We start from the raw sequence: 56,482 nt of genomic DNA, 5'->3' as shown, positions 1-56,482 counted from the left end.
GCCAGGATCATGCGGGGATTGCTCTCGAACAGGGCCGTCTGCACGGTGCGGTTGAGCAGCAGGCGCTGGCCCGCGTCCCAGTTCACGCAATCGCTGCTGACGACGCGGCGCTGGTCCAGATACATGCCTTCGCTGCAGACGGCGCCCGTGTGCAGGCCCGACAGATTGAGCAGTTTGCACAGCATGCGCACGATCAGGCTGGCACCGCGCGTGCCCGTCACGCCGATCAGCGGAATGCGGCCCGTTTCCTCTGGCGCGAACAGGTGGTCGACGATGGCCGCACCGACAGGGCGGGGCTGGCCCACGCCCGGCTTGATATGCGCCAGCAAGCCTGGGCTGGCATTGACTTCGATGATGGCGCCGCGCTGCTCTTCCAGCGGACGCGTGATGTCGGTGGTGACCAGGTCGATGCCGGCGATGTCGAGGCCGACCACGCGCGCGGCCAGCAGGGCCGCATGCACGACGGACGGATGCACGTCGTCCGTGACGTCGATGGCCACGTTGCCGTTCGGCTGGATCAGCACTTTCTGGCCCGCCTGCGGCACGGACAGGGCGGTCATGCCCTGGCGCTGCAGTTCCAGCACGATTTCGCCCGATTCATGCGGCTTGACGGTGCCCAGCGGGAAATCCTCGCCTTCGCCGCGGCGCGGATCGGTATTGATCTGCGTGTTCACCAGTTCCAGCACGCTGGAAGTGCCGTCGCCGTCGACCCACAGGGATTCACCCTTGGCGGCCGCGATCAGTTTGTTGCCGACGACGAGCAGGCGGTGCTCATCGCCCGTGATGAAGCTTTCCACCAGCACGGCCGAGCTGTCGCCCTTGCGCGCGGCCAGTTCGTAGGCCGCCTTCACGTCGCTTTCGGTCATCAGGTTCAGCGATACGCCGCGGCCGTGGTTGCCGTCATACGGCTTGACGACGACGGGCACGCCGATGTCCTGCGCCTCTTCCCAGGCCGCTTCCGCGCTGCGCACCAGGCTGCCTTCAGGCACGCGCACGCCGCACGATTTGAGCAGGAATTTGGTCAGATCCTTGTCGCTGGCGATGCCTTCGGCAATCGCGCTGGTGCGGTCCGTTTCGGCCGTCCAGATGCGGCGCTGCGCGGCGCCGTGGCCCAGTTGCACCAGGTTGCCGTCGTTCAGGCGCAGCGACGGGATGCGGCGCTCGGTGGCGGCGTCGACGATGCTGGCCGTGCTCGGGCCCAGGCAGCGCGAGTCGACCATGTCGCGCAGGGGCGCCAGGGCCGCTTCCAGATCGTAGGCTTCATCGTTGATGGCGGCCATCAGCAGTTCGCGCGCGGCGGCCAGGGCGGCGCGGCCCACGTGCTCTTCGCGCGTGCGGAAGGCCATCTTGTAGACGCCGCGCTGGCTCGTCGAGCGCGTCTGGCCGAAGCCCGTGCGCATGCCGGCCAGGTTTTGCAGTTCCAGCACCACGTGCTCGAGGATGTGCGCCGACCAGGTGCCTTCGCGCAGGCGCTCGAAAAAGCCGCCCCGTTCGCCCACGCCGCAGCGGTGTTCGATCATGCCTGGCAGCCACGCCACCAGGCGCTCGTACAGGCCGGGCAGGGTATTCGATGGATAGTCTTCCAGTTCGCCGATGTCGACCCAGGCTTCAATCACCGGGCGGTAAGTCCAGATGTTGGGGCCGCGCAAGTGGGTGACGCGGGCAAATTCGATGTTCTTCTTCTTGATCATGTAAGTGGTTTCTTGATAACAAGCCAGGCGTCTGGGCGCCAGATACTTTATGTTGGCTTTACAGAGTCTTTTCAGGCTCGTGCTTGGTTCTTTATCCCGGGTATGCGCAGTGTGCCACTTTTAGCGGCCTCTTGTCGCGTTTGCTTCTCGTATTCTGCTGGTGTTGTCATTCTAATTGTTACTAATTGTTGCCATACTTGTTATAAAGTTACCGACTCCGGGCCAAGCTGGAGCATTTGCGCAACAGCGGGCTGTTGTATACTTGCCTCGGTACCATGGCTGCGCATTTTTTTGCTCCGTTTTGCCATCATTCCTTACCGGCAGGCATCCATTCGATACAATACAGGAAATTGCCACTGGTGCATCTACCTCGCCATCGCGCAGTACACAAACATTGATCGGGCGTCTGCCCCATCCCCCAAATCCCGCCCTGAAGGGCTTGGCCTCGAGCCGGAGTATGCTTTACGATGACAACTGAACTGAGTGTTCCTGCAACAACTATTCCCCTCACATCGCTGCCGGCGCCTGTCGCAGAAGCCTGGCTGGCGGAAGTGGAGAGCAACCTTTCTCCAGGGGAGAACGTTTTAAGTAGCGTTGAGGTTGACCTCGATGCGCGATTACGTTTCACAAAAGGCATAATTGTTGTCACCGAGAAGCGTTTACTGGCCCGTTCACCGGGCGATACCACTTGGAAAAGTTGGTCTTTCCGCCACGGACTGCGCCTGACGCACCATGACCACGCCGGTGTCGGCCACCTGGAATTGTTCGACGACCACGGCCGCCTGGCTTCGTGGCGCTTCACCCTGGGACAGAACCTGCATGCGATCCGCGTGCTGGAACAGTTCGTCGAGCGCCTCGACAGCCACCTGACGGGCCAGCCCGTGCTGGAAGCGGAGCAGGAAGTGTGTCCGAGCTGCAAGGCGCCCTTGGAGCCGGAACAGGAAGAATGCCCGATCTGCGCCAAGGTGCTGCATACGCCGCCATCGACCTGGACCCTGTTCCGCCTGTGGCGCTTCGCCCACCCCTACCGTGGCCAGCTGGCGCTGGGCTTCATGCTGATGCTGCTCTCCACGGCAGCGCACATGATTCCGCCCTACCTGACGGCGCCGCTGATGGACAATGTGCTGATCCCGTATCAGAACGGCAAGCACATCGATCCTTGGCTGGTGGTGTACTACATGAGCGGCTTGCTCGGTTCGGCCCTGCTGGCCTGGCTGCTGGGCTGGGGCAAGACCTATGTGCTGGCCCTGGTGTCCGAACGCATGGGCGCCGACTTGCGCTCGGCCACGTATGAACACCTGATGAAGCTGTCGCTGGAATTCTTTGGCGGCAAGCGCACGGGCGACCTGATGGCGCGCATCGGCAGCGGCAGCGACCGCATCTGCGTCTTCCTCTCGCTGCACCTGCTCGATTTCGCTTCCGACGTGCTGATGATCATCATGACGGGCGTGATCCTGTGGTCGATGAACCCGTGGCTGGCCATCATGACCCTGGCGCCGCTGCCGTTCATCGCCTGGATGATCCACCTGGTGCGCGACCGCCTGCGCACGGGTTTTGAAAAGATCGACCGCGTGTGGAGCGAAGTGACCAACGTGCTGGCCGATACCATCCCCGGCATTCGCGTAGTCAAAGCGTTTGCGCAGGAAAAGCGCGAAGCGGCCCGCTTCCGCGACGCCAACGCGCACAACCTGGCCGTCAACGACAAGTTGAACAAGGTCTGGTCGCTGTTCTCGCCGACCGTTTCCTTCCTGACGGAGATGGGCTTGCTGGTCATCTGGTGCTTCGGCATCTGGCAATTGTCGCGCGGCGAAATCACCGTCGGCGTGCTGACCGCCTTCATCGCCTACAGCACGCGTTTCTATGGCCGCCTCGATTCGATGAGCCGCATCGTTTCCGTGACGCAGAAATCGGCTTCCGCCGCCAAGCGCATCTTCGATATCCTCGACCACGTGTCGAGCGTGCCGGAACCGGCGCAGCCTGTGAAGCTGGAGAAGGTCGAAGGCAGGATCGATTTGCGCGAAGTCGGTTTCCGTTATGGCAACCGGGCCGTCAACCGCGGCATCACCCTGAACATCAAGGCGGGCGAGATGATCGGTCTGGTGGGCCACAGCGGTTCGGGCAAGAGCACCCTGGTCAACCTGATCTGCCGTTTCTATGACGTGTCGGAAGGGGCGATCCTGCTCGACGGCGTCGACATCCGCTCGTTCGCCGTGTCCGACTACCGCCGCAATATCGGCCTGGTGCTGCAGGAGCCGTTCCTGTTCTTCGGCACCATTGCGGAAAATATCGCCTACGGCAAGCCGCACGCGACGCGCCAGGAAATCATCGCCGCCGCGCGCGCCGCGCATGCGCACGAATTCATCCTGCGCCTGCCGCAAGGCTACGATTCGATGGTGGGCGAGCGCGGCCAGGGGCTGTCCGGCGGCGAACGCCAGCGCATCTCGATCGCCCGCGCCCTGCTGATCGATCCGCGCATCCTGATCATGGATGAAGCGACATCGTCGGTGGACTCGGAAACGGAAAAAGAGATCCAGAAGGCGCTCGACAACCTGGTGCAGGGCCGCACGACGATCGCCATCGCGCACAGGCTGTCGACCCTGCACCGGGCCGACCGCCTGGTGGTGCTGGACCGGGGCCAGGTCGTCGAAGTGGGCAGCCACGATGAACTGATGGCGAAGGAGGGCGCCTATTTCCGCCTCTACGAAGCACAGGCGCGCAACAACGAACTCGCTCTGGATGACAAGGAATAAGCATGGCCAGTACAACTTTTACATTAAGCCGCGACCCCTTCGGCAAGCTGGTGATGACGGACGCGGACGGCCAGGTCTTTGAAGGCGTGGCGCCCGTGCGCGCCTTCCCCATCCAGTCGCCGGACGAGGGTATTTCTCTGGTGCTGGGCAACGGCAAGGAGGTGGCGTGGATCGACCGCCTCGACGCCTTGCCGGAACCGGCGCGCAGCCTGCTGCAGGAAGAGCTGGAAGGGCGCGAATTCATGCCCGAGATCGCGCGCGTGAAAAGCGTCTCCAGCTTCGCCACGCCCTGCACCTGGTACGTCGACACGGACCGGGGCGAGACGCAGTTCGTGCTGAAAGGCGAGGAAGACATCCGCCGCATCGGCGCCGCGTCGCTGCTGATCGCCGACAACCACGGCATCCATTTCTTGATCCGCGATATGTTCAATATCGACAAGACGACGCGCAAGATTTTGGATCGATTCCTGTAAGCGTCGGACTTAGCTGAAAACCGCTGCCAGCAGCGGTTTTTTTTCGTCTGCCGGGCATGAAAAAAGCCGCACAGGCGTGCGGCTTTCGAGGGTAACGCCGGCAACCCTTTTCAGGCCGCCGGCGATTGCGCTGCATTACATGAACTTATAGCCTGCGCCGATGTAGAAGTAGCGGCCGCGCACGTTGTACAGCTGGGCAAAGCCCAGGGTGCCGTACTGGTTGCCCGCGCCCATCGCGCTAAACGGTGGCATCTTGTCGAACAGGTTCTTGATGCCGGCCGTGAAGGTCAGGTTTTGCATCGCCACGTACTGGCCCGTCAGATCCACTTCCGTATGCGAAGGAATCGTGCGGGTACCCGGCTTGATTTCGTCGCGGCGCAAGTCCGAGTCGATCATGTCGCCCGTCGTGCGGATGACCAGGGAGCCAGACATATTGTCCTTTTCCAGGCTGGCCGTGAACGTGTTGCGGTACTTCGGATTCATGAACGTCTTCAGCGTGCTTTGCACCGGATCGGTTTCCGTATCCTGCGTTTCCATGCGGGTGTAGACGGTGGATGCATTACGCAGCGTGAACTTGCCGAACATCGTTTGCGGCGAGGTGTAGCGCAGGTCCGTATCGAAACCGCGCACTTCGGTGGTGGCCAGGTTCTGGTTGTTCAGCAGGATGCGCGCATCGCCATTTTTGATTTCCACATTGCCGCGCTCGATCGCCTTGGTTTCCGTCAGGGTGCCGATCTCGTTCTTCTTGTCGATCTTGAAGTAATCGATGCTGACCGTCAGCGAGTTCACTGGCGAGAACACCATGCCCAGGTTGTAGGTCTTGCCCGTTTCAGGTTTCAAGTCCTTGTTGGAGCCGGAGACCTGGTAGTAGGAGAAGTTGGTGCAATTGCCGGAAATCGAAGGGAAGGCATTGCAGATTTCCTTGTCGTTCGTCGTATAGGCACCCGCATCGACGCCGCCATACATCTGTTTCAGCGATGGCGCCAGGTAGCTGCCCGCATACGAACCGCGGAACATCAGGTTGTTCAGCGGCTGATAGCGCAAGGCCAGTTTCGGGCTGGTCTTGCTGCCGACATTCGAGATGTCGTCATAGCGCAGGGCGACCTGCGCTTCGACGTTTTTCAGGAAGGGAATCGACAGTTCGCCGAAGATGCCCTTGGAATTGCGGTCCGCCTTCACGGAGGCTTGCTGGATGCTGCCGAAGACCAGGCCATCGATCTGGTTCTGGTCGGGTTGGTCGCTCAGCGTTTCCTTGTTGTACGACACGCCGACGGCGTAGGCCATCGCACCGCCTGCCAGGTCCATGATCGGCGCCGATGCCTTGGCGTTGAAGAAGGTCAGTTCCGACTTGCCGGCGCGCGTAGGCGTGAGGCGAATCTTGTCGACGGCGGCCTGCGGGTTGTCGGTGCGGGTCGGGTTGATCGAACCATTGGCGATTGCTTCGTTGAACAGGTCGTAGTGTGCGTAGTTCGAATCGCGGTTGGTGGCCTTGCTCACGCCCTTGCCGATGGCGACGTCCCAGTCGATGCCGCGCGTCGTGCCTTCCAGCCCCGTCGAGAACTGGGTCATCGTGCCCTTGCGGTTGGTCTGGCGCGGACCCATTTGCATGAAGCGGCCGGCGACGGTCTGGTTGCCGACCTTGAAGTTGCCTGGCGCAGGCTGGGACGAAAAGTCGTCCTTGCTTTCGGAATAGGTAAATTCCGCGAATGCGCGGATGCTGTCGCTGATCTTCAGGCTGCCGATCAACATGCCACTGGCGCGGTCGGCGCCGTTGGTGGAGGTCAGCAAGGTCTTGTTGACGTCGAAACGGCAGGAGCCGTCGCTCAAATCGTCCGGTGGGCATGGCACCAGAGTGCCGCCGCCGGCGATATTGCCGCTAGGATGGAAGCCGCTGCGGCCATCCGGACCGCCAAAGCGGCGGAAGTCGGCCGAACGGGTCAGCTCGCGGTCCTTGCGGTAGATCGGATCGCGCTTGAATACGTCGACCGTGGCCAGCACGTTGAAGCCCTGGGTGTCGTAGTCGCCAAAACCGTACACGAGGTTGGCGGTCTTTTCCTTGGCGTCCGAGCGCGAGCTTTGACCATAGCTGGTCTTCGCTTCCAGGCCCTGGTAATTCTTTTTGGTGATGAAGTTCATCACGCCGGCAACCGCATCGGCGCCATAAATGGCAGAACCGCCGTCCTTCAGGATTTCAATGCGTTCCAGCGCGCTCAGCGGGATGGCGTTGACGTCGACCGCGGCGCCCGCGCCCGAACCGTCAGCCAGCGCATTGGTCGGCAGGCGGCGGCCGTTCAAGAGGATCAGCACGTTGCGTTCGCTCAAGCCGCGCATCTTGATGTTGGTGGTGCCGGAGCCGGAAGGCGAGCTGGCGCTCAGTTCACCCTGGTCATTGATGTCGATGGAGGCCAGATTCTTGATCAATTCGGCAACGCTGGTGGCGCCCGTGCGTTCGATATCTTTCTTGCTGTAAATTTCCACCGGCGCGGCCGTTTCGGCATCCACGCGCTTGATGGCGGAACCGGTGACGACCACGCGCTGCAATTTCTCGTCAGCCTTGGCATCCTGCGCTTGGGCGGCCTGGTGCATGAAGCCGGCGCCCATCATCAAGGTGCCCGCAAACATCATGCGCAAGGATTTGCTTAATTTCTTTTCGATCATTGTCTATCCTCCAACTAGGAAACTTTAGTTTCCTTAGGGTTTTATTTAGCTATTTGAAATTATTTTCAAAATGACCATGTTTTCAAATTTAATATTTTAAATTTGCAATTCATCAGACCATTTTTTGAACTTGACTGTCAAGAACTGCCGAGTATTTGTGCGTGTGCACAGCGAAAGTCAGAATGATCGTGGATGAATTTTATTTATGGTTGGCAGTAAAGCATTAAATTTCAATTGTTAAATAAATTAAATTTGCCATCTGGGAAAATGATCGTTGAAAGTTTGGTATTCGCCGCTTGCCTGTCTAGACAGCTGTTGTTTTTTTGTGACGATATTTGCGCCGGTTAAGCAGGGGCGCGGCAGGGCAGGGAGGGGGGCGGCGGGCCAAAAAAAACCGCCCCGGGGGGGGCGGCTGGCTTAGGGGGGTGCGGCGCAGTTTACTGAAACGCCACTTCCGCAAAGCTGCGCAATTTGCGGCTGTGCAGCCGGTCCACGCCCTGGCGGCGCAGCAGTTCCACGGCGCGGATGCCGATGCGCAGATGCTGGTCGACCCGTTCGCGGTAGAAGTGGTTGGCCATGCCGGGCAGCTTGATTTCGCCGTGCAGCGGCTTGTCGCTCACGCACAGCAGGGTGCCGTACGGGACGCGGAAACGGAAGCCGTTGGCGGCGATCGTCGCGCTCTCCATGTCCAGCGCGATGGCGCGGCTCTGGCTGAAGCGGCGCTCCGGCGTACGCTGCGGCAGCAGTTCCCAGTTGCGGTTGTCCGTGCTGGCCACGGTCCCCGTGCGCATGATGTGTTTCAGGTCGTGTCCCGTGAGCTGGGTGATTTCCGCCACGGCCGTTTGCAGCGCCTGCTGGATTTCCGCCAGCGGCGGGATCGGCACCCACAGCGGCAAATCCTCGTCGAGCACGTGGTCTTCGCGCACATACGCATGCGCCAGCACGTAGTCGCCCAGGCTTTGCGTGGTGCGCAAGCCGGCGCAATGACCGAGCATCAGCCAGGCATGCGGGCGCAGCACGGCGATATGGTCGGTGATGGTCTTGGCATTGGCCGGTCCCACGCCGATATTGACCATGGTGATGCCGCTGCCGTCCGCGCGCAGCAGGTGGTAGGCGGGCATCTGCGGCAAACGCGGCGGCGCGGCGCCCAGCGCATCTTCGCTTTCCACCGTCTGGCCGACCCGGCGCGTGACCACGTTGCCCGGTTCGACAAAGGCGATGTAGCCGTCGTCGTCCGATGGCGCGGCGGCGTCGGGCGCGCGGTCCATCATGGCGTGGCCCAGGCGGATGAATTCGTCGATGTAGAACTGGTAATTGGTGAACAGGACGAAGTTCTGGAAGTGCTGCGGCGACGTGCCGCTGTAATGGCGCAGGCGCTGCAGCGAGTAGTCGACGCGCGGTCCCGTGAACAGGGCCAGCGGCTGCGCTTCGCCGTGCGCCGGTTCGTGCGTGCCGTTGGCGATGCCGTCGTCCATGGCCGACAGGTCGGGCAGGTCGAACAGGTCGCGCATGGCCAGGCGGCGGCCCGCATCCATATTGCCTTCGATATGGTCATGCTCGGCGAACGAGAAATGCACGGGGATGGGCTGGGCGCTCACGCCCACTTCCAGGTGGACCTTCTGGCCGCTGTTATGGTTTTTCAGCAGCAGCGTGAACTGGTCCAGGTAGTAATCGCCGAACAGGTCGGGGCGCGTCAGCGTGGTTTCAAACACGCCGGGGCCGGCGACGAAGCCGTAGGCCAGCGGCGAATCGGCGCGCGCCACGGTGTCGGTCTGGATGCGCACGAAGGGGTAGCAGGCGCGCACCCGCTCGTGCATGTCTTCGCCGGCGACAAAGCGCTGCAGCGCGTCGCGCAGGTGTTCGATGCTGCTGCGGTAAATGGCTTGCACCTGTTCCAACGCCAGGCGCGGATCGTCGAAGCGGGAGGAGGCGATGAAGGGGGGCGTAAGCAAGCGGATTCTCCTTGTGGCGGTTCGTGCATACCATTGTAAGGCAGCAAGGCAACTCATGTTGGCGCATGTCGGGGGCGCTTGACGGATTCAAATAGAATCTGTATTCTATTTGAATGGTCAGACTCGCCAAATTCAACGAAAACAACTTTATCGACAGCGCGATCGCCGTCGCCGCCCAGTGCGGCGTGGGCGCCGTGTCGATGGCCGCCATCGCCGTCAAGGCCGGCGCACCTATCGGTTCCGTGTATCACCGCTTCGATTCGCGCAACGCGATTCTGGCGCGCGCCTGGCTGCGCGTGAAGAGCGACTTCCGCGAGGAGGTCGCCAGCCGCTGGCTCGGCGGCGACACCTGGGCCGGCGTGCACGGCCTGCTGGACTGGTGCCGGCGCAAGCCCGTGTATGCGCGCTTCCTGCTGCAATGCGAGGACAGCCCCGATTTCTGCAGTGGCCTCAGCGAGCAATTGCTGGCCGCCGTGGAAGAGGAACAGGCGGCGCTCGACGCCTGCTTTGCCCGCTGCGCCGAAGCCATGCCCGCCACCAAGGAGCTTGATCTCGATCACATGCTGCTCAAATTCGTGCTGATCGACGCGCCCGTGGCCGTCGTCAAGCCTTACCTGACCCAGGAGCGGCCGATACCGGCCAGCGTCGACGCCATGCTGCGCGCCTCGCACGACGCCGTGCGCGGCTGGGCGACCCAAACCATCACACACTGACAAAGAAAAGAATCCCCATGCGCTATTCCACCCAGCTTGAACACGGCAAGAAAATCCCCCTGCACGACGAAGAAGGTTTCATCGGCATGCGCGCGGCCGGCCGCATCGCCGCCGACACGCTCGACTACATCGCACCCTTCGTCAAACCTGGCGTGTCGACGGCCAAGCTCGACGCCCTGTGCGAGGAATTCATGCGCGCCGCCGGCGCCATCCCCGGCACCATCGACTACCACGGCTACAAGCACGCCAGCTGCATCTCCGTCAATCATGTGGTCACGCACGGCATCCCGTCCGAAACGAAGATCCTCAAAGTGGGCGACATCCTGAACATCGACGTGACGCCGAAGTTCCAGGGCTGGTTCGGCGACACCAGCCGCACCTTCAAGGTGGGCGCCGTGTCCATCCTGGCCAACCGCCTCGTCAACACGGCGTATGACGCCATGATGGCCGGCATCCACACCGTGCGCCCGGGCGCGACCCTGGGCGACGTGGGCGCCGCCATCGAGGCGGTGGCCAAGGCGCAGGGCTTTTCCTCCGTGCGCGACTTCTGCGGCCATGGCGTGGGCCAGGTCTTCCACGACACGCCGCAAGTGCTGCACTATGGCCGCGCAGGCACGGGCATCGTGCTCGAACCGGGCATGATCTTTACGATCGAGCCGATGCTCAACGTGGGCAGCTACCAGGTCAAGGTCTTGCCCGACAAATGGACGACGGTGACGAAGGACCGTTCGCTGTCGGCGCAGTTCGAGCACTCGCTGGCCGTGACGGAAACGGGCTTTGAAATCTTCACCCTGACCGGTTCGACCGAGCCGCTGGTGTAAGCATGGATGACGCGCGCCGGCAGCAGCTCACCGATATCGTCGCCGCGAAAGCCGGCGTGGATGCTGCCTGCGCGGCGCGCCACCTGGCGCTGCATGACGGCGACGTGGCGGCCGCCCTGCGCGGCATCGACGCCGAGCGCTACACGCTGACGCAGCGCCTGCTGAACAAATACCGGCACGATCCGGAAGACGCGCTGCAGCACGTGGCGCTGGCCGTGCAGCAGCAGGAGCAGATCGGCACGGACAGCGTACTGCGCGCCGCGCGCATCGCGGCCCTGGCGCCGCCCGTCGCCGGCGTGGTGCTGCTGGCCGAGTGGCTGGCCTATGTGGCCTGGGAAGGCTTCGACAGCGCCCTGTACGTCAATATCGATACGGTGGCGGCGTTCATTGCCGATGAATTGCTGCTGCCCGAGGCGGCCGCCAATCTGCTGCAGGCGCGCGACGAAACGGTGTTCGAGGCGCAGCGCCCTTCGCTGGCGGCAGCGGCCTTGTTGTTCATCGAACGCCACATCGCGCTCTTTCCCTGATAGCGGCCTGCGTCTTACAATGGCGGCAAGCACTGTTGCCCCATTTTGAAGACTTCCGCATGAGCGATTTTCCCGAAGATATCTACACCGAGCCGTCCGCCGACGTGCATACCCTGAACAACCTGGGCCCGTTGACCGGCATGGCCGGCATCTGGACGGGCACGCGCGGCCTGGACGTCAAGCCGAAAGCCGACGGTCCGCGCAAGCAGGCCTTCGTCGAGCGCATCGAACTGCAGCCGATCGACCCCGTCACCAACGGTCCGCAACTGTTCTACGGCTTGCGCTACTACATCCACATCACCAAGCCGGATCAAGTGAAAACCTATCATGAGCAGGTGGGCTACTGGCTGTGGGAGCCGGCCACGGGCGCCGTGATCCAGACCCTGGCCATCCCGCGCGGCCAGATCGCCATGGCGTCCGGCACGACGACGGCGGATGCCACCAGTTTCGAACTGGTGGCCAAGCGCGACTCGACGGCCTACGGCATCTGTTCGAACCCCTTCCTCGAACACGCGTTCACCACCGTCGAATACCGCATCAAGGTCGATATCCACGCCGACGGCACCTGGGGCTACGATGAAGACACGGTCATGCTGATCCGCGGCAAGGATGAACCGTTCCACCACACGGACCGCAACCTGCTGACGAAAATCGGCGAACCGACGCCGAACCCGATGGCCTTGCAGGCGCTGGCGGCTGCCGCTTAAGGCTGTCCCTGGGCCACGGCCTTGATCGCGCGCTCTTCTCCCATGGCGGCGGCGATCTTCCAGCGCTGCATGGCGCTGGCACGGTCGGGGCGTTTCAAGCCCGCGCCTTCCCAGTCCATCAGGCCCAGGTTGTAGATGTCGCCCGCGCTGCCCTTGTCGGCGGCCAGGGTGAACCATTTGCGCGCCTCCTTGTGGTTGACGGGAATCTGGTAGCCGCGCACGTGGTACAGGCCCAGCAAGTGCATGGCTTGCGCATTGCCCTTGTTCGCGGCCTGTTTCAGCAGGTCGAGTCCGCGCGCCATGTTGCGCGGCTCCTGCCAGCCTTCGGCCAGCATCACGCCCTTCGCCGTCAAGGCATAGCTGTCGTTCTTCACCAGGCCCTTGCCGATCAGCGGCTTGGCGGCCACCTGGCGCGCTGCGCGCTGCTGCGCCGTCGGCGCCGTGACGGGGCCGGGTTTTCCTTCGCCCATCAGCAGCATCCAGCCGTACAGCCCATACGCGCCTGCGTCGCCCTTGCCGACCAGGCTTTCCAGCATGGCCAGCGCCTGCGCCTTGTCGCCATTTTCGTACAGCTTGACGGCCTTGGCGGCACTTGCATCCTGCGGCACGGCGGCCGGCGCATGGGGCGCGACGGGGGCCGAGGCCATGGCCGTTTGCGGCGGCGCGGAAACCGGGCGCACGCGCGCGGGCAAGCCATAGCTGGCGGCCAGCACGGCGACGCTGGCGGGCGCGAGGATCAGCACTTGCGCCAGCTGGTTGCGGCGGCCCTTGCCGGCGATGCCCATGGCCCGTTCGGCCTGCCGCTCGCCGCCCAGCGCTTCGCTCAGCACGCTTTTCACCTTGCGGTTGAACAGCCAGTAGCCGGCGCCCGTGACGAGCAGGCCGGCGACGGCGGCCGTGCCGTGCCCGGCGAAGAACCAGGCGGCGATGGCGGCGGCCAGGGCGGCCAGCGCGCTTTTCCACCAGAATTGCTTGGCCAGCCGCGTGTAGACCTGGCGCAGGGCGCCCAGCACGCAGGTACGCACATTGTTGGCATAGTCGGCGGAGACGACATCGACGTGGGCGTGGTCCGCGTCGCCGCTGAGGACAGACTCGATCACGTCCGCATTCAGCTCCGAGGCGGCCACGTCGCGCAGCGGCGTGAGCAAACCTTGCACGTGGGCCGAGAACAGGCCGTCATCCAAGCTGCCGGCCAGCGCGTCGCTGAGCGCTTTGAGGTCGCCGCGCAGCAGTTTTTCCACGATGTCGTCCAGGGTCAGCCAGCGCAAGTCCGTGCCGTACGCCACCAGGTGGTGCTTTTCTGCGTTGCACGAGGCATCCAGGCGCACGATGCGCAGCTTGGCCGCATACAGGGCGTCGACTTCCTGCGGCTGGTCTTCATTGTAAATGCTCACTTTCGCCAGGGCAAGGCTGCTGCCAATGGCCGCCAGTGAGTGCACGCTCTCCTTGTCGCGGATGCGGCGCGCGTCGTCGGGCGCCTGCTTGGGCAGGCTGACGCTGTAGCCGGGCGTCACGTGCACGTCGACCCAGGCCGCCGTGCCCACCTTGCCGGACCCGTCGCACGGGTTGCAGCGCAGGTCGCCCGCGCCGCTGCAGGTGCGGCACGTGACCTTGCCGCTGGCGCGGCAGGTGCCGCAATTGATGTTGCCGGAACCGTGGCAGGTATTGCAGCTGACCTTGCCGTAGCTGCAATGGTAGCAAGAGCGGTATTCGGTGCGGTACTGGGGCCGCGTTTCGCTGTGGTAGCTCGTATGCGAGCTGCCGTTGCTGTAGGTGGTAGTGGGCACTTGCACCGTGATGTAGTCGGTGACTTGTTCGGCCACCGTGCCGCTGCCGCTGCAATACGAGCACGACACCTTGCCGCTGCCGTAGCAGCCGTAACCGTCGCAGCTGACGGTGCGTCCGCCGTGGCAATTCCAGCACGTTTCCGTCGTCGCGCCGTGGCAGGTGTGGCAGCCGATGCGGCCTTTGCCGGAACAGGGGCTGCAGGTATCGAGGTGCCAGTACTTGACGGCGTGCGGCAGGTACACGCCCGCTTCGATGGCGTTGTAGGCCTGGCCCGCCTGGCGCAGGGCAGCGTCGAGCTTGCCCGCCGCGCGGCGCAGCCGCTCCTTTTCCTGCGCGTGAGCGAGTGCTCCCACCTCGTGGGAGCCACAGCGGCAGTCATTGCCCGAGGGCGTGAAATAGCCATTGATGACGCGCTGCTCGAAGCGCGCCTCCAGCGCGTAATTGGCCTGCAGGGAAAAATCCTGCAGCACGTCTTCCTCGCCCAGCGGCGTGATGTCGTGTGGTTCGAAGCGCGTCTTGTCCTGCACCAGGGTGCGCAGCTTGCCCAATACGGTGGGTAGGTCTTCCTTGCCGGGCTTGATGGGCGCTGGCGCCGTCACGGCCGTCTCTGTCACCTGCGGCGTATCCTCGCTGCCTGGGGTGTCATGGGCCGTTTCAGTGCTGGAATTCATGCGCGCGTCCTTTTGCTCTCTGGAAAGATGTTTGAATTTTAGCATCCCCATATGACAAACCATGACAAAGCGGACCCGCTTTTTCAGCGCAGGCCGCGGCGGAACTGGTCCGGCGTGCCGCCGCTCTGGCGGCGGAACATGGCGATGAAGGCGGAGGCCGTGCTGTAGCCCAGTTCCAGCGCGATCGCCTGCACGGTTTCTCCCTGTTCCAGCAGGGGCAGGGCGGCCAGGAAGCGCTGGCGCTGGCGCCACTCGCCGAACGGCATGCCCAGCTCGCGCTGACAGCGGCGCGCCAGGGTGCGCTCGGTAACATGCAATTGCGCGGCCCACTCGGCCAGTGAGCGGTTACTTCCCGGCTCCGCCTGCAGGGCGGCCAGCAAGGCCGCGATCACGGGTTCGTCGCTGCCGGGCAGGTAGTTGCGGCTGCACGGCGCCAGCTGCAGCTGGTCGACCAGCACCTGCGCCAGGCGCTGGTCGGCCTCGGTGGCGGGCGTGGTGACGCCCCTTTCGGCGAAGTCGCCGAGGATGGCTTTGAGCAAGGGACTCAGGACCAGGGCGCACGGCTGCGCCGGCAGCTGCGCGCACAGGCTGGCATCGATGTAGGCAGAGTGAAACACGACATCCTGGCGGATATAGCCGTCGTGCAAGGTCTCGGGCGGTATCCACACGGCGTACTGGGGCGGCGACAGATAGCGCTGGCCCGCCACCATGATTTCCATCACGCCCGTGGAGCAATACGTGAGCTGACCCCACGGATGGCTCTGGTAATCGAACTGCTGGTGCGCGTGATAATCGTCGAGGCGAAAGTACACGGGATAGGGCAGGGCGTCGGAAACGGCGGGGAAATGCTGGTTGCTGGCCATGGTGTGTCCTGTTTTGTCCTGTTCTTCGCATCGTTTGTCCGGTTTTCATTATATCCATGGAATCGGACCATGCGAAAATGGCGCTCATTGAATCGTGGAGTCTTTGCATGAACCCCAAGCATTATCTGTTGCCCGTGATCGCCGTGCTGATCTGGGCCATCAATACCATCGTCAGCAAGCTTGCCGTGGGCGTGATCGATCCGGCTGCCATCTCGTTCTACCGCTGGCTGCTGGCCGGCGTGCTGCTGGCGTTCGTGTTTGCCCGCCCCGTGTGGAAGCAGCGCTCCGTGGTGAAACCGTATCTGGGGAAACTGTTTGTGCTGGGTATGTTGGGCATGGTCATGTACCAGTGCCTCGCCTACATCGCCGCACAGACGACAACGGCCACCAACATGGGCATTTTGGCGTCGATGATGCCGCTGCTGGCCGTGGGCCTGTCCGTGCTGGTGCTGAAGGAGGCGCCTACCGTGGGCGGTGTGTTCGGCGGCATCGTGTCCTTGCTGGGACTCGGCTATCTGCTCAGCCATGGCGACCCGGCCGCCCTGCTCGCCCATGGCGCGGCCGTCGGCGACGCCCTGATGCTGCTGGCCTGCCTGTCGTATGCGGGCTACGGCGTGCTGCTCAAGCGCTGGAAGATTCCCCTGAATAACTGGCATTCCTTGTTGATCCAGGTCTGGTGCGCCGTGCCCGTGCTGTTCGTGTATTACCTGAGCCAGTCCGCGCCGCCCGTCACCAGCGCCGGCTTGCCGCTGGTACTGTTCGCCGGCATCCCCGCCTCCATCATCGCGCCGTTTTTGTGGATGCATGGCCTGGCCAAGCTGGGGCCCAGCCGCGCCACCACCTTGATGAACCTGCTGCCCGTGTTTACCGTCATCATCGCCATGCTGTTCCTCGGTGAAACCTTGCACGGCTACGATGTGATCGGCGGCGGCGTGACCCTGCTGGGCGTGGTGATGGTGCAAACGCTGAAGCGCCCCCTGCGCCGCGCCAGCGCCTAGTTTTTTTGCTATGCTGATGTTTTTCACAAGGAGCCATCATGCCGGACATTGATACCCTGTTGAGCGAACTCGAAGCCTTCGGCAGCAGCAACGATGCGGCGCACACGGAACGCGCCAGCCGCATGCTCAATATCACGCGCGACACGGGCGAATTGCTGGCCGTGCTCGTGCACGCGCGCGGCGCGCGCCGGCTGCTGGAAATCGGCACCTCGAACGGTTACTCGACCCTGTGGCTGGCGCGCGCCGCGCAGGCGCTGGGCGGCAGCGTGGTGACGGTGGAAAAGGCGCAGGACAAGTTCGACATGGCGCACGACAACTTTGTGCGCGCCCAACTGCAAGGCGTGATCGGCCAGCTGTTGGCGGACGCGGGCGACGTGCTGCGCGATGCGGCGGACGGCGCCTACGATTTCATCTTCCTCGATTCCGCGCGCCAGCAGTATGAACAATGGTGGCCGCAGCTGGACCGCGCACTGGCGGCCGGCGGCGTGCTGGTGGTCGACAACGCCAGCTCGCACTACGCGGACATGGCGGGCTTTATCGACGCCATCCGCGCCGACAGCCGCTACACGACGTGCCTGGCGACTGTCGGCAAGGGCGAATTCATCGCCGTCAAGTCGGGCAATTGATTACGCTGCGACGATAGCCGCTTCCAGCACGCGCACCAGCGATTCGACGCCTTGCGCGTCGACCTCGTCGAAGCGGCCGGCCAATGGGCTGTCGAGGTCGAACACGCCGATGATCTGGCCGTGCGCAAATACGGGCACCACCAGTTCCGAACGGGAATTGACGTCGCAGGCGATATGGCCGGGAAAGGCGTGCACGTCCTGCACGACGATGGACTTGCCTTCGACCACCGTGGTGCCGCATACGCCGCGGCCTTTCTTGATGCGGATGCAGGCCGGCTTGCCCTGGAACGGCCCCAGTACCAGTTCCTCGCCCTTCAGAAAGTAGAAGCCGGCCCAGTTCAGGCCCGGCATGGTGTGGAAGACGAGCGAGCTGAAGTTGGCCGTGTTGGCGATGAAGTCGGTTTCGCCCGACAGCAGGCCTTGCAGCTGCGAACGCAGGTCCGCATACATGGCTTGCTTGGCGGCGGGGGTGTCGGTGCCGTAGGCGGCGTCGCTGAGGGTAAACGTCATGGTCGTGGTGGGGCGAAAAATGGGGAAGGCGTTATGGTAGCGCGTCCGGCGCATCCGCGCGCGGCCCTCACTTGTGCAGGTGTTCCTGCGCCAGCCGGCGCAGCAGGGGCAGGGCCGCATGGCCGTGTTCCTCCCGCCAGGCCAGGCCGATGCCGGCCGCCAGTTCCTCGCCCTCGACCAATGGCCGGTAGGCCACGCCAGCCAGGCGCAGCGCGCGGAACGAGTCGGCCAGCAGCGCCATGCCCTTGCCGGCCGCCACGTCGCCGAGCAGCACATGGTGGTCGGGCGCCTCGCGCAGGAAGGCGGGCGCGAAGCCATGGCGGCTAAACACCTGCCGGCAATGGTCGAAGAAGGCGGGCTGGCGCGCCCGCTCGAACCAGTAGACGGATTCCTGCGCGATATCAGACAGGCTGAGCTTGCGCTTCTTCGCCAGCCGGTGCCCGGCGGGCAGGGCCAGCATCATGGGCTGGCGCGCCAGCGGCTGCACGGCCAGTTCGAACGTGGCGCTGGGCAAGGCGAGCAGGGCGGCGTCGAGCTGGCCCTTGCGTACGGCCGCCACCAGGCGCGGCGAGGGCGCCGCCGTCAGTTCCAGGCGGACATTGCCCAGTTGCGCCTCCAGCAGCGGACGGAACAGGCCGGCCGCCACGGAGCTGGTCAGGCCCAGGCGCAGGCGTGCCGGGGCGGCATCGCGTTGCAGCGACGTTTGCGCCATCTCCAGCAAATCGAGGATGTGCAGCGCCTGCGGCAGCAGGGTGCGGCCCGCTTGCGTCAGGGCGACGCCCTGCGTGTCGCGCTCGAACAGGCGCGCGCCCAGTTTTTCTTCCAGTGTCTTGATGGCGCGCGACAATGGCGGCTGGGTCATGTGCAATTGCTCGGCCGCCTGGCGGAAGTTCAGGCAGCGGGCGACGGCGCAAAACAGGGTCAGGGCGTGGGTATCGAGGGCTCTCATACCAGAAAGGTATCACGAAATCGCGCATTCCCCTGCCAGCCGGCACGGCCTAGACTGGCTGCATCGAGTCAACACATGAGGAGAGCAGCATGCAACAACGACGCATCGGCCATAGCGGCTTGAACAGTTCGGCACTGGGTCTGGGCTGCATGGGCATGTCGGAATTCTATGGCGCCACGGACGAGGCGCAATCGCTGGCCACGCTGGAAGCGGCCCTGGCGGCGGGCGTGACCCTGTTCGACACGGCCGACGCCTACGGTTTCGGCCACAACGAGCAATTGCTGGGACGTTTCCTGGCGCGCCACCCAGGGCAAGCGCTGGTCGCCACCAAGTGCGGCCTGGCACGCGAGGCGGGCAGCTATGCGCGCCGCGTCGACAATGCCCCCGCCTACATCCGCCAGGCGTGCGAGGCGTCGCTGGCGCGCCTGGGCGTGGACACCATCGACCTGTTCTATCTGCACCGGCTGAACCTCGATACCCCGCTGGCAGACTCGATGGGAGCGCTGGCGCAATTGCGGCAAGAAGGAAAGATTCGTGCCGTGGGCCTGTGCGAAGTGAGCGCCGCCACCTTGCGGCGCGCGGCGGCGCTCTGCCCCGTGGCGGCCGTGCAGAGCGAATACTCGCTGTGGACGCGCGAGCCGGAGCAGGGCGTGCTGGCCGCCTGCCGCGACGTGGGCGCCAGTTTCTTTGCCTACAGTCCGCTGGGGCGCGGTTTCCTGACGGGCGCCATCGCCGATGCGGCCAGTCTCGACGCAGGCGACTTTCGCCACTTCAATCCCCGTTTCGCGGCCGAGAACCTGGCACGCAACCAGGCCATCGTCGCGCAGGTCAGGGAGATTGCGCGCGCAAAAGGCTGCACGCCGGCCCAGCTGGCGCTGGCCTGGCTGCTGGCGCAAGGCGACGACATCATTCCCATCCCCGGCACCAAGCGCATCGCGTATTTGCACGACAACCTCGGCGCGCTGGCCGTGCGTCTGGACGGGAGCGAACTGGCGGCGATGAACGCGGCCTTTCCCTTGGGCATGGCGGCGGGTGCGCGCTACACGGAGGAAGGCATGAAGGGCGTGGATGCGTGAAAAAAGTGGGTCTAGCGTACGCCAGCGTACCTAACTGACGCTTTTCCTGCGGGATAATCCACGACGATCTGCTAGCATCTGGCAGGTTGCACCGTGTTCAACGGTCAGGTATCCGATGAGGTGAATGTTGTTAGATGACGATATTTTCGATATAGAACTGAAGTTATTGCTTGAGGGAATACTGCTGCGCTATCAGCACGACTTCCGCGATTATTCCGTGGCGTCCCTGCGCCGGCGCATGCGCCAGGCCATGGAGCGTTTCGGCTGCGCCAGCCTGTCGCAATTGCAGGACCGCATCTTGCACGAGCCGGCCATGTTCGCACAGATGCTGCAATTCTTTACGGTGCAAGTGAGCGAGATGTTCCGCGATCCCGCGTATTTCCGCGCCTTGCGCGAAAAAGTCGTGCCCATCCTGCACACCTATCCCTCGATCAAGATCTGGGTGGCCGGCTGCAGCAGCGGCGAAGAGGTCTGGTCGCTGGCCATCTTGCTGGACGAGGAAGGCTTGCTCGAGCGCAGCATGATTTATGCGACCGACATCAATGTCGAGGCGCTGGCCGCCGCCGAAGCGGGCATCTATCCGGTCGAGCGCATCGCCCAGTTCAGCGAGAATTACCAGCTGGCGGGCGGCAGGCGCTCGCTGTCCGACTATTACACGGCCGCCTACAAGGGCGCCATCTTTGACCGGCGCCTGCGGCGCCAGTTCGTCTTTGCCGACCACAGCCTGGCGACGGACAGCGTGTTTTCGGAGGTCCATATGGTTTCCTGCCGTAACGTCATGATTTACTTCAATAAAGACTTGCAAGACCGCAGCCTGGGCCTGTTCCATGAAGCGCTGGTGAACCGGGGCTTCCTGGGCCTGGGCATGAAGGAAAGCCTGCATTTCAGCCGCCACGCAGCCAGCTTCAACGAGCTGAGCCCGGCCGAACGGATCTTCCAGCGTGCCTGACATGTTGCCGACCTGCGACGTGGCGCCGCCGCCAGCGGGCCTGCGCCTGATCGCCATCGGCGCTTCGGCCGGCGGCGTGGAAGCGCTGGGCATCGTGCTGCGCGCCTTGCCCGCCACCTGCCGCGCCACCGTGGTGGTGGTGCTGCACCTGGCGCCGGGCCGCTCGAGCCAGTTGCCGCAGCTGTATGCGGAACGCTGCCAGCTGCCCTTGCGCGAAGCGCAGGACAAGGAACCGCTGCAAGAGGGCACCGTGTATTTCGCGCCGCCCGATTACCACCTGCAAGTCGAGCCCGATGGCTGTTTTTCTTTGTCGCAGGAAGAGCCCGTGTATTTTTCGCGTCCTTCCATCGATGTCTTGCTGGAAACGGCTGCGTATGCCTACCGGCGCGCCATGCTGGCCATCATCCTGACGGGCGCGTCGGCCGATGGCGCGGCGGGCCTGGCGCGCGTGCGGCAGCTGGGCGGCAGCGCCTGGGTGCAAGACCCGCAGCGGGCCAGTTGTGGCATCATGCCGGCCGCCGCGCTCAAGCGTGCCGGCGCCGACCGCGTGCTCGATTTGCCGCAAATGGCCGCCAGCCTGGCCCTGCTGGATGACACGGGGGACAAGTGAATGGGGGCATGACAGTGCGTGTAATATATGCAAAGACTGAAACAATATTAATTTCCATATCAAAATATTATGGCACTTGCCGTGACGATGCCTGAAGACTGATCCGTGACCGCCCCTATTCATATCCTCGTCGTTGACGACATCGCGCAAAACCTGGTCGCCGCCGAAGCCGTGCTGGCACGGCCCGGCATTGTCATCCTGAAAGCCAGCTCGGGCGCGCAAGCGCTGGAATTGCTGTTGACGCATGAAGTGGCACTGGCCCTGATCGACGTGCAAATGCCGCAGATGGATGGTTTCGAGCTGGCCGAGCTGATACGCGGCAGCGAACGCACGCGCAGCATTCCCTTGATTTTTCTCACGGCTGCGTCGCGCGAACCGAGCTACAGTTTCCGCGGCTACGAGGCGGGCGCCGTCGATTTCCTGTACAAGCCCATCGACGTGAAAGCCTTGCAAAGCAAGGTGGCCGTGCTGGTCCAGCTGTACCAGCAAAAACGCGAATTGTCGGCCCAGCTCGACGAGCTCAAGCATGCGCTGCATTTGAACGAACTGTTCACGGCCGTGCTGGGCCACGACTTGCGCACGCCCTTGTCGGTGGTCATGAACGGCGCCATGCTGTTGCCGATGATGAGCGACCACCCGAAGGTGATCGTCACGGCGCAGCGCATCGAAAGCAGCGCCAAGCGCATGGCGCGCATGGTCGACCAGCTGCTGGACCTGGCGCGCATCCGTTCCGGCACGATGGAATTGCGCAGCAGCACGCACGATTACCTGGCGCTGGCGCGCGCCATCGTCGAGGAATTCGAGACGGCCGGCCAGGCGCCGCTGGTCGAGGTCAGCAGCGTGGGCGAGCTGCACGGACAATGCGATGCGGGCTTGCTGTCGCAAATCATCTCGAATCTGTTGAACAATGCCATCACGCATGGCGAGGCGGGCACGCCGGTGCAGCTGGCCCTCGACGGGCGCGCCGCCGACAGCATTGAGTTGCGCGTCGCTAATCGTGGCGTCATCCCCGCCGCCTTGCTGCCGACCCTGTTCGAACCGTTCCAGCAGGCGGGCGAGAAGCGCAGGACGGGGCAGGGCCTGGGGCTGGGCCTGTACACGGTGAACATGTTCGTCAAGGCCCACGGCGGCACGGTCGAGATCAGTTCGACGGCCGCGCAGGGCACGCTGGCGACGGTGCGCATCCCGCGCCAATGCCAGGTGTGCGTGCAAGCGGGACTGACCACATGAGCGCGCCGGCCTTGCCGCGCGGCGGCGGCAGCATGGGCGAACTGGTGCGCCAGTTCGACTGGTCCGCCACCAGCCTGGGCGCCCTTGATGGCTGGCCCGCCCATCTGCGCACCAGCGTCGACATCGTGCTCAATTCGCCGATGGCGATGGTGCTGATGTGGGGGCCGCAGCACGTCATGATTTACAACGACGACTACATCCAGATCGCCGGGGCGCGCCATCCGGCGGCGCTGGGCGGCACGGTGCCGGCCATCTGGCCCGAAATCTGGGACTGGAACGCGCACATCCTCGAAGCGGGATTGCGCGGCGAGACGCAGGTGCACCGCGAATGCTGTTTGCCGCTGTTGCGCGGCGGACAGCGCACGGACGTCTGTTTCGATCTGTTTTACACGCCCGTGCATGGCGCCGACGGCCAGGTGGACGGCGTGCTGTGCACGGCGCTGGAATTGACGGCGCGCATGGAAGAGGGGCGCCAGCTGAAGCTGGCCACGGCTGAGCTGGGCGAACTCAACACCACCTTGCAGCTGGAGAGCGAGGCCGTGCGCGCGGCCAACCGCCGCCTGGGCGAGGAGCGGGCGCTGCTGCGCGCGCTGTTCCAGCAGGCGCCGAGCTTCATGGCCCTGCTGCGCGGGCCGCGGCACGTGTTCGAGTTGGCGAACGAGCATTATCTGCGCCTGGTGGGGCACCGCGATCTGCTGGGCAAGACCGTCGAAGAGGCCTTGCCTGAAGTCAAGGCGCAAGGTTTCATCGACTTGCTCGACCAGGTCTACCGCACGGGCGTGCCCTTCGAAGGGCGCCAGGTGAAGGTGGACTTGCAGACGGCGGACGGGCAGACGGGCCAGCGCCAGATCGATTTCGTCTATCAGCCCATCAAGGATGACGAGGGCGCGGTGACGGGCATCCTCGTCGAAGGCATCGATGTGACCGAGCGCATGGAAGGCGAGGAGCGCTTGCGCCTGGCCCAGCAGGCGGGCGGCATCGGCACCTTCGAATGGTTCCCCGAGACGGGCGCGATGGTGGTGTCGCCCACCTTCCGCCGCCTGTGGGGCATTGCCGACGAAGAAGAAGTGACGGAGCGCCTGCTGGTGAGCCTGGTCGATGCGCGCGACCAGCAAAAGGTCGGCCCCAGCAAGCTTGACGTCGCGCCCAATCCCCTCGAATACGTCGAGTACCGCATCCGCCGCCCCGCCGATGGCGCGCTGCGCTGGATCGCGCGCCAGGGCGAGGTGGTGGCCGGCCGCGTGCCGGGCCAGCGCCGCTACGTGGGCGTGTCGTTCGACGTGACGGAGCGGCGCCAGATCGAGGATGAACTCAATGCCAGCCAGGAGCGCATGGCGGCCATTTTCGGCCAGGCCTCCGTGGGCTTGTCGGAACTGGGCCTCGATGGCCGTTTCCAGCGGGTCAACGGCGCCCTGTGCTGCATGCTGGGGCGTTCCGCCGAAGAGCTGCTGAGCCTGAACATGAACGACATCATGCATCCGGCCGACGTGCCAGGCAACAACGTGCTGTTCCGGCGCCTGGTGGAAACGGGCGAATCGTTCTCGCTGGAAAAGCGCTACCTGAAGCCCGACGGCTCGCAAGTGTGGGTGTCGAGCAATGTCAGCCGCCTGGTCGATGAGCAGGGACAGACGCGTTCCCTGATCGCCGTCAAGACGGACATCACGGACCGGCGCCGCGTGGAAAAAGCGCTGCATGAATTGAACGAAACGCTCGAGCACCGGGTCGAACAGGAAGTGAGTGAGCGCACCAAGGCCGAAGATGCCTTGCGCCAGGCGCAAAAGATGGAAGCCGTGGGCCAGCTGACGGGCGGCATCGCGCACGATTTCAATAACGTGCTGCAAATCATTTCCGGCAATTTGCATTTGCTGCAACACCTGGCGGGCACGGATGGCCTCATGCGCCAGCGCCTGGACACGGCGATTGCCGCCGTCGAGCGGGGCGCCAAGCTGTCGTCGCACCTGCTGGCGTTTGCGCGGCGTCAACCGTTGAAACCCGTGGTGGCCGACCTGGCCCGCGTGGTGCGCAACATGGATGCGCTGCTGAGGCGCGCGCTGGGCGAAGCGATCGACATCGTGCTGGTGGGCGGCGGCGGGCTGTGGAATACCCTGGTCGACCGCAGCCAGATCGAGAACGTCATCCTCAACCTGGCCATCAATGCGCGCGACGCCATGGATGGCGTGGGCAAGCTGACGATCGAGCTGGGCAACGTCGTGCTCGACGAACAGTATGTGCACAACCTGGTCGACGTGCCGGCGGGCCAGTACGTGATGCTGTCGGTGACGGACACGGGCCGCGGCATGAGCGGCGCCGTGCTGCAGCGCGCGTTCGAGCCGTTCTTCACCACCAAGCCGGAAGGCGCGGGCACGGGCCTGGGCCTGTCGATGGCGTATGGCTTTGTCACGCAAAGCCGCGGCCATATCCGCATTTACAGTGAACCTGGCGTGGGCACGGGAGTCAAAATCTATTTGCCCCGTTCCCTGATGGCCGAAGCGGACGAGGAACTGGAATTGAGCGGCGTCGTCACGGGCGGCACGGAAACCGTGCTGGTGGTGGAAGACGATGTGGGCGTGCGCACCACCGTCGTCGATATGCTGGGCGCGCTGGGCTATACGGTGCTCAAGGCCGAGGATGGCGAAAGCGCGCTGGCCGTGCTGCACAGCGGCGCGCAGATCGACTTGCTGTTTACGGACGTGATCATGCCCGGTCCCGTCAGCAGCACGGAGATGGCGCGCCAGGCGCGCGAGTTGCAGCCCGATATCGCCGTCTTGTTTACGTCGGGCTACGCGCAGGATGTCATCGTGCACGAAGGGCGTCTCGACGCGGGCGTGGAATTGCTCAGCAAGCCATACCGGCGCGAAGAGCTGGCGCGCAAGCTGCGCCATGTGCTGGCCAACCGCCAGCAGCAAATGCGCGCGCGCCAGTTTGAACGGTCCGGCGCGCCCGTGGCCGGCACACTGGCGACAGGCAGCCTGGCGGCCGGCGTGCGGGGAGGCGGCACGCCGGGGCTGGACTTGACGGGCCATGCGCCGGAACCGCAGGGGGACATGCCGACATCGATGAAGATACTCGTGGTGGAAGACAACCTCGATTCGCAGCTGATGGTGTGCGAACTGGTGGGCATGCTGGGCCATACGGTCAGCGGCGTGTCCGATGGCGAGGCGGCGTGGAAATTGCTCAACGAGCAAGATTTCGATATCCTGTTTACGGATGTCAGCCTGCCCGGCATGTCCGGCATCGCGCTGGCGCGCATGGTGCTGCGCGATAAACCGGGCATGCGCATCATCTTTTCCACCGGCTATGGCAAGGAATCGATGGATGAGCTGGGCTTTTCCGCCAGCGTCCTGCGCAAGCCCTATGATTTGATGGAGTTGCAAGCGGCACTCGACCAACCCTGACGGGCGCGCGCCGCTTCGGCCAGCCCGTCTCACCTGCAGAGGTAAGGCATGACCCCTGAACTGACGATGCTGGCCTGTACCCTGGTGCTGGCGCTGGTGCAAATCCTGCTGCCCGCGCTGTTCCGCACGCGCGAAACGGGCACGGCCTATAACGTGAGCGCGCGCGACGGCGACGGGCCGCCCGTGGGCAAGATCACGGGCCGTTTGCAGCGTGCCCAGGCGAACCTGTTCGAAACCCTGCCCCTGTTTGCCGCCGCCGTGCTGATCGCCCACGTGACGGCGCAGGAAAGCGCGTTGACCCTGTACGGCGCGGCTCTGTACCTGGCCGCGCGCGTGCTGTACCTGCCCCTGTACGCGTTCGGCGTGCCCGTCGTGCGCACGCTCGTGTGGTGCGTGTCGATTGCCGGGCTGCTGATGCTGTTCTGGGCCATCCTGTTCGCTTCCTGAAATCCTACGCTGGCTGTAGCAGCCGTCCTATGGTCGTACGCCAGACCCGGCCGTAAAGTGGCGGCAAGCTGGCAACTGGCGCCGGCATGTCAGGGACCGGACCACGATGGCGACTACTATTTCTGCAGTGCAAGATCCGGGCCGCGCCCGCCAGCGCAAGATCCAGCGCCTGCTGGGCGCCGTGTTTGGCGTGGCGCGGCTGCGCGCGGGCCAGCAGGACGTCATCGACAGCGTGCTGGCCGGACGCGACACCCTGGCCATCATGCCCACCGGCAGCGGCAAGTCGCTGTGCTACCAGCTGCCCGCCGCGCTGTTGCCCGGCGCCACCTTGGTGGTGTCGCCGCTCATTTCGTTGATGAAAGACCAGCTGGAAAAGCTGCACGCACTGGGCATCACGGCCGTACAGCTCAACAGCAGCCTGTCGCGCGTCGACGAGGACGCCGCCATCGCACGCATCGCCGAGGGCGGCAGGCTCATCATCTTTTGCACGCCGGAACGCCTCACCAATGCCGCCTTCCTGTCTCTGCTGGCCAGCGCGCCGCCCAGCCTGGTCGTCATCGATGAAGCCCATTGCATTTCCCAGTGGGGCCACGACTTCCGTCCCGCCTACCTGGAAATCGCGGCCGCCCTGCGTGCGTTGGGGCGCCCGCCCGTGCTGGCCTTGACGGCCACGGCCACCGGGGAAGTGGTGGCCGATATCGATACGCAGCTGGAAGCGCGCAAGCTGAACGTCATCAATACCGGCATCTACCGCGCCAATTTGCGCTACCGCGTGATCCAGGTCACCAATGCCGGAGAAAAACAGGATGCAGTCCTGCGCCTGCTGCGCGAAACGCCGGGCGTGGGCATCGTGTACGCGGCCACCGTCAAGGCCGTCGAAGACCTGGTGGCGCGGCTGGAGGAATTGGGCGAGAGCGTCACCTGCTACCACGGCAAGCTGGCGGCGCGCGAGCGCAAGCACAACCAGGACTTGTTCATGGGCGGCGAGCGCCGCATCATGGTGGCCACTAACGCGTTTGGCATGGGCATCGACAAGCCCGACACGCGCTTCGTCATCCACCTGCAGGTGCCGGCCAACCTGGAAGCGTATTACCAGGAATCGGGCCGGGCGGGGCGCGACGGCTTGCCCGCCGACTGCACCTTGCTGTACTTCCAGGAAGACAAGCGGGTGCAGCAGTTTTTCCTGGCGAAGCATTACCCGACGGCGGAAGAACTGGCCGCCATCGTGGCGGCAGCGCAAGAATTGCCGGCCACCTTCACTTTTGCCTCGCTGGCAGCAGGCTTGCCCGAGTTTTCCGACGGCCACCTGAAGGTGTGCCTGAAACTGTTGAAAGATGGCAAGCTGCTGCGCCAGGACCGCAAGCTGGGCTACGGTCTGAAAGCGCCCTCGGCCAGCTCGCCCGCGTATGCGCAGCTGGCGCAGATCTATGTCGACAAGCAGGAGCGCGACAAGCAGGCGCTCGAGCAGATGGTGGCCTATGCGCAAAGCGGCTTGTGCCGCTGGAAACTGCTGCTCGATTACTTTGGCGACGCCGGCGATTTCGAGCGTTGCTGCACCTGCGACAATTGCCTGTCGCCGCCCGCGCTGGCCATGCCCATTACCCTGGACGAGCTGCCGCCAGCACCCGCCGAGCCGCCGGCGCCGCAGATCGCCGTCGGCAGCCGCGTGCGCGTGCCCCGTTACCAGATCGGCACCGTGCTGTCGGTGGCGGGCGACCAGGTCACGATTGCCTTTCCGGAAAACACCACGCGCACCTTCATGGCCGAGTTTGTCGCACCGGCGTGAACCCAGTGTGCGCTGTCTGACAGATGATCTGGCGCAAGAGCGCTAGAATCAGCCCATTCCAACGCGTGTTAACGCAGGGAGCAGGGCATGGCGGACATGGTGGTGGTGCGCAAGGAAGGCTTGTACTGTGTGCCGGGTCAGTTCTACATCGACCCGTGGCGCCCCGTCGAGCGCGCCATCATCACGCATGCGCACGCCGACCATGCGCGCGTCGGGCACCGGCACTACCTGTGCGCCGCTCCCGGCGAGCAAGTGCTGCGCGCGCGTCTGGGCCCCGTGTCCGTCCAGGCGCTCGCGTATGGCGACACCATCGAACACCACGGCGTGCAGGTCTCGCTGCATCCGGCCGGCCACGTGCTCGGTTCGGCCCAGGTGCGCATGGAATATGGCGGCGAAGTGTGGGTGGCGTCGGGCGACTACAAGCTGCAGCCCGATCCCACCTGCCTGCCGTTCGAGCCCGTGCGCTGCGACACCTTCATCACGGAGTCGACCTTCGGCCTGCCCATCTACCGCTGGCAGGCGCCGCAGGAAATCTACGACGACATCAATCAGTGGTGGCGCAGGAATGCGGCCGAAGGGCGCACCAGCGTGCTGTTCTGCTATGCCTTCGGCAAGGCGCAGCGCATCCTGGCGGGCCTCGACGCCAGCACCGGCCCCATCGTCTGCCATGGCGCGGCGCAGGCATTGACGCAGGTCTACCGCGAGTCGGGCGTGGCCTTGCCCGCCACCGTGATGGTGGGCGAGGTGACGGACAAGGCCGCATTGAAAACGGCGCTGGTGATCGCGCCCCCGTCGGCCGCCGGCTCGCCGTGGATGAAGCGTTTCGGCGACTACAGCGATGCGTTCGCCAGCGGCTGGATGCTGCTGCGCGGCGCGCGCCGGCGGCGCGGCGTGGACCGGGGCTTTGTCCTGTCCGACCATGCCGACTGGCCCGGCCTGATGCAAGCGATCACGGCCACGCAGGCCGAACGCATCATCGTCACCCACGGCGCCATCCCCGTGATGGTGCGCTGGCTGCGGCAGAACGGCTGGCAGGCGGGCGGCTTCGAGACGGAATACGGCGACGACGAGGCCGATGACGGTGCGCCTGGTGCGGCCACGGCGGCGGGGGACGTCAGCCATGCGTGACTTTGCCCGGCTGTACGCGGAACTCGACGAAACGACCTCCACCAGCCGCAAGCTGGCGGCGCTGCAAGCCTATTTCCGCGGCGCCTCGCCCGAGAACGCGGCCTGGGCCGTGTATTTCCTGGCCGGCGGCAAGCCGCGCCAGGCCGTGCCCAGCAAATTGCTGCGCGAATACGCGACCGAACGGGCGGGCCTCGATGCCTGGCTGTTCGACGAGGCCTATCACGCCGTGGGCGACCTGGCCGAAACCATCGCCCTGATCCTGCCCGCGCCCGCAAAACGCAGCGACGTCGGCCTGGCCGAGTGGGTCGAGCAGCGCATCGCACCGTTGCGCGGCGCGGCGCCCGACGCCATCCGCGCCGCCCTGCTGGCGTACTGGGACGAGCTGGAAACGCGCGAACGCTTTCTGTTGATCAAGCTGATCGGCGGCGGCTTTCGCGTGGGCGTGTCGAAACTGCTGGTGACGCGCGCGCTGGCCTCCATCGCCGCCATCGACAGCAAGCTGATCGCCCAGCGCCTGATGGGCTGGACCGATGGCAAGGTCAGCCCCACGGGCGCGGGATTCTTGAAACTGATCGCCGCGCAGTCGGACGGCGAACATGCGCTGCGCGGCGGCCAGCCGTATCCCTTCTTCCTCGCGCACCCCTTGCAGGCGGGGCCGGAAACCTTGGGCGACGTCGGCGGCTGGCTGGCCGAGTGGAAATACGACGGCATGCGCGCCCAGCTGCTGCGCCGCGATGGCGTGAACTGGCTCTGGTCGCGCGGCGAGGAATTGATCACGGAGCGCTTTCCGGAACTGGCGCAGCTGGCCTTGCCCGAGGGTACCGTGCTCGATGGCGAAATCCTCATCTGGCAGCCGGGCGACGTGCCGGAGCCATTTGCCGATTTGCAACAGCGCATGGGCCGCAAGACGGTCTCGCCCAAGTTGCTGGCCGAGCTGCCCGCCGTGCTGGTGGCCTACGATGTGCTGGAACTCGATGGCGTGGACGTGCGCCAGCTGCCCCAGCTGGAACGGCGCGCGCTGCTGGAAAGCGTGGTGGCCGGCGTGCGCTCTCCCGCGCTGCGCCTGTCGCCCCGTGTCGAAGCGGCTGGCTGGGAGACATTGGCCGCCATCCGCGAGGAATCGCGCGCGCGCGGCGTGGAAGGCTTGATGCTCAAGGCCGTGTCGGCCGCATATGGCGTGGGCCGCACGAAAGACGTGGGCACGTGGTGGAAGTGGAAGATCGATCCGTATGCCATCGACGCCGTGCTGATCTACGCCCAGGCGGGCCACGGCCGGCGCGCGTCGCTGTACACGGACTACACGTTCGCCGTATGGGATGAAGTGGAGGAGGGCGAGCGGGGGGAGCGTAAGCTGGTGCCGTTCGCCAAGGCGTATTCGGGCTTGACGGATGCGGAGATCGCGCAGGTCGACGCGGCCATCCGCAAGACGACGATAGAAAAATTCGGCCCCGTGCGCAGCGTGCAGCCGACGATGGTGTTCGAGATCGGCTTCGAGGGCATCGCCGCGTCCAGCCGCCACAAGGCAGGCATCGCCGTGCGCTTTCCCCGTATCCTGCGCCGCCGAGAAGACAAGACAGTCGCCGACGCCGATACCCTGGCCACCCTGAAGGCCATGCTGGCGGGCGCCGCATGAGCAGGCGATGAGCACGCTGGCGCAGCGCATCGATGCGTGGTTCGCGGGGCGCGGCTGGACGGTGTTTCCCTTCCAGCGCGCCGTCTGGCGGGCTGGCGCACAGGGCCAGTCCGGCCTGCTGCATGCGAGCACGGGGTCCGGCAAGACGTATGCCGTCTGGTTCGGCGCCTTGCTGCGCGCCGAGCGGCTACAACGCAAGGGCAGGAAGCAGGGCTTGCGCGTGCTGTGGATCACGCCCATGCGGGCGCTGGCGGCCGACACGGTGCGCGCGCTGCAGGCGTCCGGCGAAACGCTGGCGCCCGGCTGGCGCATCGAGGCGCGCACGGGAGATACCAGCGCCGCGCAGCGGGCGCGGCAGGCGAAAGCGTGGCCCGAGGTGCTCGTCACGACGCCGGAAAGCCTGTCCCTGATGCTGAGCCAGGCGGACGCGCAGGAACGCTTCAGCCTGCTGGAAACGGTGATCGTTGACGAGTGGCATGAATTGATGGGCAGCAAGCGCGGCGTGCAGGTGCAGCTGGCGCTGGCCCGGCTGCGCCGCTGGAATGCAACCTTGATGACGTGGGGCTTGTCGGCCACCCTGGGCAATCTGCGGCAGGCGCAGGACGTCTTGCTGGGAGAACAAAACGATGGCGTGCTGGTCGAAGGCAAAATCAAAAAGCGCATCCTCGTCGACAGCCTGATTCCCGTGAACCCCACGCGCTTTCCCTGGGGCGGGCATCTGGGCATCCAGATGCTGCAGCCGCTGATCGCCGAGATCGAGGGCAGCGCCACCACCCTGGTGTTCACCAATACGCGTTCGCAGGCCGAGCTGTGGTACCAGCACCTGCTCGATGCGCGGCCCGACTGGGCGGGCCTGATCGCCCTGCACCACGGTTCGCTGGACCGCGCAGTGCGCGAGTGGGTCGAGCAGCACCTGAAGACGGGCGAGCTGAAAGCCGTCGTGTGCACGTCCAGCCTGGACCTGGGCGTCGATTTCCTGCCCGTCGAACGGGTGCTGCAGGTGGGCAGCGCGAAAGGCATCGCGCGCCTGGTGCAGCGGGCCGGGCGCAGCGGCCACGCGCCGGGGCGCATTTCGCGCGTCACCCTGGTGCCCACCAACAGCCTGGAATTGCTGGAAGCGGCGGCCGCCCGCGCCGCCCTGGCGCAGGGCCACCTGGAAGCGCGGCCCGTGCCGGACAAGCCGCTCGACGTGCTGGTGCAGCACCTGGTGACGATCGCGCTGGGCGGCGGCTTCGATTCGCCGGCGCTGTACGCGGAAGTGCGCGCGGCCTGGTCGTATCGCCACCTGACGTCCGACGAGTGGCAATGGGCGCTCGACTTCGTCGCGCGCGGCGGGCAAAGCCTGACCGTGTACCCGGAATACCGCAGAGTGCTGCCGGACGATGCCGGCATCTACCGCGTGCCGGACGTGGCGCTGGCGCGGCGCCACCGCATGAGCATCGGCACCATCGTCTCGGAAGCGGCGATCCAGGTCAAGTTCCTCGGCGGGGGGCGGATCGGCAGCATCGAGGAATCGTTCATCGCGCGCCTGAAGCAGGGCGACCATTTTCTGTTTGGCGGGCGCATCCTGGAATTCGTGCGCGTGCATGAGATGACGGCCTACGTGCGGCGCGCTACGGGCAGCCGGGGCGCCGTGCCGCGCTGGCAGGGCGGCAAGATGCCGCTGTCGTCGGAACTGGCGCACGCCGTGCTGGACCAGTTGCAGCTGGCGCAGGAGGGCAAGGCCAGCGGGCCGGAAATGCGCGCGCTGGCGCCCCTGCTGGCCATCCAGCGGAAATGGTCGAGCCTGCCCACGCGCGCCAGCCTCTTGCTGGAAACCTTGTCCAGCCGCGAAGGCCATCACCTGTTCGTGTATCCGTTCGCGGGCCGCTCCGTGCACCTGGGCCTGGCATCCCTGCTGGCCTACCGCATCGCGCGCGTGCAGCCGGCCACCTTGTCGATCGCCGTCAACGATTACGGCTTTGAATTGCTGGGCGCGGACGATATCGATTTCGCCCCGCTGTTGACGGCCGCCAGCGGCGCCGATCTTCCCCTGTTCAGCACGGACAAGCTGCTGGAAGACGTGCTGGCCAGCCTGAACGCGACGGAACTGTCGCAGCGGCGTTTCCGCGAAATCGCCCGCATTGCCGGCCTCGTCTTCCAGGGTTATCCGGGCCAGCCGAAAAGCGCGCGCCAGCTGCAGGCATCGTCCTCGCTGTTTTTCGAGGTGTTCCGCAAGCACGACGCGGCCAATTTGCTGCTCACGCAGGCGCAGCGCGAAGTGCTGGAGCAGGAGCTGGAATTGACGCGCCTGCGCGCCACCCTGCGCGAACTGCATGGACGCAGCCTCTGTCTGCAGGCGCTGGAGCGCGCCTCGCCATTTGCCTTCGGCCTGATGGTCGAGCGCTTCCGCGAACAGTTGACGACGGAAAAACTGTCGGACCGGGTGGCGCGGCTGGTGCTGGCGCTGGAAAAGGCGGCCGCATGAACGGGGCGCGGCAAGCGCATTGCGCGGTGGAACTGGCCGGCGAGCTGGTCTGGCTGCTGGCGCACAAGGCCGTGTACTGGCCGGCGCGCAGGATGCTGATCATTGCCGACATCCATTTCGGCAAGGCGGCCGCGTTCCGCGCGCTGGGCGTGCCCGTGCCGCGCGGCACCACCACGCAAAACCTGCTGGCGCTCGACGCCTTGCTGGCCAGCTACGCCTGCGAGGAAATCGTCTTTCTCGGCGATTTTCTGCACGCGCGCGCCGCCCATGCGGCCGCCACCGTGGCGGCCATGCTGGCCTGGCGCGCGCGCCATCCCGACGTGCGCCTGACGGTGGTGCGCGGCAACCATGACGCGCATGCGGGCGATCCGGCCGCCGCGCTGGGCATCCGCATGGTCGATGAACCGCACCAGGTGGGCAAGCTGTCGTTCTGCCATCACCCGGACACCGTGGCGCCCGGCTATGTGCTGGCGGGCCACGTGCATCCCGTGTTTCACTTGCGCGCAGAGCGTGGAGGCCTGCGCCTGCCGTGTTTCCTGCTGGGCGGGCAGCGCGCCATCCTGCCCTCGTTTGGGGCCTTTACGGGCGGCCATGCGTTGCGGCCAGCCGCTGGCGAGCGCGTCTACGTGACGGCGGACGCGGCGATTTTTCCGCTGCCCGCCAACTGCTGAGTGTCAGATACTTTTGGTGGAAAACTGAAAGTGACTGCGCCACCGTGGGCGGGACTCATCCTACATGCGCTCTTGCCATCCTCCTATTTCTTGCGCCCCATGCGCGCACTAAGATGACGGTTCCCTTGCCATGCGAGGGGGAAGAATTGCATGGTTTGCACTGTTTTCGATTCTATGGATCAAGGAGATCATCATGGCCACATCGAGCGACAATAAACAGCAAGGTAGTAAAGCCAGCAGCGGCACCGCCAGCAGCGGCAGCAAGCAAAGCGATACCAGCAAACGGGGTTTCGCTTCCATGGATCCCGCCCAGCAGCGCGAAATCGCCAGCGAAGGCGGACGTGCCGCGCATGAAAAGGGCACGGCGCATGAGTTCACATCGGAAGAGGCACGCCGCGCAGGCAGCCAAAGCCACAAGAACGATGCGAACCGGCAAAGCGCCGCCAGCTCCGGCGCTTCGCGCGACAATGCCAGCATGAACCAGGAGGGCAACCGCGACAGTGGCAACAAGCAAAGCGGCGGTTCCGGTTCCAGCTCCGGGTCGCGCAACAAGTAGCTGAGTAGCAAGCCGCAAGTCGCCCTGGCCAGCGGGAAGCAGGCACGCCGCTGGCCAGGGCCACGCCATGCTTATTCGGCTACCGCCAGCGACCGCCGGCCAGCGCAAAATTTTGATGCAATGCAGCAGGCATGGACTATGATGAAATAGCTGCGCCGGCCACGGCCCACGCGCAGTCAACGCAGTCAAATTGCACTCACGCACTCACGATCAGGGAGAAGAATGATGGGCAACTCCACCACGCCGCAAGCCGGCAACAGCCAGGGCGGCACGCCGTCCACGGCGGGCAGCAAGCAAAGTACGGCCGAGTCGGGCGAGAACTTTGTGCTGGTCGATAGCGAGCAGGGGCTCGATATCGGCGACGATCTGTTTTCCATCGGCGAAGTGCGGCGCGCCGACCGCTTGCCCCATCACCAGTCCGGCTCCGCCGGGCAGAGCCGGCAGAGCGCCGACGATGCGCCCGACACCACGGGCAGTACGGGCGTCTGAGCTGGCCGCCTAACTTTCTTCACTCCCGGACCACCCGCGCTGGGCCAGTTGCAAGACGTGTTCGCGCACGTCGGCTGGCCATGCCTGCACGCACGCCAGGAACGCTGGCTGCTTGCCGGCGAACAGGGCGCGGCTGGCTTCCTCGAAGCCGGGTGCATCGCCGGCCAGCGCACTCATGACTTTATACGCCGCTTCGCGCGCCTGGCGCTGTTCGTCGTGCGCCTTGTTGCCGCGCTGCGCCTGTTCCACCAGCTTGCGCAAGGCGACGGAAGCGCCGCCCGGCTGCGTCGCCAGCCATTCCCAGTGACGGGGCAGCAAGGTGATTTCGCGCGCCACGACGCCCAGCTTTGGACGGCCTGCCGTGCGTATGGCCGGGGGCGCGTCGTCGTCCTGGGAGGGCGGTAGGCGAGGCAGGCGCTGCAGCACCTCAGCCAGGCTGCCGTGCAGGTTCAGGTCGACCTGGCTGCCGCTGGCATCGTCGAAGATCAGGATCTGCGCATCGGGATCGCGCGTCACCAGTTCCTTCAGTGTTTGCGCCACGGCATGCAATGTGCCGGCGGCCACTTTGTGTGGGCCGGCAAAGGCCGTCAGTTGAATGGGGGCGTGCATGGCTTGCTCCAGTGAGTCAGTATGCAGGCAATTTTACCCGGGTAAAATGAAAAGTCAATATCACCCGGGTAAAATAGGGCAAGACTGCTACAGGTCGACCCGGCCGTGTTCGCCCATGTCTTTCGGCGGCTCGCCCGTGATGGCGGCCTTGGCCATTTCATAGAATTGCATCATCTTGCTGGCGCTGCTATCCCAATACTCGGCCGACTGGATCGTCACCTTGATCAGCGACAGCTTCGGATCGTCAAGTCCGCCCGGGAACCAGGCTTTCACCAGCGGATTCCACAATTCCTCCGCCTTGGCGCGGTCCTTCAGCAGCTGCGCGTGGCCGCAGACGGATACATACAGGCTGTCGCCCGTGTCGACAAAGCTGACGTTGACTTGCGGATTGTTCAGCAAGTCGCGCGTATAGCTGGCCTCGTCGGAAACAAAGAACCAGATCTGCCCCTCGCTGTCGACCTGCTGCTGCGTCAACGGCCGGCTGGTGAGGGTGCGCATGTCGTCGCTGGTGGTCAGCATGCCGAATTTGACGTCCTTGATCCTGGCCGCGATGCTGGCCAGTTGTTCGCTGGAATACGATTGCATGGGTGCTCCCTTGTTGGTTGTCCTGAACAACCAGCATAGGTGCTTGCTGCATGCGGCTCTGTACGGCAGCTTACGTAGCAGGGGAGCTTTGTTTCAAAGCTGTTACAAAACGCTGGCCTGGCAGTGCCTCCCATGTATTGACTTAATAAATGATAATCATTATCATTTGTTTGAAAATATCAGCAGGCACTTGGATTGAAGGATGGGAATGAAGCACACTGACTTGTCGCGCCACCTGGCTCGCCTCTCGCCGGGAGCGGGCCATGAGTAATGCGGGCGCCGCCGACAAGGCCAGGAACAATGCCAGCCGCGCCGTGTGGCTGAAGAATCTGCATCAATGGCACTGGATCAGCTCGGCACTTTGTTTGCTGGGCATGTTTTTGTTCGCCATCACGGGCATTACCCTGAACCACGCCAGCCAGATCGAGTCGAAACCGTCGATCACGCGCCAGCAGGCGACCCTGCCGGCCCCTTTGCTCACGGAACTGGCCGCCTACGCCGCCCGGCACGACGGCGCCAATGCGCCCATGCCGGCCGCCGCCGAAACATGGTTGAAAAAGCAATGGTCGCTCAACGCGGGCGGCCGTCCTGCCGAATGGAGCGCCGACGAAGTCTACCTGCCGTTGCCCAAGGCAGGCGGCGACGCCTGGGTGCGCATCGGCCTGGAAGACGGCGCCGCCGAATACGAATTGACGGACCGGGGCTGGGTGTCCTGGCTCAACGATGTGCACAAGGGCCGCAACACGGGCGTGGCCTGGAACTGGTTCATCGACATCTTTGCCGGCGCCTGCATCGTGTTTTGCCTGACGGGTCTATTGATTTTGAAGTTCCACGCGGCCAACCGGCCATTTACCTGGCCGATGGTTGGCCTCGGTATCTTGATACCCTGCGCGATCGCCTTGCTGTTTATTCACTGATCGTTTTTACCTTTTCTTTTTTACAGGCACACCATGAAATTACGCTACTCCCTGGCGCTTGGCCTTCCTCTGATCGGCACTTCGGCGATGGCGGCCGACCTGGCCCTGAAGCTTGAAATCCCGCAATTGAACGTGGCGGAATACCACCGTCCCTACGTGGCGGCATGGCTGGAAACGGCCGATCAAAAGGTCGTCGGCAACCTGGCCGTGCTGTATGACGTGAAAAAGAAGGACAAGGCCGGCGAAAAATGGCTGAAGGACATGCGCCAATGGTGGCGCAAGAGCGGCCGCGACCTGGCCATGCCGGTGGACGGCGTCAGCGGCGCCACGCGCGCCCCGGGCGAACATACCTTGACCTTCCCCGGCGCCAAGGCCTTGCTCGACAAGCTGCCGGCCGGCGAATACCAGGTCGTCGTGGAAGCGGCGCGCGAAGCGGGCGGACGCGAACTGGTGCGCGTGCCGTTCCAGTGGCCGCTGAAATCGGCCCAGTCCGTGCCTGCCAAAGGCAAGGAAGAACTCGGTAATGTCGTCGTCCAACTCAAGCCATAAGGCGCACATCATGTTCAATCGCTACAACAAACCCCTGATCGCCCTGGCCCTGGCCGGCCTGGCCATGAACGCCCACGCCCACCGCGGCTGGATGGTGCCGTCGAGCACGATGGTGGAAAGCAAGGACGCCTGGGTGACGGTGGACGCCGCCGTCTCCGATGGCCTGTTCGAGATCGACCACCAGCCGTTGCGCCTGGACGCGCTGCAAGTGACCGGTCCGGATGGCGCGAAAGTGGCGCCCGCGAACACCGTCACGGGCCGGCTGCGCAGCGTCTTCGACGTCAAGATGGAAAAGCCTGGCACGTACAAGGCTGCCATCGTGTCGCAGAACGTCATGGCCAGCTACAAGCTCAACGGCGAGCAAAAGCGTTTCCGCGGCAACGAAGAGACGTTCAAGAAGGACGTGCCGGCCGACGCGCAAGAGTTGAAAGTCACGCGCACGGCCAGCCGTCTGGAAACCTTCTTCAGCAATGGCGAAACCAGCACGGAAGTATTCAAGCCGACGGGCGTGGGCCTGGAATTCGTGCCGGTGACCCATCCGAACGACTTGCGTGCGGGCGAAAAAGCCACGTGGCGCTTCCTGGTCGACGGCAAGCCGGCGGCGAACCAGGCCTTCAGCCTGGTGCCGGGCGGCGTGCGCTACCGTGGCGTGCTGGGGGAAATCCGCCAGAGCACCGATGCCAAGGGCGAGATCACGTTCACCGTGCCGGCGGCCGGCATGTATTACCTGAGCAGCACCTGGCCGGCGGCCGCCCCTGCCGTGGCCGGCCAGCCGCCAGCCATGCCCGAGCGCCGCATGACGTACGCGGCCACCGTGGAAGTGCTGCCGCAGTAAGCGGCGGCATCGTCACGAGAGCGCCGATGCGCCGGGTCCTGCTGCCGCAGCATATTTCCGATCAGACCGCGCCGCCCGGCGCCGCGATCCGGGACTTGCGCGGCCTGTCCATGGGCACCAGCTGGTCGGTGCGCCTGCTCGAGTCCGCCATGCCGGGACGCGCCGGCAGCGCCGATTTGCAGCAGGGCTTGCAGCAGCAGCTGGACCTGGTCGTGGCGCAAATGAGCCACTGGAGCGAGGCGTCCGACCTGGGCCGCTTCAACCGGGCCGAGCCCGGCAGCTGGCACAGCCTGCCCGCCGCCTTTTGCGAGGTGCTGGGCTTTGCCATGCATGTGTCGCAGGCGTCCGGCGGCGCGTACGACCCGTGCGCGGGCGCCCTCGTCAACCTGTGGGGCTTCGGCCCCCGCAATCGCTACGATGAGCCCGGCTTCCTGCCGCCGAAGGATGACACGGTGGCCCTGCTGCTGTCGCAGCGCCAGCGCCGCCGCCTGGAGCTGGACTTGCCGGCCCGCCGCGTCCGCCAGCCTGGCGGCTTGCAGCTCGATCTATCGGCCATCGCCAAGGGTTATGGCGTGGACCGCCTGGCGCGCTATCTGGACAGCCAGGGCATCGGCCATTACCTGGTCGAAGTGGGCGGCGAGCTGCGCGGCGCCGGCAGCAAGCCCGACGGCCAGCCGTGGTGGGTCATGCTGGAACAGGTCGATGGCGCCGCCGATGGTGCCGATAATGCGCAGCATCCGCCGGAAATGCTGCTGGCGCTGCACGGCTTGTCCGTCGCCACGTCGGGCGACTACCGGCGTTTCTTCCAGGATGGCACGGTGCGTTTCTCACACACCATCGATCCGCGCAGCGGCATGCCGATCGCCAATCAACTCGCTTCCGTCACCGTCGTGCACGAGCAATGCATGGCGGCCGATGCCTGGTCGACGGCCCTGACCGTGCTCGGTGTCGAGGCCGGCATGGCGCTGGCCGAAGAGCAGGGCCTGGCCGCGCGCTTCCTGCAACGCGACGGCGCTGGCTTTCACGAAACGCTGAGCAGCCAGATGCTGGCCATGCTCGACGAATGAACGATTAATTCCATGATTTTTACGCACGATACGACACGGCTGGCCCTGCTGGCGGCCCTGTCCCTCAGCTACGCGGGCGTGTGCCTGGCGCCCTGGCTGCGCGCGCGCGCCAGACGCCGCGCGTCGGATGCCGCCAAGGCGGCGCTGGCCAACAGTCCCGCCTGGCTGGTGGCGTATGCGAGCCAGACGGGCAATGCGGAAGAGCTGGCCACGCAAACGGCGCAGAGCCTGCAACTGGCCGGCATCCCCGTGCGCCTGTGCGCGCTGGCCGAACTGACGGCCGTCGATCTGCAACAAGCGGAACGGGCCCTGTTCCTGGTCAGCACCTATGGCGAAGGCGACGCGCCCGACAATGCGGCCGCCTTCATGGGCCGTCTGATGACGGGCGAGCTGGCGCTGCCGCAATTGCATTACGCGGTGCTGGCCCTGGGCGACCGCAGCTATGGCCAGTTCTGCGGCTTCGGCCGCGCGCTCGATGCCTGGCTGGCGGGGCAGGGCGCGTCGCGCCTGTTCGAACGCATCGAAGTGGATCGCAGTGCGAATGCCGCCATCGAACAGTGGTTCCAGCATCTGAGCCACCTGGCCGGCACCAGCGACGCGCCCGACTGGAGCGCCCCCGCCTTCGGCGACTGGCGCCTGACGCACAGGCAGCTGCTCAACCCGGGCAGCGCGGGCGGCGGCATCTATCACGTGGAACTGGCGCCCGTGGCGGGCAGCTTGCCCGACTGGCAATCGGGCGACCTGGTGCAGGTGACGGCGCCCGCCGATCCATCGCAGCCGCGCGAGTATTCGATCGCATCGATCCCGCGCGATGGCGGCGTGCACTTGCTGGTGCGCCAGCATGCGCATCCCGACGGCAGCCTGGGCCTGGCCTCGGGCTGGCTCACGGCGCAGGCCAAGGTGGGCGACGTGGTGCAGCTGCGTTTGCGCCAGCATAAACGCTTCCGCCTGGAAGACAATGCCCAGCGGCCATTGATTTTGATCGGCAACGGCAGCGGCATCGCCGGCTTGCGCGGCCACCTGAAAAGCCGCGTGCTGGCAGGGCAGCGGCGCAACTGGCTGATCTTTGGCGAGCGCAATGCGGCCCACGATTTTCATTACCGCGAAGAGATTGAAGGCTGGCATGCCAGCGGCGACTTGCCGCGCCTGGACCTGGCGTTTTCGCGCGACCAGGCCGGGCGCACCTACGTGCAGGACCGTCTGCGCGGCAATGCCGATGAAGTCAAATTGTGGCTGGAGCAGGGCGCGGCCATCTATATTTGCGGCAGCCTGGCCGGCATGGCGGGCGGCGTCGACCAGGCCCTGCAGGAGATACTGGGCCGGCCCGCGCTCGACGCGCTGGCGGCCGAAGGGCGCTACCGGCGCGACGTGTATTAAAGAAAGAATTGTTTAGGGCTGGGGCACGGCCAGCGGCGCCGCTTCCATCTCGCCGCTCACTTCCTGCAAGCCGCGCGCCAGGCTGGAGATGCTGGGGTTGTCGATGAAGACGCAGCGCTTGCCCGTGCGCTTGCAATAATCCTTCACGCGCCAGTAGGCGCTGTGGCTGATGCAGCCCGTCTGGCATATCACCAGGTCGGCGGCCGCCAGGCTCGAGTCGAGCAGGTTGGCATTGTCTTCCAGGCCGCCGTCGTGGTGGGCGAACTGCGCACCGACCCGCTCGATCAGGGCGCGGTAGGTGGCGACGTTGCCGCTGCGCCCGCCCACGCACAAGACGCTTTGGTCGACGAGGCGGATCGGCATTTTCAGCTTGCCGCCCGTCGGCACTTCCAGCTTCGGCGCCGGTGGCGGCACGGCGGCGGCCGGGCGCGGCTGGGCCTGTTTCAATTCGGCGATTTGCTGGCGCAATTCCTTTTCGCGCTCATCCATTTGCGCCAGGCGTTCGACCAGGCGCGTGCGTGATTCCAGCGCGGGAATCGCGGCCTGTAATTGCGCCAGCTCAAAGCGCAAGCCGTCGATCACGCTATCCTTGCCGATCGATTCGGCACGCGTGCGCAGCAGCACGGCTTCCTGGCGTTCCAGCTCGCCCGTCTTTTCCATCAGCGCGGCCTGGCTGCGCTGTTGCAGCTTGGCCAGTTCCTGCATCAGGCGCGCGTTTTCTTCCTGCAAGGCCGTAAATTTGCCCATGTCGGCGCGCACGCAGGCGCCGGCCTGGTGCTGGATCATGTGCAAGTCGCGGCACATCTGCTCTTCCAGCTCGGCGTCGCAGCGCGGGTGGGTCAGGCCGGCCCAGAAGGCGCCCGACACGTCGCCGTTGGCGACGGCCGTGCGCCACAGTTGCGCTACCTGTTCCGTGGTCTTGGCGCCGCGAAAGCGCAGGATCACGGGGGCGTAGCGGCGTTCGAGTTCCTTTTGCAGCGCCTCGGACAGGCGGTTGCGCGCGCCGCATTCCGTCACGGCGCCCACGTGCACTTCGTAGTCGTCGGCCAGCACGCGCCCGCCCGTCATCTTGCCCACCAGCTTGCGCAGATAGCCCAAGGGCAAGCCCACGCCGACCAGCGGACAATGGCAGGTATGCGATAGTTCCCACAGCCGGCGGCGGCGAGAAGCGAGCGCGGCCGTTTCCGTGCCGGCGTGGGCGCAATTGCTGATGACGGGCAGGGACTGGTCTTTGTCACACATGGCGGTATCCTGTTGGGCGGTGGGGCGGCGGTGGAAGATAAATCGAAATTATTGCGGCAGGGGCGAGGCTGGGGGCCTGGCGCGCAGCATGCGCGCCAGGCGCTCGAGCAAGGTGGCCTTCGGCGGCGCGGGGCGGTGCAGCACCACCAGGGCGGCCCATTGCTGCGACAGTTGCTGGCAAGTAGCTTGCAGCACGGGGCCCAGGCCGGGCGAATTCGATAGCACATGCAGATGGCGTTCGATGACACCGGCCAGTTTCTCGCAGGGACTGCCCGCATGGTAGTGCGACATCAGGTGCAGCACGGCCGACAACAGCAATTCAGGCTGTTGGCCTTGCGGGGAGGGAAACATCGGGGAAGGTCGGTCGTTCGCCATCAAACACTCCTGTGCGGTGGTTTGGCTGGCTGCGCGCACGGGGCGCGACTGGCTGGCGAGTGTGGTGACTGGCTGCCGTGCTGCTTCAGGCAGTCAGGATCAGCTTGTTCAATTGGGTGACGCGCAGACGATAGATCTTGCCGCTGTGCTCAATTTCCACTTCGCGGCCCTGCTGCAGCAGCGCTTCGCTGGTGATGCGGCGCGCCGGCTGGGCCATGCTGACGGGAGGACGGACGTGGGCAGTTGCGGCATCCTGGATCAAGGCTGGTTTTGAGCTTTGCATGTTGGGCTTTCTTTATCTCAGTTGAGAATGATTCGTATTTGCATTATTGTTGAATGTGGCCCGAAAAGCAAGGCTTATTTGTGCGGAATCCGCGCTTTTTTGCGATGGGATGGCAGCGTCGAGGATGGCGCTGCACAAAGGCGGCCGCGGGCGCGGCGCGGCAGCAAAAAAGACCCGGCCAAGGCGGTGCGCGCCTCGGCCGGGTCAAGCCTGTGCCAAGCTGGAAGAAATCGGGCGTACTTAAATGGTGGCCAGCAATTGCGCCGAGGCGGTGGCGGCCGCGGTGCTGTCGGCCTTGAGCTTGGCGGCGGCCAGCTGCTTGGCGCGCGAGCGCGAAGGCGGCAGGCGGCGCAGGGTTTTCAGGGCGTCCGGATCCTTGATGCCGATGGTGCGCTGGTCAACCGTGATCAGGCCGATTTCATTGAAGGCGGACAAGGTGCGGCTGACCGTTTCCAGGGTCAGGCCCAGGTAGCTGCCGATTTCATGGCGCGTCATGCGCAGATTGAACAGCTTGCTCGAGTAGCCCATCTGCGCGAAGCGGTCGGCCAGCGAGACGAGGAAGCGCGCCACGCGGGCTTCGGCGCTGAGGGCGCCCAGCATGCCGATCATCGCCTGTTCGCGCACCAGTTCGCGGCTCATCACGCCGTACATGACGTTTTCCAGTTCCAGGTGGACACGTCCCAGCGCCGTCAGCTTCTTGAACGGCAGCAGGATCAGGTCGCAGTCGGACAGGGCTACCGCTTCCGAGGAGTAATGGCGCGAGTGGATGCCGTCCACGCCCAGCATGTCGCCCTTCATGGGAAAGCTGAGTACCTGTTCATTGCCGAATTCGTCGATGAGCACGGTTTTCAGGAAGCCCGAATTGACGATGTACAGGGTGTCGAACGGCTGGCCGATGGTGTGCACGCGCTGGCCCGTCTTGAATTGCACGTGCTGGAACAGCAGTTCGTCGGCGGCGATGGTGCAGGCGCTGGAGATATGCAGCAGATCGCACACCTCCTTCAGGTTCGACCATAGCCGCCCCTGGCGCTGGCGCCCGGCTTCCATCGGAGAGGAGGGGGCCAGCGATGGGGCGGCGGCGCGGGTTTCAGGCGTTTGCGTGGACAGCATGTTCATCTCCTGGTGACAGGTAGTTCAGAGTTGAATAACAGGGTGCGCAGGACGGCGGGCGGTGAAGGGGCGGCGCGCGTCCAGGCAGGTAAAGCTCAATTCGCTGACGACTTGCTGTGTGATGAAATAACTTCCCAGCAACTTGATTACTGGTTTCAGTATGCCAACAACCGTATGCAATTAATATCAGCAGTGGCTGAATATGGGAGTAAGAGCTACGGTAGGGAGGGTAGGATTGTTCCTACAGAGGACGCGCGGGCGCGCGTCGCGGGGCTTACGTCTTGAAGGGGGAGAGCAGGCGGTGCGCCACGGCATACTGCACCATTTCCGACAGCGAACTCATGCCCATTTTTTGCATGATGCGCGTCTTGTGCGTACTCACCGTCTTGACGCTCAGGTGCAGGTTGTTGGCGATTTCCGTGATCGACTTGCCCGCCACCAGCAGGGAAAACACTTCGAACTCGCGGTCCGACAACTGTTTGTGCAGCAAGCTTTCATTCGGCATCATGATGTTGAGCACGAGCTGCTCGGCCACCTCGGAGCTGATGTAGGGGCGCCCCGACGCCACCTTGTGGATGGCGCCCACGAGCTGGGTACCCGCGCTTTCCTTGGTCAGATAGCCTTGCGCGCCGGCGCGGATGGCGCGCACCGCATATTGCTCTTCCTCGTGCATGGTGAGGATCAGGATGGCCAGCTTGGGCGCCTCGCTGCGGATTTGCCGGATCAGGTCGACACCGCTGCGGCCCGGCATCGACAGGTCGAGCAGCAACAGGTCGAAGCCGCCCTGGCGTACGTGGTTGAGCACTTCAAAGCCGTCGATGGCCTCACCCACGATATCGATGTCCGGCGCGCCGTCAAGGATGCGCTTCAATCCTTCTCGCATGATGGTGTGGTCGTCGGCAATCACAATACGTATCATAGGCGGGCAATCTGGAGGGTGTCCGTCGCCGGACAATCATATGTTGAGAAACGAGAAATGTTGTCATTTTAACTGAAATGGCCGCAAGTTTGCCTTTTACTTCATGTGCCGGCAGCGGCGGCCCCCGTGGCCATGTGACCGTTTATTTCGTTGCGGGTTCCTTGATCAGCCTATGCACGAGCACCGGCAATTTCGAGTGCGACAGCACTTTATTGGTGACGCTGCCCAGCAGCAACTGCCCCCAGCCGCTGCGGCCGTGCGAACCCATGAAAATCAGGTCGCAATGCTGCAATTGCGCCACTTCCACGATTTTCAGGGCCGGGCTGTCGGAAAAGGCCGTCAAGCCCGTCGCTTCCAGGCCCCGCTTGGCGGCGGCGTCGAGGATGGGCTGCCAGTGGTCGGCGCCCGCCTTGCGCATGGCGATGCGGTATTCCTCTTCGCTGGGATAGCTTGGCGGAATGATCTCGATGTACACCGGGTACTGGTATTCGGGCGCCACGTACAAGGCAAGGATGTCGGCGTGCATCTGTTCGGCAAAGGCAACGCCGGCACAGGCCGTCAAGTTGGAGACGGTGGAGCCGTCCGTGGCGATCAGAATTTTCTTATACATGGCAGCTCCTTTGGCGGTGACTCGGCGCGCGCAACGCCTCTTATTGTAGACGCGGCGGCAGCATTGTATTCATGTAAAGACTTGATAATTATCAACACAACTGCACCTTCAGTATAGACAACATTGGCAGAAAGATCGTATTTGGCTGCAACGATATCGATGCGGCGCTGTTGCGCAGGCGCCCGCAGGCAGGATTTCTTGTGCGGCGCGTGGTCTTGCACGCACGCCAATGGTAGTATTTCAAAATACAACAGCAGGAACAGTTATTTCCTGGTGGAAAAGCTCTTATGCAGCAGCTTTGCACCAGGAAGCGCGTTTTGAGATTTACCAACAGGGCGGCGCCCTGCTACACTCGCACCATCGCAGCGGTATTGCCTCAAATCATCTTAATCGAGAAATTGCGGGTATCAGTCTGTAAAACGCACAGTTCAGGCGGAATTTTGACAAATTATGGAGAAGCAGGGATATGACCAACGCCGCTGATGATTTCGATGCATTATTCGATGAAGTATCTGCGCAAAGTGCGGCCGCGGCTCAGCCCGCACCTGCCGCCGCGCCCGCTCCCGCCGTGATTGCGGACGACGATTTCGACGCGCTGTTCGACTCCGTGTCGGCCAGCGCCGCCGTGCCGGCAGCCGCAGCGGCGCCCGTGGTGGCCGCGCCGGAAGCGTCGCCCGCCGCCAGCGCCGACGCGCCCGGCGACGCGGCCGATCCCGTCGACCAGTCCGACAAGCCGATGTTCGAGCGCCTGGGCGGCATCGTGCGCCTGCTGCACGATTCGCTGCGCGAACTGGGCTACGACAAGGCACTGACGGAAGCGTCGTCGCAGATCGTCGACGCCCAGGACCGCCTGGAGTATGTCGCCACCCTGACGGAGCAGGCCGCCAATAAGGTCTTGAACACGCTCGACGAAGGCATGCCGGCGCAGGATGTGCTGTCGAAGAAAGCCAAGGACATGGATGGCCGCTGGACGGCCCTGTTCGACGGCAAGCTGAGCCTGGAAGAATTCAAGGCCCTGGCCGGCGATTCGCGCCAGTTCGCGCAAGCCGTTGCCGAAGCGACGGAAGCGGAAAAAGCGCGCTTGCTGGAAATCATGATGGCGCAGGACTTCCAGGACATCACGGGCCAGCTGATCAAAAAAGTAGTCAACATCACCAAGACGGTAGAGCACGAGTTGGCTCAGCTGCTGCGCGACAACGCGCCGGCCGAGGTGCGCGAAAAGCTGGCACAGAAGCAGGATGCGCCGCTGATGCAGGGCCCCTCCGTGCCGTCGGTGGCGCTGGACCAGGATAATGTAGACGACCTTCTTGCGGATTTGGGATTCTAATGGACGATATGCTCAAGGATTTCGTCGTTGAGGCGATGGATCTTGCGGTTAATGTTGAAGAGCACTTATTGCGCCTCGAGCGCGATCCTGACAACAAGGAAACACTGAATGCCGTGTTTCGTTCCTTCCACACCATCAAGGGCGGCGCCGGCTTCATGGGCCTGCCCGCGCTGGTGGCGGCCTGCCATCTGACGGAAAACCTGTTCGACGCCTTGCGCACGGGCGCCGCGCCCGTGACCCCGATCGCCATCGAGGCGGCGCTGCAAGCGTCCGGTTTCGTGGCCGACCAGCTGACGGAACTGGCCAATGGCGCCGCGCCGGAAAGCTTGCCGGCCATGCCGGAAGAGCTGGAACACATCCTGACGAACGCCATCGAAGGCAAGGGCATGGATGCGCCTGCGCCGGCCGCCGCCGTGGTGGCGGAAGCGGCCGTGGCCGTTGCCGAGGTCGCCGAAGTCGTTGTCGCCGCGCCGGCCGCTGCCGCCGCCGTTTCCACGGCCAGCGCCGATGGCCTGGACTGGGAGGCGATGTACAACGCCGTCGTGCCGGCCGCCAGCCAGATCGCTGCCGGACCCGTGTCCGCCGTCGCTGCTGCGCCTGCCGCCGTGGCCGCCGCGCCTGCCGCTGCCGCCAAGCCGGCCGCCAAGGCCTGGGATGGCGCGGAACGCCGCGAAGAACGTCCGGAAGTGCGCCATGCCGCGCCCGTCAAGGAAGACAGTATCCGCGTCGACGCCGTCAAGCTCGACGCGCTGCTGGAAGTGGCCGGCGAATCCGTGCAGGCCGCCAACCAGGCTGCCGTGCTGCTCGAGCGCCTGCTGCAATTCAAATTCGAGGGCCAGGCCGCCACCCTGATGGCGACCCTGGCGGAAACCCTGGAACGCGCCTCGCGCTACTCGACGGAACTGCAGCGGGCCACCTTGGCCACGCGCATGCAGCCAGTGGGCCGTTTGTTCCAGAAATTCCCGCGCCTGGTGCGCGAACTGGCGAAAGACCTGGGCAAGGACGTCGAGCTGACCATAGAGGGCGCGGAGACGGAAGTCGACCGCGTCGTGGTGGACAGCCTGTACGATCCGCTCGTGCACATGCTGCGCAACTCGCTCGACCATGGCGTCGAATCGCCGGAAGCGCGCCTGGCCGCCGGCAAGCCCGCCAAATCGTATATTTCGCTGAAAGCCTGGCAAGAGGCCAACAGCGTCATGATCGTGCTGCAGGATGACGGCAAGGGCATGGACCCGGTCTTCTTGCGCAGCAAGGCCCAGCAAAAGGGCTTGATCAGCGAAAACGCCCAGTTGAGCAACGACGAATGCTTCCAGCTGGTATTCCTGCCGGGCTTCTCGACCAAGGAAGTCGCGTCCAGCGTTTCCGGACGCGGCGTGGGCATGGACGTGGTGAAAACGGCCGTGGAGAAAAACCGCGGCGCCATCCACATCGAATCCATGCTGGGCAAGGGCACCAAGTTTGCCATCCGCCTGCCGATCGAACTGTCGATCGTGCCGACCATGCTGGTGTCGACCTCGGGCGCCGCGCTGGCGCTGCCGATGGCCGTGGTGCAGCGCGTCGTCGAATTGCCGGAAACCTTCATGGAAGTGGGCGGCGCGCCCGTGCTGAAAGACCAGGGCCGTCCATTGCCCGTGCGGTCGCTGGCCGGCGCCCTGGGCTACGAATCGTGCAGCGAGCGCGTCGGCATCGTCGTCGCCGCGCCACAGCCGTACATTCTGGCCGTCGCAGCCGTCGATGGCACGGCCGACCTGGTGATCAAGCCGATGACGGCCATCACCGTGGAAGGCATCACGGGCACGGCCCGTTCGGCAGAAGGCGAACTGGTGCTGGTGGTGGGACTGTCCTTCCTGATGGACGGCTGCCGCGGCACGGTACGCATGGCGGCGTAAGCTCTGCTTGGAAAAATCAAGCCCGCTGCGGAGATTGCGCAGCGGGCTTTTTTTATGCGCCGTCCGGCCGCAGCGTGCCGCCTTCCAGCCAGCGCTGCACGCGCACGATTTCCTGGGCGCGCTCCGCCTCGTCTTTCGGCGGCGGCAGGTAGATGTCGGGCATGATGCCGCCCAGGTCCACCTGCAGCTGCGGCAGGCGGGCCGAGCGCGAGGTGGCGTAGGCCAACTGGCGCAGGCCTGAAGGCAGGGATTGCATGCGCAGGTTCGAATAATCGAGCGCGCCACCGCTGTTGCGGCCGATCAATTTCACATGAAAGCTTTGCCGCGCCGCCAGCAGGAATTCTTCGCAGGAGCTGGCGCAGTCGCGGTCGACCAATACCGCCACCCTGGACGGCTGTACTGCCTGGCCAGACACACTCGCATAGCTGACAGGCCCGTTGGTGCTTTGCGCCACGAACTGGCCGGGCTGCACGCTGCGCATGCGGGTGACGGCCAGTGCCATATATTTCGTGCAGGTGGCATCGCCGGGAGCGTACAGCGCGCAGATGTTTTCCTGGCTGGCGATATTGGCCGGCGTGGACAGCCATTCACCACCGATATTGACGCTCTCGCCTGAAGCTAGCCATGGCAGCAAGGGCGCATATGTGCTGTCGCTGCCGCCGTTGTTGCGCCGCACATCGATAATCCAGTTTCGACGGCTGGCCAGTTCGTCGCGCTTGCTTTCCAGTAAATCAGTGATGAGCCCGGCGTACCCGGGGAAAAAACTCGGTAAGGTCAGCAGCGCCGTGTGCGGCGACAGCAGCTGCAGCGATGGCGCCCTGTCATCGGTGGTGGCCGTTGGCGCGGCGGTTGAGGATGGTGCTGCAGCTGGTGTCTCATGCTTCAGCGCACCGGTCGGCATGATCTGCAGGTGGCCTTTGCGCCACTGGCTCAGGTAACCGGACAGTGCCGTATTGCAGGCAGCCTCATCTTTCACCCTGGCCGCCGCGGTGCTGGCGCTGGCCAATGCCTGATCGAAATACGCTTGACCTTTTTGTGCCAGATGCTGGCGCGCGCCAGTATCGTTTTCCAGCAAAAAGGCGGGAAGGACGCGCAAGTCCTGCAGGCAGGTCTCGCCCGGTGTGGCCGCTTGCGTATGGCTGACTGTCAAAGTAGCCAGGAGCGTGGCGGCAAAAAAACACAGTCTCATCAGTACAGTCTTTCCTGAAATTGTTGTCGAAATACAATACACGAAAAATTAAAGAAAAAGTATCGATTCCTGGCCGCGCCGTGGCTCGTTCGGCGGCCTGCAGGCAGAAGGGGTCGCCATGTCGCCGATATGCCGATATCGGCAATTTCCCGCTCATATCCAACAATGTGGCCAAACTTTGTATCGCCAATCCCACGCTTTTGCCTGTTTCGGTTCTGTGTCGTCCAATATATGGCATAATCCTTGTGGATCACCGTATGACCTGGTATCACTTGATCACTTACTACAGGCTGTGGCAACGCTGCATAAATCATGATGAAGACGCTTTACGACAAACTCTGGGAATCCCACGTTGTTCGGGCCGAAGATGATGGCACGACAATTTTGTACATCGACCGGCACTTGCTGCATGAAGTCACCAGCCCGCAAGCCTTCGATGGCCTCAGCGTGGCGGGCCGCCAGCCGTGGCGCATTTCCGCCAACCTGGCCGTGGCCGACCATAACGTGCCCACTACCAGCCGGGTCGACGGCATTCTTGATCCCGTCTCGCGTCTGCAGGTGGAAACGCTGGACAAGAACGCCAAGCACTACGGCTTGACCTACTTCAATATGAACGACAAGCGCCAGGGTATCGTGCACGTGATCGGCCCCGAACAGGGTGCGACCCTGCCCGGCATGACGGTCGTGTGCGGCGATTCGCACACATCCACGCACGGCGCGTTCGGCGCGCTGGCACACGGCATCGGCACGTCCGAAGTGGAACACGTGCTGGCCACGCAGACCTTGCTGCAAAAGAAATCGAAGTCCATGCTGGTGCAGGTCGACGGCGCTCTGCCGGCGGGCGTGACGGCGAAGGACATCGTGCTGGCCATCATCGGCAAGATCGGCACGGCCGGCGGTACCGGTTACTGTATCGAGTTCGGCGGCTCGGCCATCCGCGCCCTGTCGATGGAAGGACGCATGACGGTGTGCAACATGGCCATCGAGGCGGGCGCGCGCGCCGGCATCATCGGCGTCGATGACACCACCATCAATTACGTCAAGGGCCGTCCGTTTTCGCCGGCCGGCCCGCACTGGGAACGCGCCGTCGCCTACTGGCGCACCCTGCATTCGGACCCGGGCGCCCGCTTCGACCTGGTCGTCACGCTCAACGCGCAAGAGATCGAACCGCAAGTGACGTGGGGCACCTCGCCCGAGATGGTGGTCGGCATCGATGGCCGCGTGCCGGATCCGGACAATGAGAAAGACAGCGTCAAGCGCGACGCCATCGAAAAGGCGCTTGTCTACATGGCCCTGAAGCCGAACACGCCGATCTCGGACATCCGCATCGACAAGGTCTTCATCGGTTCCTGCACCAATTCGCGCATCGAGGATCTGCGCGCGGCCGCCGCCGTGGTACGCGGCAAGTACCGCGCCTCGAACGTGACCCTGGCGCTGGTGGTGCCCGGTTCCGGCCTGGTGAAAGACCAGGCCGAGCGCGAGGGACTCGACCGCATCTTCAAGGATGCCGGCTTCGAGTGGCGCGAGCCGGGCTGTTCCATGTGCCTGGCCATGAATGCGGACCGTCTGGAACCGGGCGAGCGCTGCGCGTCCACGTCGAACCGCAACTTCGAAGGCCGGCAAGGGCAGGGCGGTCGTACCCACCTGGTGTCGCCCGCGATGGCGGCGGCGGCCGGTATCGCGGGCCACTTTGTCGACGTGCGGGGATTGCGATAAGCTGAAGATCTGCGTGGCAACGCAGCGGAAATCAGGGGTCAGACCCGCCGGGGGAATTTTTTTCAGTGAGAAAAATTCCGATCCGTAAGGACTGACCCCAGCTTTAAGCCGCTGGGTTACGCTGACGCTTCCGGCTTTCTCAAACATACGCATACGAACTCATCATGAAAAAACTCTTCGCCCTCCTCATCGCCACCGTCATCTTGTCCGGCTGCAACACCGTCTCCGGCATCGGCCGCGATGTGCAGAAAGTCGGCCAGGTCGTCACTGGCGCCGGCGGAAAATAAACCGTGACGTGGCGGCGTCCCGCGCCGCGCGTCTTACCGAGTAGAAACAGCATGGATAAATTTACGATTTACGAAGGCCTGGTCGCCCCGCTGGACCGCGCCAACGTCGACACCGACGCGATTATCCCGAAGCAATTCCTGAAATCGATCCACCGCAGCGGCTTCGGCCCCAACCTGTTCGACGAATGGCGCTACCTCGACCATGGCGAACCGGGCCAGGACAACAGCCGCCGCCCGCTGAACCCCGAGTTCGTGCTCAACGAGTCGCGCTATCAGGGTGCCTCGATCTTGCTCACGCGCAAGAATTTCGGCTGCGGCTCCTCGCGCGAACACGCGCCGTGGGCGCTGGACCAGTATGGCTTCCGCGCCATCATCGCGCCCTCGTTTGCCGACATCTTCTTCAATAACTGCTACAAGAACGGCTTGCTGCCCATCGTGCTGTCGGAAAGCCAGGTCGAGCACCTGTTCAATGAAGTCAAGGCCTTCCCCGGCTACAAGCTGGTGGTGGACCTGGAACAGCAGTGCGTGCGCACCAGCAACGGTTCCGTCTCGTATCCGTTCGAGATCGATGCCTTCCGCAAATATTGCCTGATGAATGGCCTCGACGATATCGGCCTGACCCTGCGCCACGCCGACGATATCCGCGCCTTCGAAGAACGGCATTTGACCAATCAGCCTTGGCTGGCCAACGTTATCTAAAGATCATTCCATGAAAATTGCAATCTTACCCGGCGACGGCATCGGTCCTGAAATCGTCGCGCAAGCCGTCAAGGTCTTGAATGTGCTGGGCGAATCGTTCGAGCTGGAAACGGCGCCCGTGGGCGGCGCCGGCTATGCGGCCCATGGCCACCCCTTGCCGGAAGGCACCCTGGCCCTGGCGAAAGCGGCCGATGCCGTGCTGTTCGGCGCCGTCGGCGACTACCAGTACGACAAGCTGGAGCGCCAGTTCCGCCCGGAACAGGCGATCCTGGGCCTGCGCAAGAACCTGGGCCTGTTCGCCAACCTGCGTCCGGCCATCTTGTATCCGGAACTGGCGGGCGCCTCGACCCTGAAGCCGGAAGTGGTGTCCGGCCTGGATATTTTGATCATCCGCGAATTGACGGGCGACATCTATTTCGGCCAGCCCCGCGGCGTGCGCGAGTGCCCGGACGGCCCGTTCAAGGGCCAGCGCGAAGGGTTCGACACCATGCGCTATGCGGAAGGCGAAATCCGCCGCATCGCCCACGTGGCGTTCCAGGCCGCGCAAAAGCGCGACAAGCGCCTCACCAGCGTGGACAAGGCGAACGTGCTGGAAACCTTCCAGTTCTGGAAAGACATCGTCATCGACGTGCACAAGGAATACCCGGATGTGGCGCTCGATCATATGTACGTCGATAACGCGGCCATGCAGCTGGTGCGGGCGCCGAAGAAATTCGACGTCATGGTAACGGGCAACATGTTCGGCGACATCCTGTCGGACGCGGCCGCCATGCTGACGGGCTCGATCGGCATGCTGCCGTCCGCTTCGCTGGACGCCAACAACAAGGGCCTGTACGAGCCGTCGCACGGTTCGGCGCCCGATATCGCGGGCAAGGGCATCGCCAATCCGCTGGCGACGATCTTGTCGGCCGCCATGATGCTGCGCTATTCGCTCAACCGCGAAGAGCAGGCAAACCGCATCGAGGGCGCCGTCAAGCAGGTGCTGGCGCAGGGCCTGCGCACGGCCGACATCCACGAGGCGGGCACCACGTTGGTCGGTACCGAGGCCATGGGCGATGCCGTAGTACGTGCATTAGGATAAAATATTTCAATGACGGCAGTCGCCGTCTCATCTTGAGGAATGGTAATGAAATTAGTTGGCTTGGTAGGTTGGCGCGGTATGGTCGGTTCGGTCCTGATGCAGCGCATGCAGGAAGAGGGCGATTTCGCCCACATCGAACCGGTGTTTTTCACGACGTCGAACACGGGCGGCGCCGCGCCGGCCATGGCGAAGAATGAAACCATCCTCAAGGATGCCAACAACATCGCCGAACTGTCCAAGTGCGACATCATCATTTCCTGCCAGGGCGGCGACTACACGAGCGCCGTTTTCCCGCAGCTGCGCGCTAGCGGCTGGAACGGCTACTGGATCGATGCGGCCTCGACCTTGCGCATGGAAAAAGACGCCGTCATCGTGCTCGACCCCGTCAACCTGCACGTCATCAAGGATGCGCTGGGCAAGGGCGTCAAGAACTACATCGGCGGCAATTGCACCGTGTCGTGCATGATGATGGGTCTGGGCGGCCTGTTCCAGCACGACCTGATCGACTGGATGACGTCGATGACCTACCAGGCGGCTTCGGGCGGCGGTGCGCAGCACATGCGCGAACTGCTGACGCAATTTGGCACCATCAACAGCTCCGTCAAGGCCTTGCTGGAAAACCCCGCTTCCGCCATCCTGGAAATCGACCGCCAGGTGCTGGCCACCCAGCACGGCTATTCCCCGGACGAAATCAAGCAATTCGGCGCGCCGCTGGCCGGCAACCTGATTCCATGGATCGACAAGGACCTGGGCAACGGCCAGTCGAAGGAAGAGTGGAAGGCGGGCGCGGAAACGAACAAGATCCTGGGCCGCGGCATCGACTTTGGCACCAAGGAAATTCCCGTCGACGGCCTGTGCGTGCGCATCGGCGCCATGCGCTGCCATTCGCAGGCGCTGACCATCAAGCTGAAGAAAGACGTGCCGCTCGATGAAATCAACGACATCATCGCCAGCAACAATGAATGGGTGAAATTCGTGCCGAACACGCGTGAAGCGTCCGTGCGCGACCTGTCGCCGGCGGCCGTCACGGGCAGCCTGACGATTCCCGTCGGCCGCGTACGCAAGATGAGCATGGGCGGCGAATACCTGTCCGCGTTCACCGTGGGCGACCAGCTGCTGTGGGGCGCGGCCGAGCCGCTGCGCCGCATGCTGCGTATTTTGTTGGATGCGTAACAGCCATAAATCAGCAATCAATTGCTGATGCAGATCAAGCCGGGGCTGTTTTCCCGGCTTTTTTTTCGTGCCGAACCCGTCAAGGCTCAACCATGCGGAGCTTGCATAGCTCTGGGCATGATGATATGTTGATACCTCTGGAAAAGTAACAGTTTTCCCATGTCAACTAAGATGCCGCCAACTATGCCTGTACACACTCGTCCCCGGGTCGCCTCCCTTGCCATCAAAACGCTCAGCAGCGCTGTCGCCTGCGCGGTGTTATTGTCACCGGCGGCATCCGCAGCCGAGCTGGGCAAGATCACGGTGCTGTCCGCCGCCGGCCAGCCGCTGCGCGCCGAGATCGAATTATCGGCCGTCAAGCCAGGCGAGGCAGCCAGCCTGCTGGCCAAGCTGGCGCCGCCGGAGGCCTACCGCCAGGCCAACGTGGAATTCAATCCCGCGCTGAACGCCTTGACGTTTGCCGTGGAAAACCGCAATGGCAAGCCCTTCATCCGCATCAGCTCGGCGCAGCCGGTGGCCGAGCCCATGGTGGATCTCTTGCTGGAATTGAGCGGCAAGAGCGGTCGCCAGGTGCGCGAATACGCATTCGTGCTCGACACGCCGGAAGCGCGCCAGACGCGCGGCGCGCAAGTGACGGCGCCAGTCGAGCCGGGCAAGGCCAAGCCGGCCGCCGCTGTTGCCGATACTGCGCCGCCGGCGAACAAGGCGACGGGCGAGTACAAGGTCAAGGCGGGCGACACCCTGAGCCGCATCGCCAGCGAACTGAAGCCTTCGGGCGTGTCGCTCGACATGATGCTCGTTGCCCTGTACCGCGCCAATCCCGATGCCTTCAAGGGCGAGAACATGAACCGCATGCAGGCCGGGCGCATCCTCGCCGTGCCGGGTGCGGACGCCGCGCGCGCTACGGGGGCGGCCGAAGCGAAGGGCATCGTGACGGCGCACGCCATCGATTTCGAAGCCTACCGCAACAAGCTGGCGGGACAGGTGTCGCAAAGCAAGCCGGCCAAGGCGGCAGAGGCGGCGCAAAGCACGGCCGGCAAGATCGGGCCTACCCGCGTGCAGGAAAAGCCGACGGCCGTGAGCGAGTCGCAAGACAAGCTGAAACTGTCGAAGGCGGAGCCGGCGGCCAAGGCGGCCGGCAAGAGCGCCGTCGCCAGCGAGGAAGACAAGATCGCCAAGGCGAAACAGGTCGATGAAGCGGCCGCGCGCGTCAAGGAACTGGAAAAGAACGTCAGCGACCTGGAAAAGCTGATGGCCGTAAAGAGCAAGGCCATGGCCGACAAGAGCGCCCCGGCGCCGGCCAAACCGGCCGAGGCCGCTGCCAGCGCAGCGGCCAGCGCCATCGCCAGCGCGCCGGCCGAGGCGCAGCCGCCCGTGCCCAAGGCGAAACCGGTGCCGCTGGTGAAGAAACCGTCGCCGCTGGAACCGACGATTACCGACAAGATCAATGACCACCTGGGCGCCATCGGCATCGGCCTCGCCGCGCTGCTGGCCGCCGTGGCGGCGCTG

The 56,482-nt window shown here is 64.3% G+C and carries 50 protein-coding genes (2 of these 50 running past the window's edge); 34 read left to right on the top strand and 16 right to left on the bottom strand.

Annotated features, from left to right (window positions below; translation table 11 throughout):
• On the bottom strand, positions 1-1,691 hold the 5' portion of the coding sequence (locus AC0V2Y_RS06420) for a cyanophycin synthetase (protein WP_475415616.1). The gene continues 487 nt to the left of window position 1, outside the view; only the first 1,691 of its 2,178 coding nucleotides appear in the window; it begins with the start codon at positions 1,689-1,691; the stop codon falls past the left edge of the window.
• Between the two features lie 467 nt (positions 1,692-2,158).
• Here AC0V2Y_RS06420 and AC0V2Y_RS06415 point away from each other — a divergent pair, with 467 nt between their 5' ends.
• Together AC0V2Y_RS06415 and AC0V2Y_RS06410 are read left to right on the top strand one after the other, a co-directional pair.
• Positions 2,159-4,441 carry a cyanophycin metabolism-associated ABC transporter gene (locus AC0V2Y_RS06415; RefSeq protein ID WP_475415615.1) on the top strand — a complete coding sequence of 761 codons (2,283 nt, stop codon included), beginning with the start codon at positions 2,159-2,161 and terminating at the stop codon, positions 4,439-4,441.
• Between the two features lie 2 nt (positions 4,442-4,443).
• Complete coding sequence (locus tag AC0V2Y_RS06410; RefSeq protein ID WP_475415614.1) at positions 4,444-4,914, top strand: cyanophycin metabolism-associated DUF1854 family protein; 471 nt, start codon at positions 4,444-4,446, stop codon at positions 4,912-4,914.
• 135 nt (positions 4,915-5,049) lie between these two features.
• On the opposite strand, the gene AC0V2Y_RS06405 is transcribed toward AC0V2Y_RS06410, so the two are convergent.
• On the bottom strand, positions 5,050-7,572 hold the full coding sequence (locus AC0V2Y_RS06405; RefSeq protein ID WP_475415613.1) for a TonB-dependent receptor: 2,523 nt from the start codon (positions 7,570-7,572) through the stop codon (positions 5,050-5,052).
• A gap of 437 nt (positions 7,573-8,009) precedes the next feature.
• Positions 8,010-9,524, bottom strand: coding sequence for an AMP nucleosidase (locus AC0V2Y_RS06400; protein ID WP_353660494.1), 1,515 nt, complete (start codon positions 9,522-9,524; stop codon positions 8,010-8,012).
• 113 nt (positions 9,525-9,637) lie between these two features.
• On the opposite strand from AC0V2Y_RS06400, the gene AC0V2Y_RS06395 reads away from it, so the two are divergent.
• The 4 genes from AC0V2Y_RS06395 to AC0V2Y_RS06380 are packed head-to-tail and all read left to right on the top strand — an operon-like array spanning position 9,638 to position 12,292.
• Complete coding sequence (locus AC0V2Y_RS06395) at positions 9,638-10,237, top strand: TetR/AcrR family transcriptional regulator (protein WP_475415612.1); 600 nt, start codon at positions 9,638-9,640, stop codon at positions 10,235-10,237.
• 17 nt (positions 10,238-10,254) lie between these two features.
• Positions 10,255-11,058: a type I methionyl aminopeptidase gene (gene map, locus AC0V2Y_RS06390; protein WP_100874007.1), complete on the top strand. Its 804-nt coding sequence runs from the start codon at positions 10,255-10,257 to the stop codon at positions 11,056-11,058.
• Between the two features lie 2 nt (positions 11,059-11,060).
• Positions 11,061-11,585, top strand: a complete 525-nt coding sequence (locus AC0V2Y_RS06385; RefSeq protein ID WP_475415611.1) for a hypothetical protein — start codon at positions 11,061-11,063, stop codon at positions 11,583-11,585.
• 59 nt (positions 11,586-11,644) lie between these two features.
• The gene (locus tag AC0V2Y_RS06380) at positions 11,645-12,292 is read left to right on the top strand and encodes an FABP family protein (RefSeq protein ID WP_070221060.1); all 648 of its coding nucleotides are present in this window, start codon (positions 11,645-11,647) and stop codon (positions 12,290-12,292) included.
• Here AC0V2Y_RS06380 and AC0V2Y_RS06375 read toward each other — a convergent pair.
• Both AC0V2Y_RS06375 and AC0V2Y_RS06370 read right to left on the bottom strand, forming a co-directional pair.
• On the bottom strand, positions 12,289-14,751 hold the full coding sequence (locus tag AC0V2Y_RS06375; protein WP_475415610.1) for a tetratricopeptide repeat protein: 2,463 nt from the start codon (positions 14,749-14,751) through the stop codon (positions 12,289-12,291). The two genes, AC0V2Y_RS06380 and AC0V2Y_RS06375, sit on opposite strands and share 4 nt — an antisense overlap.
• 83 nt (positions 14,752-14,834) lie before the next feature.
• Entirely contained in the window at positions 14,835-15,614 is a 780-nt protein-coding gene (locus tag AC0V2Y_RS06370; protein ID WP_475415609.1) for an AraC family transcriptional regulator, read from the bottom strand.
• A 107-nt stretch (positions 15,615-15,721) separates the two neighbouring features.
• Here AC0V2Y_RS06370 and AC0V2Y_RS06365 point away from each other — a divergent pair, with 107 nt between their 5' ends.
• Positions 15,722-16,612: a DMT family transporter gene (locus AC0V2Y_RS06365; protein ID WP_475415608.1), complete on the top strand. Its 891-nt coding sequence runs from the start codon at positions 15,722-15,724 to the stop codon at positions 16,610-16,612.
• A 38-nt stretch (positions 16,613-16,650) separates the two neighbouring features.
• Positions 16,651-17,238, top strand: a complete 588-nt coding sequence (locus tag AC0V2Y_RS06360) for an O-methyltransferase (protein ID WP_475415607.1) — start codon at positions 16,651-16,653, stop codon at positions 17,236-17,238.
• Here the strand turns inward: AC0V2Y_RS06360 and AC0V2Y_RS06355 are convergent, their stop codons facing one another.
• Together AC0V2Y_RS06355 and AC0V2Y_RS06350 are read right to left on the bottom strand one after the other, a co-directional pair.
• A complete protein-coding gene (locus AC0V2Y_RS06355; protein WP_475415606.1) occupies positions 17,239-17,748 on the bottom strand; it encodes a GAF domain-containing protein in 510 nt (169 codons plus the stop codon).
• 67 nt (positions 17,749-17,815) lie between these two features.
• A complete protein-coding gene (locus AC0V2Y_RS06350) occupies positions 17,816-18,697 on the bottom strand; it encodes a LysR family transcriptional regulator (RefSeq protein ID WP_475415605.1) in 882 nt (293 codons plus the stop codon).
• Positions 18,698-18,786: 89 nt separating this feature from the next.
• On the opposite strand from AC0V2Y_RS06350, the gene AC0V2Y_RS06345 reads away from it, so the two are divergent.
• The 13 genes from AC0V2Y_RS06345 (at position 18,787) to AC0V2Y_RS06285 (ending at position 35,134) form a co-directional block, all read left to right on the top strand.
• Complete coding sequence (locus AC0V2Y_RS06345; protein WP_475415604.1) at positions 18,787-19,773, top strand: aldo/keto reductase; 987 nt, start codon at positions 18,787-18,789, stop codon at positions 19,771-19,773.
• A 124-nt stretch (positions 19,774-19,897) separates the two neighbouring features.
• Positions 19,898-20,722 (top strand): CheR family methyltransferase, encoded by an 825-nt coding sequence (locus AC0V2Y_RS06340; protein WP_475415603.1) that lies wholly within the window; start codon positions 19,898-19,900, stop codon positions 20,720-20,722.
• A 1-nt stretch (position 20,723) separates the two neighbouring features.
• Positions 20,724-21,332, top strand: coding sequence for a chemotaxis protein CheB (locus AC0V2Y_RS06335; protein ID WP_475415640.1), 609 nt, complete (start codon positions 20,724-20,726; stop codon positions 21,330-21,332).
• Positions 21,333-21,437: 105 nt separating this feature from the next.
• Positions 21,438-22,562: a hybrid sensor histidine kinase/response regulator gene (locus AC0V2Y_RS06330; protein WP_475415602.1), complete on the top strand. Its 1,125-nt coding sequence runs from the start codon at positions 21,438-21,440 to the stop codon at positions 22,560-22,562.
• The gene (locus tag AC0V2Y_RS06325; protein ID WP_475415601.1) at positions 22,559-25,957 is read left to right on the top strand and encodes a hybrid sensor histidine kinase/response regulator; all 3,399 of its coding nucleotides are present in this window, start codon (positions 22,559-22,561) and stop codon (positions 25,955-25,957) included. The genes AC0V2Y_RS06330 and AC0V2Y_RS06325 overlap by 4 nt, the downstream gene beginning before the upstream one ends.
• Positions 25,958-26,005: 48 nt before the next feature.
• A complete protein-coding gene (locus tag AC0V2Y_RS06320; RefSeq protein ID WP_326457217.1) occupies positions 26,006-26,404 on the top strand; it encodes an MAPEG family protein in 399 nt (132 codons plus the stop codon).
• 106 nt (positions 26,405-26,510) lie between these two features.
• On the top strand, positions 26,511-28,190 hold the full coding sequence (locus tag AC0V2Y_RS06315; protein WP_475415600.1) for a RecQ family ATP-dependent DNA helicase: 1,680 nt from the start codon (positions 26,511-26,513) through the stop codon (positions 28,188-28,190).
• 87 nt (positions 28,191-28,277) lie between these two features.
• Positions 28,278-29,318, top strand: coding sequence for a ligase-associated DNA damage response exonuclease (locus tag AC0V2Y_RS06310; protein WP_475415599.1), 1,041 nt, complete (start codon positions 28,278-28,280; stop codon positions 29,316-29,318).
• On the top strand, positions 29,311-30,951 hold the full coding sequence (locus tag AC0V2Y_RS06305; protein WP_475415598.1) for an ATP-dependent DNA ligase: 1,641 nt from the start codon (positions 29,311-29,313) through the stop codon (positions 30,949-30,951). Before AC0V2Y_RS06310 ends, AC0V2Y_RS06305 begins: the two co-directional genes overlap by 8 nt.
• Before the next feature lie 7 nt (positions 30,952-30,958).
• Positions 30,959-33,418 (top strand): ligase-associated DNA damage response DEXH box helicase, encoded by a 2,460-nt coding sequence (locus AC0V2Y_RS06300; protein ID WP_475415597.1) that lies wholly within the window; start codon positions 30,959-30,961, stop codon positions 33,416-33,418.
• Positions 33,415-34,089 carry a ligase-associated DNA damage response endonuclease PdeM gene (gene pdeM, locus AC0V2Y_RS06295; RefSeq protein ID WP_475415596.1) on the top strand — a complete coding sequence of 225 codons (675 nt, stop codon included), beginning with the start codon at positions 33,415-33,417 and terminating at the stop codon, positions 34,087-34,089. The genes AC0V2Y_RS06300 and pdeM overlap by 4 nt, the downstream gene beginning before the upstream one ends.
• Before the next feature lie 193 nt (positions 34,090-34,282).
• Entirely contained in the window at positions 34,283-34,645 is a 363-nt protein-coding gene (locus AC0V2Y_RS06290) for a KGG domain-containing protein (RefSeq protein ID WP_475415595.1), read from the top strand.
• A 222-nt stretch (positions 34,646-34,867) separates the two neighbouring features.
• On the top strand, positions 34,868-35,134 hold the full coding sequence (locus AC0V2Y_RS06285) for a hypothetical protein (protein WP_475415594.1): 267 nt from the start codon (positions 34,868-34,870) through the stop codon (positions 35,132-35,134).
• 9 nt (positions 35,135-35,143) lie between these two features.
• Here the strand turns inward: AC0V2Y_RS06285 and AC0V2Y_RS06280 are convergent, their stop codons facing one another.
• Positions 35,144-35,743, bottom strand: coding sequence for a DUF2239 family protein (locus AC0V2Y_RS06280; RefSeq protein WP_475415593.1), 600 nt, complete (start codon positions 35,741-35,743; stop codon positions 35,144-35,146).
• An 87-nt stretch (positions 35,744-35,830) separates the two neighbouring features.
• On the bottom strand, positions 35,831-36,328 hold the full coding sequence (locus AC0V2Y_RS06275) for a pyridoxamine 5'-phosphate oxidase family protein (protein WP_475415592.1): 498 nt from the start codon (positions 36,326-36,328) through the stop codon (positions 35,831-35,833).
• Positions 36,329-36,546: 218 nt separating this feature from the next.
• Here AC0V2Y_RS06275 and AC0V2Y_RS06270 point away from each other — a divergent pair, with 218 nt between their 5' ends.
• The 5 genes from AC0V2Y_RS06270 to AC0V2Y_RS06250 are packed head-to-tail and all read left to right on the top strand — an operon-like array spanning position 36,547 to position 41,073.
• Entirely contained in the window at positions 36,547-37,245 is a 699-nt protein-coding gene (locus AC0V2Y_RS06270) for a PepSY-associated TM helix domain-containing protein (RefSeq protein ID WP_475415639.1), read from the top strand.
• A 33-nt stretch (positions 37,246-37,278) separates the two neighbouring features.
• The gene (locus AC0V2Y_RS06265; RefSeq protein WP_475415591.1) at positions 37,279-37,794 is read left to right on the top strand and encodes a DUF2271 domain-containing protein; all 516 of its coding nucleotides are present in this window, start codon (positions 37,279-37,281) and stop codon (positions 37,792-37,794) included.
• 10 nt (positions 37,795-37,804) lie between these two features.
• Positions 37,805-38,629, top strand: a complete 825-nt coding sequence (locus tag AC0V2Y_RS06260) for a DUF4198 domain-containing protein (RefSeq protein WP_475415590.1) — start codon at positions 37,805-37,807, stop codon at positions 38,627-38,629.
• A gap of 26 nt (positions 38,630-38,655) precedes the next feature.
• Positions 38,656-39,696: an FAD:protein FMN transferase gene (locus AC0V2Y_RS06255; RefSeq protein WP_475415589.1), complete on the top strand. Its 1,041-nt coding sequence runs from the start codon at positions 38,656-38,658 to the stop codon at positions 39,694-39,696.
• A gap of 12 nt (positions 39,697-39,708) precedes the next feature.
• Positions 39,709-41,073 carry a sulfite reductase subunit alpha gene (locus AC0V2Y_RS06250; RefSeq protein WP_475415588.1) on the top strand — a complete coding sequence of 455 codons (1,365 nt, stop codon included), beginning with the start codon at positions 39,709-39,711 and terminating at the stop codon, positions 41,071-41,073.
• Between the two features lie 12 nt (positions 41,074-41,085).
• Here the strand turns inward: AC0V2Y_RS06250 and AC0V2Y_RS06245 are convergent, their stop codons facing one another.
• The 6 genes from AC0V2Y_RS06245 to AC0V2Y_RS06220 all read right to left on the bottom strand — a co-directional run bounded on the left by AC0V2Y_RS06245 (position 41,086) and on the right by AC0V2Y_RS06220 (position 45,612).
• Positions 41,086-42,315 (bottom strand): DUF2325 domain-containing protein, encoded by a 1,230-nt coding sequence (locus tag AC0V2Y_RS06245; RefSeq protein ID WP_475415587.1) that lies wholly within the window; start codon positions 42,313-42,315, stop codon positions 41,086-41,088.
• Between the two features lie 48 nt (positions 42,316-42,363).
• Entirely contained in the window at positions 42,364-42,690 is a 327-nt protein-coding gene (locus AC0V2Y_RS06240) for a dimerization/docking domain-containing protein (protein WP_475415586.1), read from the bottom strand.
• Positions 42,691-42,775: 85 nt separating this feature from the next.
• Entirely contained in the window at positions 42,776-42,973 is a 198-nt protein-coding gene (gene hemP, locus AC0V2Y_RS06235; protein WP_034750559.1) for a hemin uptake protein HemP, read from the bottom strand.
• 240 nt (positions 42,974-43,213) lie between these two features.
• Positions 43,214-44,020, bottom strand: coding sequence for a Crp/Fnr family transcriptional regulator (locus tag AC0V2Y_RS06230; protein WP_475415638.1), 807 nt, complete (start codon positions 44,018-44,020; stop codon positions 43,214-43,216).
• Between the two features lie 337 nt (positions 44,021-44,357).
• Positions 44,358-45,002 carry a response regulator gene (locus AC0V2Y_RS06225; RefSeq protein ID WP_475415585.1) on the bottom strand — a complete coding sequence of 215 codons (645 nt, stop codon included), beginning with the start codon at positions 45,000-45,002 and terminating at the stop codon, positions 44,358-44,360.
• A 142-nt stretch (positions 45,003-45,144) separates the two neighbouring features.
• Positions 45,145-45,612: a universal stress protein gene (locus tag AC0V2Y_RS06220; protein ID WP_326457199.1), complete on the bottom strand. Its 468-nt coding sequence runs from the start codon at positions 45,610-45,612 to the stop codon at positions 45,145-45,147.
• Positions 45,613-46,078: 466 nt separating this feature from the next.
• On the opposite strand from AC0V2Y_RS06220, the gene AC0V2Y_RS06215 reads away from it, so the two are divergent.
• Positions 46,079-46,939, top strand: a complete 861-nt coding sequence (locus tag AC0V2Y_RS06215) for a protein phosphatase CheZ (protein ID WP_475415584.1) — start codon at positions 46,079-46,081, stop codon at positions 46,937-46,939.
• On the top strand, positions 46,939-48,828 hold the full coding sequence (locus tag AC0V2Y_RS06210; protein WP_475415583.1) for a chemotaxis protein CheA: 1,890 nt from the start codon (positions 46,939-46,941) through the stop codon (positions 48,826-48,828). Before AC0V2Y_RS06215 ends, AC0V2Y_RS06210 begins: the two co-directional genes overlap by 1 nt.
• 52 nt (positions 48,829-48,880) lie before the next feature.
• Here the strand turns inward: AC0V2Y_RS06210 and AC0V2Y_RS06205 are convergent, their stop codons facing one another.
• A complete protein-coding gene (locus tag AC0V2Y_RS06205) occupies positions 48,881-50,017 on the bottom strand; it encodes a S41 family peptidase (protein ID WP_475415582.1) in 1,137 nt (378 codons plus the stop codon).
• Positions 50,018-50,329: 312 nt separating this feature from the next.
• Here AC0V2Y_RS06205 and leuC point away from each other — a divergent pair, with 312 nt between their 5' ends.
• The 6 genes from leuC to AC0V2Y_RS06175 form a co-directional block, all read left to right on the top strand.
• The gene (gene leuC, locus AC0V2Y_RS06200) at positions 50,330-51,733 is read left to right on the top strand and encodes a 3-isopropylmalate dehydratase large subunit (protein ID WP_475415581.1); all 1,404 of its coding nucleotides are present in this window, start codon (positions 50,330-50,332) and stop codon (positions 51,731-51,733) included.
• 164 nt (positions 51,734-51,897) lie between these two features.
• Positions 51,898-52,020: an entericidin A/B family lipoprotein gene (locus AC0V2Y_RS06195; RefSeq protein WP_010400408.1), complete on the top strand. Its 123-nt coding sequence runs from the start codon at positions 51,898-51,900 to the stop codon at positions 52,018-52,020.
• A gap of 51 nt (positions 52,021-52,071) precedes the next feature.
• On the top strand, positions 52,072-52,719 hold the full coding sequence (leuD, locus tag AC0V2Y_RS06190; RefSeq protein ID WP_436553080.1) for a 3-isopropylmalate dehydratase small subunit: 648 nt from the start codon (positions 52,072-52,074) through the stop codon (positions 52,717-52,719).
• 10 nt (positions 52,720-52,729) lie between these two features.
• A complete protein-coding gene (gene leuB / locus AC0V2Y_RS06185) occupies positions 52,730-53,800 on the top strand; it encodes a 3-isopropylmalate dehydrogenase (RefSeq protein WP_475415580.1) in 1,071 nt (356 codons plus the stop codon).
• Between the two features lie 45 nt (positions 53,801-53,845).
• Positions 53,846-54,973, top strand: coding sequence for an aspartate-semialdehyde dehydrogenase (asd, locus tag AC0V2Y_RS06180; protein ID WP_475415579.1), 1,128 nt, complete (start codon positions 53,846-53,848; stop codon positions 54,971-54,973).
• A 183-nt stretch (positions 54,974-55,156) separates the two neighbouring features.
• Positions 55,157-56,482, top strand: the 5' portion of a protein-coding gene (locus tag AC0V2Y_RS06175; RefSeq protein WP_475415578.1) for a motility hub landmark protein FimV. The gene runs 1,224 nt beyond the window's last position; the window shows 1,326 of its 2,550 coding nt (coding positions 1-1,326); its start codon is at positions 55,157-55,159; its stop codon lies beyond the right edge, outside the window.

The organism is Janthinobacterium sp. BHSEK (genome assembly GCF_056174685.1).
Note: the sequence above shows the minus strand (reverse complement) of the source record. Positions and strands in the feature narration are given on the sequence as shown.

What these genes read in the sequence shown, in the direction of transcription:
- AC0V2Y_RS06415 (WP_475415615.1), top strand. Translation starts at nt 2,159, where the DNA reads ATGACAACTGAACTGAGTGTTCCTGCAACAACTATTCCCCTCACATCG.
- AC0V2Y_RS06410 (WP_475415614.1), top strand. Translation starts at nt 4,444, where the DNA reads ATGGCCAGTACAACTTTTACATTAAGCCGCGACCCCTTCGGCAAGCTG.
- AC0V2Y_RS06405 (WP_475415613.1), bottom strand. Translation starts at nt 7,572, where the DNA reads ATGATCGAAAAGAAATTAAGCAAATCCTTGCGCATGATGTTTGCGGGC.
- AC0V2Y_RS06395 (WP_475415612.1), top strand. Translation starts at nt 9,638, where the DNA reads ATGGTCAGACTCGCCAAATTCAACGAAAACAACTTTATCGACAGCGCG.
- map (WP_100874007.1), top strand. Translation starts at nt 10,255, where the DNA reads ATGCGCTATTCCACCCAGCTTGAACACGGCAAGAAAATCCCCCTGCAC.
- AC0V2Y_RS06385 (WP_475415611.1), top strand. Translation starts at nt 11,061, where the DNA reads ATGGATGACGCGCGCCGGCAGCAGCTCACCGATATCGTCGCCGCGAAA.
- AC0V2Y_RS06380 (WP_070221060.1), top strand. Translation starts at nt 11,645, where the DNA reads ATGAGCGATTTTCCCGAAGATATCTACACCGAGCCGTCCGCCGACGTG.
- AC0V2Y_RS06375 (WP_475415610.1), bottom strand. Translation starts at nt 14,751, where the DNA reads ATGAATTCCAGCACTGAAACGGCCCATGACACCCCAGGCAGCGAGGAT.
- AC0V2Y_RS06370 (WP_475415609.1), bottom strand. Translation starts at nt 15,614, where the DNA reads ATGGCCAGCAACCAGCATTTCCCCGCCGTTTCCGACGCCCTGCCCTAT.
- AC0V2Y_RS06365 (WP_475415608.1), top strand. Translation starts at nt 15,722, where the DNA reads ATGAACCCCAAGCATTATCTGTTGCCCGTGATCGCCGTGCTGATCTGG.
- AC0V2Y_RS06360 (WP_475415607.1), top strand. Translation starts at nt 16,651, where the DNA reads ATGCCGGACATTGATACCCTGTTGAGCGAACTCGAAGCCTTCGGCAGC.
- AC0V2Y_RS06355 (WP_475415606.1), bottom strand. Translation starts at nt 17,748, where the DNA reads ATGACGTTTACCCTCAGCGACGCCGCCTACGGCACCGACACCCCCGCC.
- AC0V2Y_RS06350 (WP_475415605.1), bottom strand. Translation starts at nt 18,697, where the DNA reads ATGAGAGCCCTCGATACCCACGCCCTGACCCTGTTTTGCGCCGTCGCC.
- AC0V2Y_RS06345 (WP_475415604.1), top strand. Translation starts at nt 18,787, where the DNA reads ATGCAACAACGACGCATCGGCCATAGCGGCTTGAACAGTTCGGCACTG.
- AC0V2Y_RS06340 (WP_475415603.1), top strand. Translation starts at nt 19,898, where the DNA reads ATGTTGTTAGATGACGATATTTTCGATATAGAACTGAAGTTATTGCTT.
- AC0V2Y_RS06335 (WP_475415640.1), top strand. Translation starts at nt 20,724, where the DNA reads ATGTTGCCGACCTGCGACGTGGCGCCGCCGCCAGCGGGCCTGCGCCTG.
- AC0V2Y_RS06325 (WP_475415601.1), top strand. Translation starts at nt 22,559, where the DNA reads ATGAGCGCGCCGGCCTTGCCGCGCGGCGGCGGCAGCATGGGCGAACTG.
- AC0V2Y_RS06320 (WP_326457217.1), top strand. Translation starts at nt 26,006, where the DNA reads ATGACCCCTGAACTGACGATGCTGGCCTGTACCCTGGTGCTGGCGCTG.
- AC0V2Y_RS06315 (WP_475415600.1), top strand. Translation starts at nt 26,511, where the DNA reads ATGGCGACTACTATTTCTGCAGTGCAAGATCCGGGCCGCGCCCGCCAG.
- AC0V2Y_RS06310 (WP_475415599.1), top strand. Translation starts at nt 28,278, where the DNA reads ATGGCGGACATGGTGGTGGTGCGCAAGGAAGGCTTGTACTGTGTGCCG.
- AC0V2Y_RS06305 (WP_475415598.1), top strand. Translation starts at nt 29,311, where the DNA reads ATGCGTGACTTTGCCCGGCTGTACGCGGAACTCGACGAAACGACCTCC.
- AC0V2Y_RS06300 (WP_475415597.1), top strand. Translation starts at nt 30,959, where the DNA reads ATGAGCACGCTGGCGCAGCGCATCGATGCGTGGTTCGCGGGGCGCGGC.
- pdeM (WP_475415596.1), top strand. Translation starts at nt 33,415, where the DNA reads ATGAACGGGGCGCGGCAAGCGCATTGCGCGGTGGAACTGGCCGGCGAG.
- AC0V2Y_RS06290 (WP_475415595.1), top strand. Translation starts at nt 34,283, where the DNA reads ATGGCCACATCGAGCGACAATAAACAGCAAGGTAGTAAAGCCAGCAGC.
- AC0V2Y_RS06285 (WP_475415594.1), top strand. Translation starts at nt 34,868, where the DNA reads ATGATGGGCAACTCCACCACGCCGCAAGCCGGCAACAGCCAGGGCGGC.
- AC0V2Y_RS06280 (WP_475415593.1), bottom strand. Translation starts at nt 35,743, where the DNA reads ATGCACGCCCCCATTCAACTGACGGCCTTTGCCGGCCCACACAAAGTG.
- AC0V2Y_RS06275 (WP_475415592.1), bottom strand. Translation starts at nt 36,328, where the DNA reads ATGCAATCGTATTCCAGCGAACAACTGGCCAGCATCGCGGCCAGGATC.
- AC0V2Y_RS06265 (WP_475415591.1), top strand. Translation starts at nt 37,279, where the DNA reads ATGAAATTACGCTACTCCCTGGCGCTTGGCCTTCCTCTGATCGGCACT.
- AC0V2Y_RS06260 (WP_475415590.1), top strand. Translation starts at nt 37,805, where the DNA reads ATGTTCAATCGCTACAACAAACCCCTGATCGCCCTGGCCCTGGCCGGC.
- AC0V2Y_RS06255 (WP_475415589.1), top strand. Translation starts at nt 38,656, where the DNA reads ATGCGCCGGGTCCTGCTGCCGCAGCATATTTCCGATCAGACCGCGCCG.
- AC0V2Y_RS06250 (WP_475415588.1), top strand. Translation starts at nt 39,709, where the DNA reads ATGATTTTTACGCACGATACGACACGGCTGGCCCTGCTGGCGGCCCTG.
- AC0V2Y_RS06245 (WP_475415587.1), bottom strand. Translation starts at nt 42,315, where the DNA reads ATGTGTGACAAAGACCAGTCCCTGCCCGTCATCAGCAATTGCGCCCAC.
- AC0V2Y_RS06240 (WP_475415586.1), bottom strand. Translation starts at nt 42,690, where the DNA reads ATGGCGAACGACCGACCTTCCCCGATGTTTCCCTCCCCGCAAGGCCAA.
- hemP (WP_034750559.1), bottom strand. Translation starts at nt 42,973, where the DNA reads ATGCAAAGCTCAAAACCAGCCTTGATCCAGGATGCCGCAACTGCCCAC.
- AC0V2Y_RS06230 (WP_475415638.1), bottom strand. Translation starts at nt 44,020, where the DNA reads ATGGAAGCCGGGCGCCAGCGCCAGGGGCGGCTATGGTCGAACCTGAAG.
- AC0V2Y_RS06225 (WP_475415585.1), bottom strand. Translation starts at nt 45,002, where the DNA reads ATGATACGTATTGTGATTGCCGACGACCACACCATCATGCGAGAAGGA.
- AC0V2Y_RS06220 (WP_326457199.1), bottom strand. Translation starts at nt 45,612, where the DNA reads ATGTATAAGAAAATTCTGATCGCCACGGACGGCTCCACCGTCTCCAAC.
- AC0V2Y_RS06215 (WP_475415584.1), top strand. Translation starts at nt 46,079, where the DNA reads ATGACCAACGCCGCTGATGATTTCGATGCATTATTCGATGAAGTATCT.
- AC0V2Y_RS06210 (WP_475415583.1), top strand. Translation starts at nt 46,939, where the DNA reads ATGGACGATATGCTCAAGGATTTCGTCGTTGAGGCGATGGATCTTGCG.
- AC0V2Y_RS06205 (WP_475415582.1), bottom strand. Translation starts at nt 50,017, where the DNA reads ATGAGACTGTGTTTTTTTGCCGCCACGCTCCTGGCTACTTTGACAGTC.
- leuC (WP_475415581.1), top strand. Translation starts at nt 50,330, where the DNA reads ATGATGAAGACGCTTTACGACAAACTCTGGGAATCCCACGTTGTTCGG.
- AC0V2Y_RS06195 (WP_010400408.1), top strand. Translation starts at nt 51,898, where the DNA reads ATGAAAAAACTCTTCGCCCTCCTCATCGCCACCGTCATCTTGTCCGGC.
- leuD (WP_436553080.1), top strand. Translation starts at nt 52,072, where the DNA reads ATGGATAAATTTACGATTTACGAAGGCCTGGTCGCCCCGCTGGACCGC.
- leuB (WP_475415580.1), top strand. Translation starts at nt 52,730, where the DNA reads ATGAAAATTGCAATCTTACCCGGCGACGGCATCGGTCCTGAAATCGTC.
- asd (WP_475415579.1), top strand. Translation starts at nt 53,846, where the DNA reads ATGAAATTAGTTGGCTTGGTAGGTTGGCGCGGTATGGTCGGTTCGGTC.